Genomic DNA, 56721 nt, shown 5'->3' on the forward strand with positions numbered 1-56721 from the left:
GCTCGCCCACGTTCCAGGCGCTGACCACCAGCCGGCGCGAATCGGGGTTGCGCTTGATCTCGTCCACCAGCCACTGCATCTGGTCGATCTCGCGGCCGTCGGCAGTGGCCCAGCTGCGCCACTGCTTGCCGTAGACCGGGCCGAGGTCGCCGTTCTCGTCGGCCCACTCGTCCCAGATCCGCACCTGGTTGTCTTTCAGGTAGCCGATGTTGGTATCGCCCTTCAGGAACCACAGCAGCTCATGGATGATCGAGCGCAGGTGCAGCTTCTTGGTGGTGACCAGCGGGAAGCCGTCGGCCAGGTTGAAGCGCATCTGCCAGCCGAACACGCTGCGGGTGCCGGTGCCGGTACGGTCGCTCTTCTCGGCTCCGTGTTCGAGCACATGCGACAGCAGGTCCAGGTAGGGCTTCATGCCTTGCCCTCGGCGGCCACCGGCAACTGCGGCTGCAGCACCGGTGCACGACGGGACATCACCAGCAGCACCAGGCCGAAGGCGATCAGCGGCAGGCTGAGGATCTGGCCGCGGGTCAGCCAGTCGAAGGCCACGTAGACGCCATTGTCGGGCATGCGCACGAACTCGACGGCAAAGCGGAACAGGCCGTACATCAGCGCGAACAGGCCACCGACCAGATAGCGATGACGCGGCTTGGCCGACACCGTCCACAGCACCACGAACATCACCAGGCCTTCCAGGAACGCTTCATACAGCTGCGAGGGATGGCGGGCGAACTGGTTCAGCGCGCCCGTGGCGAACTGCGCCTGCAGCGTCGCGTGGTCGAGCTGGTTCAGCGGCGCCGGCAGACCGGACGGGAACACCACGCCCCAGGTACCGTCGGTGTACTTGCCCCACAGCTCGGCACCGATGAAGTTGCCGATTCGGCCGAAACCCAGGCCCAGCGGCACCAATGGCGCCATGAAATCCATGGTGTCGAAGAAATGCAGCTTGTGCTTGCGCGACCACCACCAGCAGGCGGCGATCACGCCCAGCAGGCCACCGTGGAAGCTCATGCCGCCGTCCCACACCTTGAACAGCAGCAGCGGGTTGTGCAGGAAATCGCCCAGCGCGTAGAACAGCATGTAGCCGATGCGCCCGCCCAGCACCACGCCGAGCATGGCGTAGAACAGCAGGTCGGAGAAGCCGTTGGCATCGACGCCCGGCAGGCGCCCGTCGGCGATGCGCCTGCGGCCCAGCAGCCAGGCCGCAGTGAAGCCGAGCAGGTACATGATGCCGTACCAATGCACCTTGATCGGCCCCAGCGAGAGGGCGATGGGGTCGATGTCGTGGAAATAGATCATGGAAGGTGCCTTGCGGTTGAACGCCTATTCTCGGGCCAGTGCCGCCCCGGCTCAACCAAGGAGCTGGGGCGTGTTGGGCAGGCCGTCATCGTCTGACCGCATCGAGGCCGGAAAGTGCCCCTCCACCAGGGTCGAGACCTCTTCGATGGCGCCGCGCAGTGCCTCGACCGGGTTCGCACCGCGCAGCCCCTCGCGCAGGTGGGTGCAGACCCGCTGCCACTGCGCCGGGCTGACCCGGCCACGCAGGCCACGGTCGGCAACGATCTCGATGGCGTGGTCGGCCAGCAGCAGATAGATCAGTACGCCGTTGTTATGGGTGGTATCCCAGGTGCGCAGGCGGGCGAAGGCATGCTCGGCGGCCTGGCGCGGGGTGACCTTGTGCCACAGCGCAGCCAGCGGCAGGTCAGCCTCGACCGCGAACATCACCTGGCCGCCATGGCGCTGCTCACCGGTGGCGATCGCCTCGGTGATCGCCTGCAGCGTGGCCGGCGGGAACGCGCGCCGTACCGACGGCGAAAACACATGCCGACATAGACGTTGGATCATCACCAGCCCCCCGAAGCGCCACCGCCACCGGAACGGCCACCGCCGCCGCCCCAGCCGCCACCACCGCCGAAGCCACCACCGCCGCCAAAGCCGCCTCCCCCGCCCCAGCTGCCGCCGCCCCAGCCACCACCGCCGGCAAAGCGGCCCGGATGACCGGAGAGCATCGCCACGATCAGGCCCACGATGCCGGCCAGGCCACTGGCCAGCAGTGTTGAGGTGAACAGGAACGCCGCCAGCGCGGCACCGGCGCCGCCAAGCAGGCCACGCAGCGGCCGCGGCACGCGCGAGAACACGCCGCGCAGGATGCTGCCGGCGAACACACCGATGAACAACGCCAGGAACCAGCTGTCACCGCCACCACCAGGCTCCCGCCCGCGGTGGCCGCTGACCGGTGCCGGCAGCGTTTCGCCGTCGATCAGCTTGACCAGCACCGCCGTGGCATCGGTGATGCCGCCGGCGTAGTCGCCGCTGCGGAAACGCGGGACCAGGTATTCCTGGATGACCCGGTTGGCGATGGCATCGGGGATGGCGCCTTCAAGACCGTAGCCCGGTTCAATGCGCACGCGCCGGTCGTCCTTGGCCACCACCAGCAGCACGCCGTCATCCACGCCCTTGCGGCCGATCTGCCATTGGTCGAAGACCCGCGTGGTGTACGGCGCGATGTCCTCCGGCTGGGTTGTGGGCACCACCAGCACCTGCAGCTGGCTGCCCTTGCGCTGCTGCAGCTCGACGGCCTGCTGCACCAGCGCCTGCTTCTGCGTGGCATCCAGCGTGCCGGTGGTATCGACCACCGGCGAATCCAGCGCAGGAATCGGCGCCAACTGCTGCGCGTGCGACGCCAGCGGCAGCCACAGCAGCAGGGCCAGCAGCGCAGTGGCCAGGCGCATGGATCAGTGGCCCGGCTGCGGTGCCGGCTGCTGCGGCGGCGCGTTGCCGAAATCGACCGCCGGCGCGTTGGAGATCTGCGCTTCGTTGTCGACGGTGAAGTTCGGCTTGGTCTTGTAGCCGAAGAGCTTGGCGGTGATCACCTGCGGGAACGAGCGGATGAAGGTGTTGTAGTCCTGCACCTGCTGGATGTAGCGGCCGCGGGCGACGGTGACGCGGTTCTCGGTGCCTTCCAGCTGGGCCTGCAGGTCGCGGAAGTTCTGGTCGGACTTCAGCTGCGGATAGTTCTCGCTGACCACCAGCAGCCGCGACAGCGCACTGCCCAGTTCGCCCTGGGCCTGCTGGAACTGCTTGAGCGAGGCTTCGTCATCGGCGTTGACGTTGATCTGGCCAACCCGCGAACGGGCGTTGGTCACTTCGGTCAGCACGCGCTCTTCCTGGCTGGCGAAGCCCTTCACGGTCTGCACCAGATTGGGCACCAGGTCGGCGCGGCGCTTGTACTGGTTGATGACCTCCGACCAGCTGGCCTTGACCGCTTCATCCTTCTGCTGGATGGCGTTGTAGCCACAGCCTGACAGCAGGGAGGCCAGCAGCATCAGGGGCAGGACACGGGTGAACAGGCGCATGGCGGAGGTTCCGGGTGGGCTTGGCGCCGAGCATGCCATGGCCGGTGTTAATGAGCGTGTGGAAAGTGTCGGCCATCGGGCGCTGCCCCCTCCGTGGTGTGGTCCAACCAGCCAGCCTGGGCGGCCGGGAGGGTGGGTTGGCTGGGGGCCGCCGTGAATACGTCAGCCCATTCTTCAGGCATTCGTGTCGACCAAGGTCGACACCTACCAGAGCGGGACGACGTTCTGACAGACCGCGGGAAACTGTCGAAGGCGGGGTGGGTCAGTTTGCGGGGGCGTGAGCGCCATGGATGGCGCGACCGAGCCTACACGGACGTACTTGCGGCGTCCCCCGCAAACTGACCCGCCCCGCCATCCCACGGAATGCCCGCTGTTGCTGTTGCAGTGGCCTCTGCGGGTGCAGGGCTGCAAGCCCTGCCGGAACCCCTCCCCTCTCAGCAGGCTTCAGCCACCGGCGCACGGGCACGCCCCAGCCATGCCAGCAGCAGGCCCGACGCCGCCAGCAGGCCACCGGCCACCGGAATCGCGGCGTAGCCCAGGCCCGAACTGATCACCGCCCCGCCCAGCGCTGCACCCACCGCATTGCCCAGGTTGAATGCACCCACATTGATCGACGACGCCAGGCCCGGCGCCTCGCTGGCCACCTGCATCACCCGGATCTGCAGCGGCGGCACCAGGGCGAAGGTCGCCGCGCCGAACAGCAGTACACCGAGCGCCGCGGTGGCATGGCTCATGAAGGCCAGCGGCAGCACGAACATCAGCACCGCCAGGACAGCCAGCAGGATGCGGGTGGCGCCATCCAGCGACCAGTCGGCCATACGCCCACCGATGCCGTTGCCGAGGGTGAAGCCGATGCCGATCAGCGCCAGCGACATCGCGATGAAGGCGTTGGAGGCACCGGTCAGTTCAGTCAGCACCGGTGCGACGTAGGTATAGAGGGTGAACATCGCGCCGGCACCGAGCACCGTGGTAGCCATCGCCAGCAGCACCTGCGGTTGCAGGATCGCCTTCAGTTCGCGGCGCACGTCCGGGCGCGGCCCCGGCGCGGACGCCGGCAGCGCGAAGCCCAGCGCGGTGATCGCGATCAGGCCCAGCACCGCGGTACCGGCGAAAGAGAGGCGCCAACCCAGCTGCTGGCCCACCCAGGTCGCCAGCGGCACGCCGCCGATGTTGGCGATGGTCAGGCCCATGAACATGGTGGCCACGGCAGCAGCCTGCTTTTCCTTCGGCACCAGGCTGGCGGCGACCACGGCACCGATGCCGAAGAAGGCGCCGTGGTTGAGGCTGGTGACCAGCCGCGACAGCAGCAGCAGCCCGTAGTTGGGTGCCAGCGCGGACAACAGATTGCCGACCACGAAGATCGACATCAGCAGCATCAGCGCGGTGCGCTTGCCGAAACGGCCCATCAGCAGGGTCATCACCGGCGCACCCAGCATCACGCCCACGGCATAGGCGGTGATCAGCATGCCGGCGGTGGGGATGCCAACCCCCACGCCGTCGGCGATGACCGGCAGCAGGCCCATCGGGGCAAATTCGGTGGTTCCGATGGCGAAAGCGCCGACGGCAAGCGCCAGCAAGGCGGCTCTGGAATTCATGGGGGTTTCCTGGGGGCGGGAATCGGGAGTGCGTAGCCTGCGCGCTTTGCGGTGGCGGATTAAGCCTCGCCCCGGGAAAACACTGTTGACCCTGATTCACAAGTAAAGGCCGGAACGCCGCTGCAGGTGCAAAAGCCGCACTGCCGTTGCCGGACCGGGCCGAGGCCCGGCTGACCGGCAGGAAACCGCCGGGCATGAGCTCGGCTCTACAAGGCCCTCAAGGCCGACGCCTGCTCCACAACACAGAACCCCCGGCATGCCGGGGGTTCTGGGTGACGCGCTTGCCTGTGATCGGCTTACCAGTTGCCGGCGCCCGGCACGTTGTGATCGCGGGCGCGGCGGCGCATCAGCAGGTTCAGCCACTCCACCAGCACCGAGAAGCCCATTGCGGCGTAGATGTAGGGCTTGGGCACGTGCACGTCCAGGCCGTCCAGGATCAGCACCGCACCAATCATCAGGATGAAGGCCAGGGCCAGCATCTTCACGGTCGGGTTGGCATCGATGAAGCGGCCCAGCGGGTTGGCGGCCAGCAGCATCACCAGCACCGACAGCAGGATGGCGGCAACCATCACCGGGATGTGGTCGGCGATGCCGACGGCAGTGATCACCGAGTCCAGCGAGAACACGATGTCGATCACCGCGATCTGGGCGATCACGTAGCCGAACACGGCCGAAGCCTTGGTGGTGCTGGGGTCTTCGTCCTCGCCACCGCTGATCAGTTCCTTGATCTCCATGCAGCCCTTGATGATCAGGAACAGGCCACCGACGATCAGCACCAGGTCGCGGATGGAAATGCCCATGCCGGCCACGGTGAACAGGTTGGCCGCCATGTGCGCCAGGTAGGCCAGCGACACCAGCAGGCCGATGCGGGTGATGCAGGCCACCGCGATGCCGAGCTTGCGTGCGAACGGGCGACGCTCTTCCGGCAGCTTGCTGACCGCGATGGAAATGAATACCAGGTTGTCGATGCCGAGCACGATTTCCAGCGCGCTGAGCGTGAACAGGGTCACCCAGGCATTGGGGTCGGCGAGGAACTCAAAGGACATGGAAACTCTTCAAGGCAGTGGGGGAATGGGGTATCAGCCGTAGCTGCCGGCCAGCGCGTGCGGAACAACGACCAGCGCCCAGCACAGCAGCACGTTCATCATCAGCACGAACACCGCCGCCGAGCCCATGTCCTTGGCGCGGCCGGCCAGCTCATGGATCTCGCTGCCGTAGCGTTCGATCACCGCTTCAATAGCGGAGTTGGCCAGCTCCATCGCCAGCACCAGCAGCATCGAGCCGATCAGCAGCGCGCGTTCGACCGGGGTCTGGCCCAGCCAGATCGCGACCGGCGTCAGCATCACCAGCAGGTATACCTCCAGCCGGAACGAGGACTCGTGCAGCCAGGCAGCGCGCAGGCCCTGCCAGGACCAGCGGGCGGCCTGGAAGATGCGGCGCGGGCCGCGGGGCATGTGTCCGAACTGATCAGCCACAGGTGGAACATCCAGCAACAGGGGCGCGGCGCAGCGACCGCTCAGACGCACGGCAGGGAATCATGGGTGCACAGGAATAGGCAGATGGCCGCCATTTTGCCACAAGGCCGCCAACCGCACCCCGCGCCGGCCCGCTGAACGGCCTGCCAGGGGCAAGCACCGGGCCGGGCCGTGCTCCTATGATGGATGCCCCCTTGCCTGCTGGAGCGCCTGATGTCCCGTCGCCGTAACTGCCTGCTGATGCTGGGCCTGCTGACTGCCGCACCGCTTGCCCAGGCCCTGGGCCCGGCCAAGCCGCCGCAGGTGCCCGGACAGGTTTCCAACGTGGCCTGGGCCGGCGACATGGCCCGCTTCGCCAGCGCCGACCAGTCCAACCCGCCGCCGCGCGGTGGCATCGAGTTCATCGGCAGTTCCTCGATCCGCATGTGGGAGAGCCTGGCGGCGGACTTCCCCGGCCAGCCGGTCTTCAACCGCGGCTTCGGTGGTTCGGAAGTGCGCGACAGCACCTGGTATGCCGACCGCATCGTGGTGCCCTATGCGCCGTGCAAGGTGTTCTTCTACGCCGGTGACAACGACCTCAACAGCGGTCGCAGCGCCGTGCAGGTGCGCGATGATGTGGTCGCCTTCGTGCAGCGCGTGCACCGCGACCTGCCGAAGACCAGGGTGGAGTACCTGTCGATCAAGCCGAGCCCGTCGCGCGCGCACCTGCTGCCGGCGATCAACGAAGCCAATACGCTGATCAAGGCCGCGCTGGCCAAGCTGCCCAACACCGGCTTCACCGACGTCCACACGCCGATGCTCGGCGCCGATGGCCAGCCGGACGCGACGCTGTTCCGCGAGGACATGCTGCACATGACCCCGGCCGGCTACGCGATCTGGACCAGGGCGCTGGCACCGAAGGTCAACTGCAACTGAGGAAGGCGTGCGCCGACCAAGGTCGGCATCTACCCCGATAGTGCACGTGTTCCGGTAGTTGCCAACCTTGGTTGGCATGGGGCATCGGCGTGCATCGCGCACGCGCTCCGGTAGTTGCCAACCTTGGTTGGCACGGGGCACCGGCGTGAATCCTGTTGAAAGCGCCGACCAAGGTCGGCATCTACCGGGCAGCAGGTGCCGCGTCAGCGGAAGATCACTGTGGCTTCGGTCCCCTGCCCCGGCTCGCTGGCCAGGCTGACCTTCCAGCCGAAACGGTCGCACAGCCGGCGCACGATCGACAGGCCCAGCCCGGTGCCCTGCGGGCGACTCGGCTCGGCGCGGTAGAACGGTTCAAACGCGCGCGACAGCGCCTCGGCGGACATGCCGATGCCGGTATCGCGCACCACCACCCGGTCATCGAGCACCTGCACGTCGATACGCCCTTCGTCGGTGTAACTGCAGGCGTTGCGCACCAGGTTGCTGACCACCACCTGCAGCACCCGCGGCGGTGCGTGCAGCTGCACCGGGCCTTCGCTGTGCAGATGCACCGATACCGGCCGGTTGCCCAGCAGCTCGTTGGCATTGTCCACCTCGTAGCGGACGATGTCGTTGACGTCGAACAGCTCGATCTGCGGTTCGACGTCGGCCTCGCGGGCCAGGATCAGGAACGCATCGATCACCGCTTCCATGTCACGGCCGGCACGCTGGATGCGCTGCAGGCTGCGGCGCAGGCGTGGTTGCAGGGTTTCATCGCCCAGGGCCATGTCACTGGCCACGCGGATGACGGTCAACGGCGTGCGCAGCTCATGGCTGGCATCACGGGTGAAGTTGCGCTCGCGGGCCACGTGCGCGCTGACCCGGTTGGCCAGCGAATGCAGTGCGGCCGCCAGCTGCCGGGTCTCGCCCTGCATGTCCGCCGGCAGCTTGTTCGGCTCCAGATCGGCGGCCTCGGGATGGCCCGGGTCCCAGCGCGAGACGCGCCGCGCCAGCCAGTTCACCGGCGACACCAGGCGCTTGGAGGCACGGTAGGTGACCCAACTGGCGCCATACACCGCCAGCAGGGTCAGCAGCACCGGCACGATGCCGAACCAGAACGCCAGCATCTCCGCGCGCGAACGCAGGAACACCAGGTACAGGCGACCGGCGGGGCGCACATCGACCAGCACCAGCTGGTCGTCCTTGGGCAGCTCGTGGAAGCCGGGCTCCAGGGTGCGCAGGTTGGCAGGCAATGACAGTGCCGACTGCCCATTTTCCAGCAGGTAGCCGCGGATGTTCTGGGTGTTGGGGGGGGGCTGCACCGGCGACGCCTCGTGCAGTGTCCAGTAGTACGCCGCTTCCTCGCGCAGGGCCGCGCCGACCAGGCTGTGCTTGATCACCAGCGAGACCAGCCAGGCACCGAGCAGGATGCCCAGGCTGGCCAGAACTGCCTGCAGGATGAAGGCGATACGGATCTTGCGCGGCAGGCCGTGCGGCATTGCGGGGTCCCGGTCAGAGCGCTGCGATTATAGGCAGCGCACTGCGCCGTAGTCGTGCACGGGCGATGACCGGCGGCAACGCCGGCCGGTCATCCCCTGCCCTGTGCATGGCGGTTGCCCGGCCGCGCCTGCAGCTGCACCGGCACGGGCCCCGATCAGGCCATCGGCTGGGCGATATCGGCAATGCGGTAGCCGGCGCTCTGCACGGTGTGCAGCAGCGGACGGTCGAACGGCTTGTCGATGATCTTGCGCAGGTTGTACAGATGACTGCGCAGGGTGTCCGAATCCGGCAGGCCGTTGCCCCAGATCTCGCGTTCGATCTCCTGGCGGGTGACCACGCGCGGCGATTCGCGCATCAGGATGGTCAGCAGGCGCAGGCCGATCGGCGACAGCTGCAGCTCGGTGCCGGCACGGGTGGCACGCATGCTGACCGGATCGAGCACCAGGTCGGCGACCTTCAGCACTTCCGAACCGACCTGGCGGCGTTCGCGACGGATCAGCGCGCGCAGGCGGGCTTCCAGCTCCTGGATCGCGAACGGCTTGGTCAGGTAGTCATCGGCACCGAAACCCAGGCCGGTGAGCTTGTCGTCCAGGGTGTCGCGTGCCGTGAGCATCAGCACCGGTGTGGACTTGCGCGCATCGTTGCGCAGGCGACGGCATACTTCGATGCCATCCAGGCGCGGCAACATGAGGTCGAGCACCACGACGTCATAGCTGTTCTCCGCCGCGAGGCGGTAGCCATCCAGGCCGTCCTGTGCATAGTCGACTTCGAAGCCGCGACCTTCCAGGTACTCCCCGATCATCTCGGAGATATTGCGGTTGTCTTCGACCACCAGCACCAAGCCGGAAGTCTCCTTCGTCTGACGCATGTGATTCCCTCTAACTTCAGCTTTGTGAAACATGCCGGATCGACGGTGGACGTGATGTGAAGTTCCGTCAAGAGGAAATCAAAACCGTTCAGAGCAGCGGCCTGAGCAGTGGCCAGACGTTGTCCAGCACCTTCGGCTGCGCCTGCGCCGTGGGGTGCAGGCCATCGGCCTGCATCATGCCCGGCTGCAGGGCCACGCCTTCCAGCAGGAACGGCAGCAGCGGCACTTTGTACTGCGTGGCCAATGCCTTGTAGGCCGCTGCCAGGCGCTGGCGGTAGGCCGGTCCGTAGTTGGGCGGAACGTCGATGCCCAGCAGCAGCACCTTGGCACCGGCCTTCTGGCTGGCCTGCACCATTTTTTCCAGATTGCCCTGCACCTGCGCCGGGGTCAGCCCGCGCAGCGCATCGTTGCCGCCCAGCGCGATCACCACCACGGTCGGCTTCTCCCGCGCCAGCAGGCCCGGCAGGCGGGTCAGTGCGCCAGCGGTGGTTTCCCCGCTCATGCTGGCGTTGACGATGCGCGCCGGGGTTTTCGACTGCTGGCTGACCCGCTGCTGCAGCAGGCTGACCCAGCCGGCGTCGGCAGGGATATTGTGGGCAGCACTGAGGCTGTCGCCGAGTACCAGCACGGTGCCGGCCGGACCTTTGGCACAGGCCAGCCCGGGCAGCAGCACCAACCCCAGCAGCAGCACCATCATCGCGCCGGCTCGCCGGCTCCATCCCTTCTTGCGCATTGGAGTCTCCTCATCGACAGCCTGTCCCCCCGCAGCGCGTCCGTTGCCATCGCCGTCGACCAGGTCGGCAAGTCCGTGCAGGGCCCGGAGGGTGAAGTCCACATACTGGACAACATCACCCTGACCGTCCATGAAGGCACCAGCGTGGCCATCGTCGGCGCCTCCGGTTCCGGCAAGACCACCCTGCTCGGCCTGCTGGCCGGGCTGGACCTGCCCAGCCGCGGCCGCATCGAACTGGCCGGCCAGGATCTGGGCCGCCTGGACGAAGAAGCACGGGCCCAGCTGCGCGCGCGTGAGGTCGGCTTCGTGTTCCAGAGCTTCCACCTGCTGCCGGCGCTGACCGCTGCGGAAAATGTCGCGCTGCCGCTGGAACTGGCCGGACGCGAGGACCGCGCACGCGTCGATGAGGTGCTGGAACAGGTCGGCCTCGCTCATCGGGCCCGCCACTACCCGCGCCAGCTGTCCGGCGGCGAGCAGCAGCGCGTGGCGCTGGCACGTGCCTTCGTCACCCGCCCGCGCATCCTGTTCGCCGACGAGCCGACCGGCTCGCTGGACCATGCCACCGGCCAGCACATCAGCGACCTGCTGTTTGAACTCAATGCCGGCAGCGGCACCACCCTGGTGCTGGTCACCCACGACCTGCGGCTGGCCCAGCGCTGCCAGTACATCCACCGCATCGACAACGGTCGCCTGCTGCCGGTCGAGCATGGGGCACAGGCATGAACCTGCTGCGGCACGCGTGGCGCGCGCTGCGCCGCGAAGCGCTGGCCGGCGACCTGCTGACCGTGTTCGCTGCGCTGGTGCTGGGCGTGGCGGTGATGACCGCGGTGGGCACGCTGGTGAACCGGGTCAACCTGGCGTTGACCGGCAGCGCGGCGGAAATGCTCGGTGGCGACCTCGGCATCGCCGGGCGCGATGACCCGCCGCAGGCGTTCGCCGACGAGGCACGCCGGCGTGGACTGGCATACACCCGTATCGCCAGCTTCGGCAGCGTGCTGTTCAACGGCGATGCCAGCCAGATGGCCAGCATCAAGGCCGTGCAGGCGGGCTATCCGCTGCGCGGCGCGCTGCGGGTACGGGCCACGCCCGGCGGTGCGTTCATCACCGATGCCGGCATGCCTCCCCAGGGCCAGGCCTATGCCGACCCGCGCCTGCTGCAGGGGCTGGGGCTGAAGGCCGGCGACGACCTCGAATTCGGCGCCGGCACGCTGCGCATCGCCGGCATCATCGAGTCCGAGCCGGACGCCGGTGGCGACCTGCTAACGCTCTCCCCCACCCTGCTGGTCAACCGCGCCGACGTGGAAGGCACGGGACTGCTCGGCCCCGGCAGCCGCATCAACTACCGGCTGATGTTCGCTGGAGCGGCAGACCAGATCGCCACGCTTCGGCAATGGCTGCTGCCACAGGTGAAAGGCCTGCGCCTGCTGAGCGTGGACGATACCCAGCGCGGCGTGCGCCAGGCGTTCGACCTGGCCGGGCGCTTCCTCGGCCTGAGCGCGCTGCTGGCGGTGCTGCTGGCCGGTGTGGCCACGGCGCTGGCGGCCAACCGCTTCGCGCTGCGCCGCATCGACCAGGTGGCGATCCTGCGCTGCCTTGGCGCGCGCCAGCGCGACATCCTGCTTGGCCTGGCGCTGCAGCTGCTGATGCTGGCGGTGCCGGCCTGTGCGCTCGGCATCGGCCTGGGCATGGCCGCGCAGGAAGGCCTGGTGCAGGTACTGGGCAGCCTGGTACCGCAGCGCCTGCCGCTGCCGGAAGCGATGCCGGCGCTGACCGGCGCCGGCATCGGCCTGTTGCTGCTGTTCGGCTTCGGCCTGCCGCCACTGCTGCGCCTGCGCGGGGTACCGCCGATGCGGGTGCTCAACCGCTCCTTCGCCGCCCTGCCGCCGGCTTCACTGCTGGCCTATGTGGCGGCGTTGGCGGCCAGTCTGCTGCTGGCGGTACAGGTCACCGGCGACCTGAAGCTGGCGCTGTGGGTGCTGGGCGGCCTGGCCGCGCTGGCGGTGGCGGCCGGCGTGGTCGGCTACGTGCTGCTGCAGCTGCTGCGCGGCCTGCAGCACCGCCTGCACGGCCACTGGCGGCTGGGCCTGGCTGCGCTGACCCGGCGCCGGCTGCTGGCGGTGATGCAGCTTGTCGGGCTGTCGCTGTCGCTGTGCGCGCTGTTACTGCTGGCGGTGACCGGACCCGGCCTGCTGCAGCAGTGGCGCGAACGGTTGCCCGCGGACACGCCCAATTACTTCCTGATCAACATCCAGCCCGAACAGCGCGACAGCGTGCTGGCCGCGCTGCGCGGATTGGGTGCCGACGACGCCAGCATCGAACCGATGGCCACCGGCCGCCTGATCGCGATCAACGGCAAGCCGCCGCTGCGCGTGGACAGGACGGATGAGCAGGATGGCCAGCAGGCGCAGGGCCAACGCGAAGACGACGACGAGAACCGGCCGTTGAACTTCAGCTGGCGCAGCAGCTTCCCTCCGGCCAATACGCTGATCGAGGGCACGTTCTGGAAGGCGGACAGCACCGCAGCGGAAGCGTCGATCGAAACCGGCTGGGCCAGGCGCTACGGTGTGCATCCTGGCGACCACATCACGATTGCAGTGGGCGAGCAGGAACGCGCGTTCACCGTGACCAGTGTGCGCAAGGCCGACTGGAACACCTTCCGGCCGAACTTCTTCGTGCTGCTGAACCCGAATGCGGTGGGTGACACCCCGCACAACCTGCTGTCGGCGTTCCATCTGCCGGCCGGCAAGGCGGCCGGCCTGGGCGAGCTGGTCCGCGCGCAGCCGAACCTGTCGCTGCTGGACGTGGACGCGGTGATCTCGCAGGTGCGCGATGTGATGGAACGGGTGGCACAGGCGGTACAGCTGGTGATGGTGTTCAGCCTGCTGGCCGGCGTGCTGGTGCTGCTGGCCGCGCTGCAGGCCACCGCCGGCGAGCGCCGCTACGACAGCGCGGTGCTGCGCACGCTGGGCGCGACCCGGCGCCAGCTGCGCGGCGCGGTGCTGGTCGAGTTCGGTGCGCTGGGTGCGCTGGCCGCGCTGCTGGCGGTGGGCGCAGCCGCTGCCATCGGCGTAGCGGTCTCGCAGAAGGTGTTCGAGCTGCCGTTGCTGCCGCCGTGGCCGGGCCTGCTGATCGGCGGCGTGGTCGGCATCGGCTTGAGCCTGCTGGCCGGTTGGTGGGGCACGCGGCGCATCCTGCACACGCCGCCGGCCCTGGCGTTGCGCGAGGCCTGACACCGTTGTGAAATCGCGGGGCGGGCGCGGTTGTATGCTGCGCGCCCCATTCCCACGAGATCGCCCGGATGCCCGGCATGTCGTTCACTGCCTACCTGTACCCGGTGTTGCTGCTGCTTGGCAGCAACATCTTCATGACCTTCGCCTGGTACGGGCACCTGAAGTACAAGAGCGCGCCGTTGATGACGGTGATCCTGGTCAGCTGGGGCATCGCGTTCTTCGAATACTGCCTGCAGGTGCCGGGCAACCGGCTGGGCAGCGCGGTGTACTCGGCGCCGCAGCTGAAGGGCATGCAGGAAGTGATCACGCTGCTGGTATTCGCGGTGTTTTCCGCGTTCTACCTGGGCCAGCCGCTGAAGTGGAACCACTATGCCGCGTTCGGGCTGATCGTCGCAGCGGCGTTCCTGATGTTCAAGGAATAGGAATGAAGCGCGGCTTCTGCCTGCGCGTCCTTCTGGTCGGCGTGCCGCTGCTGGCGGCGATGCTGCCCGCATCTGCGCGCACTGCGCGTGGCCATGTCCCGGACCCGGTACAGGCCTTCGTGCTGGAAACCGTGCTGGGGGATGAGGTGCGCGCCTTCCACGATGGCCGCCAGACCTACCTGGTTCCGGCAGGCGTGGCGCGCACGCGCAGCGATGCCGAGGTCCTGGCCGACCTGCGTGCGGAGTTCGACCGGTTCTACCAGGGCCAACCAAGGCCGAGAAAGGAAGTGGCGCACATGGCGATCCTCGTCGCACAGACCACGCTGCTGCTGCCCGACCGGGAAGCGTGCAGCACGGATCGCGCGCGCTGCAGCGAAGCCATCATGGGCGTACGCACGCGCGATGACGAGGCAAGCCTGCAGGCTACCCTGCGTGCTTTCCAGGACGCGGGGCTGGACCTGACCCCCCTGGGTGGGCCGGCGTCCTGAGTGCAGCGCGGCCACGCATGGCGCGTGCGATCAACACCGAGAGCGTGCCGGGCAAGCCCGGCACCTGCCAGGACCGCGGCGCCGATCAACCCTCCTTCGGCGCCTTTTCCACGTACTTGGCGAACACTTCGTCGATCTGCTTGTCCTTCACCTTCTTGCCGGACTGGATCTCTTCGGCCTGGGTGAACAGCGGAATGATCATCGCCATGCCGTCGAGCTTGGTCTTCAGGTGCACGCCCGGGGCCTGGCCGAGGAAGCCGTCCCAGCGCTGGCGCACCTTGGCCCAGTAACCCGCGGTGGCCTTCCAGTAGTCGCGGGCCGGGGTGAAGTCGATCTCGGTGGTTTTCACGTAGTCGTTGAAACCGAACTCGCGGGCGATCTCCACCTGGCTGCCGTCGGCGTTGCGCTGCACCTTGGTGTTGAACTGCTCGTGGGTCCAGCCATTGGGCGTGAGGGTGTGGCGGTTGACCACTGCCAGCGCGTTGTAGTCGCTGCGCTTGGTGTACTCACGGCGCGGCAGCGGACGCCAGCTGATGTCGCTGGTCCAGGTCGGCACGTTGTTGGTGTAGGTCCAGGTGCCGGTGCCGCAGTAGCGCGGTGCGTCGCTCACTTCATACACGCACTGGGTCCAGGCACCCTGGTTGGTGGCTGCGGCAATCGTGCGCACCTGCCAGGTCTGGTCGGCACTGAACTCGAAGCGGTTCGGTGCTTCATAGACCCAGTCCTGGCGCCAGTGCTTGGTGACATGACCGCTCTTCTCGTCCAGCAGCAGGTGCTGCAGCACGATACGCTTCGGGGTGTCCTCGACCACGATGACCACTTCGTTGCCGCCGCTGCGCATCGCCGGCGCGCGCTCGTAGCCGGGCTTCAGCAGCACGGTCTCATCGAAGGCGAAGTCCACCGTGTACTCGCCCTGCATGGCCAGGATGCTGGCGTGGTCGCGGGCGATGTCGGAGGGCTGCGCGCTGGCTGCGCCACTGATGGCAAGCAGCAGCATCACGCTGGCTGTCGGGTACTTCATCGGGTCTTCCTTCGGGGTTGCAGGTTCAAGGAGAGGCCATCCGTGGCCGGCAGGCGATCCATCAGGATCGGGTCACAGGCGCACCAACGGCAGGTCGCTGGGCGCACGCGGCGCAGGACGTCGGGCGGCGTCGGCGCAGCAGCAATCGTCGATCGCCAGCTCGCCTTCGGCACCTTCCAGCCGCGCGATGCGACGCGCGGTGGCCGCACCCAGCGAGGACAGCGTGGACAGGCTGGCGGCCAGGGTGCGGCCTTCATCGGCCGCGTGCAGGCGCAGCGCGCACAGGCGCCAGCGGTCACCACCAAGGTGCCCGGCCAGGCGCCGCCACAGGCGTTCGCCGACACTGCCGTCGCTGTCATGCTCCGGGCCCGGCGGCAACGTGGCGACCAGGCGGTCCCAGGCCAGGAAATCGCTGTCCGGCAGCAGGTACAGGCGCCACACGCAGCGGCCGCGGGCATCAAGGAAACACAGGCTTTCGCGCACGCCCTCGCTGTCCACGCCCTGGCAGGCATGCACGCGGACCGCCTGGCGCCAGCCACCGAGCTCGTTTCCGTCGGCGCGGTACAGGCACAACACGGTGCCGAGCGTGGCCAGCTGTGCCGGCGTCGGCCAGGCCGCGCGGCCCTGCGCGGCGATGGCGTCATTCCTGCGTGCGGACAAGGCTCGACTCATGAGGTCACCAGGAAACGGCGAGGCTGGCGGAAAGGGTGCGGCCCGGGCTGGTGTAGCGATCCAGCACGCGGCTGGTCGGCGACAGCGTCGAACCCACGTTGGACCAATCGATGTAGCGCTTGTCGCCCAGGTTGAACACGCCGACGTTGAAGGTCGCGCCCGGGGCGAAGTTCCAGTGCGCCATCAGGTCGGCCACGCCGTAGCCCGCCGGGCGGTACACGGTGGCCGCGGCGACGCGGTCCTTGCGCTTGACGAAGGTGCCGGCCAGTTCGACGCCCCAGGTATCGGTGTCGTACATCAGGCCGACGGTGCCACGCAGCGGGTCGACCGAATCCAGCGGCGTATCCTCGGTCTTGTTGTCGCCGCGCGACCAGGCCACCGAACTGCGCAGTGCCCAGCCCTGCAGCGCCGGGCTGATCTGGCCGAAGTCGACGCCGGCCTTCAGCTCGGCACCGTAGATGCGTGCATCGGCGATGTTGCGCGACTGGAACACCATCAGGCCCTGAGCGTTGGTACCAACCAGCGACTGCGACTCGATGAAGTCCTTGTACTCGTTGTAGTAGCCGCTGACGCTGACGTAGGCCGCCGGCGACAGGAAGCGCAGGCCCAGCTCCATGCCGTCACTGGTCTCCGGCTTCAGGTCCGGATTGGGAATGGCGGTGTAACCGAAGGCGAAGTTGGTGAAGCCCAGGTTGACGTCGTTGTACGGCGGCGAGCGGAAGCCATGCGAATAGCCGGCGAACAGCGACCATTCGTCGGTGAAGCGATAGACCATGCCGAGCTTGGGCGAGACGCTGGTCTTGGTCAGCTTGGACACCGCAACGCCTGGGTTGTCTTCAGCGAAGATGCTGTCCACCTCCGGCTTCAGTTCGTAGCGATCCACGCGCACGCCCGGCACCAGCGACAGCTTGCCGTTGGCCATGCGCATTTCATCCTGTGCGTACAGGCCCAGCTCGGTGGTCTTGCTGATCGGGAAATCGCGTACCGGGAAGGCGTCGGGCAGGATGGTGGTGCTGGTCTGGCCATTGGCCAGCAACTGGTAGCCGTCGCGCTTCTGGCGGATTTCGGTGTGCGCGCCCTCGAAGCCGTAGGTCAGCGCGTGTTCCACGCTGCCGGTGCTGAACGCCTTGTTGAACTGTGCCTGCAGGCCGTACACGCGCTGGTCGAAATTGAACTCGCGGTGGCGGCGGCTGCGGTTGGCACGGTCCTCATCGGTGATCTGGGTGGTTTCGCTGTGCTGGGTGTACAGCTGCCAATGCAGGCTGTCGGCGAAGCCCTTGTCCAGCGCATCCATTTCATGGGCGAACGACACGCGGGTGCGGTTCTGCGTATCGCGTGCCTTCATGCCGGTGGTGGTGGTGTGGTCGATCGAGGACAGCACGTTGGTATCGGTGTTGTCTTCGTTGCCTTCCACGGTCAGGCGGAAGCGTTGATCCTCGCTCGGTGCATAGACCAGCTTGGCCAGGCCACTGCGACCATCGCGGTCCTGCGGGTTGGGCGCGGTGCGGGTGTTGTCGAGGCTGCGCACATCGCCCTTGTTGCCGGTTTCCTGGCCCTGGCGATGGTTGATGTTGACCATGCCGCTCCAGTGTTCGCCGCCGAACGCGCTGGTCACGCCGCCGAGCAGGCCTTTCCACTCACCGTCGTAGCCGAACTTCAGGCCGACGTAGCTGTCCTTGCCATCCTTCAGGTAATCGGCCGGATCCTTGGTGACGAAGGCGACCACACCACCGAGCGCGTCGGAACCGTACAGCGAGCTGGCCGGGCCGCGCACGATCTCCACGCGCTTGAGCGTATCCAGATCGGTGAAATTGCGGTTGGCGTTGGAGAACGAGCCGATGTTGAAGCTGGTCGGCATGGCGATGCCATCGGTCTGCACCCGCACGCGGTTGCCGTCCAGGCCACGGATGCGGATGCTGCCAAGGCCGAAGCGCGCAGCGCTGCGGCTGACCGACAGGCCCGGCTCATAGCGCAGCAGATCCTTGATGTCCTGCACCAGGTGCCGGTCCATCTGCTCGCGGTCGATGACGTCGACGGTGGCCGCCACATCGCTCACCGCCCGTTCGGTGCGGGTTGCGGTGACCTGCACGCGGTCGAATTCGCGCGCATCGGGCGCGGCGGTGGCCGCGGCGGCAGCATGGGCGGACAGCGGCAGGGCCATCCAGACGGCAAGGCAAAGGGCGGTAGGGCGGGTCATCGGGTTCGTTCGGTCAGGCAGGGGAACCCCCGGTTACCGGCACACCCGGAAGATGCACGCGGTAGACCGAGGGGGAGAGAGCGGGAGCGGACGGGTCGCCCACCCTGTCGGCGTTGCCGGCAGGAGGGAGGGGGGCGGGCGACCAGGCCGCGATTACTTGGTCAGGATCAGCTTGTCGTTGCTGGTGTGCCGCAGGCGATAGAAGCGGTCGCCGTGCTGGATCAGGATTTCACGACGGCCCTTGAGCAGGGCTTCGCTGTCGATGACCTCTTCCGGCGGAACGACACGGACCGGACGATCGCGGAGGGTCAGCGTTTCGGGGCGCAGCAGTACAGGTTGAGCATTCATGAGCATCTGGACTCGTGCGAGGGACGAGTTAAATGATAATGATTCTCAGTTGACAATCAACAACCATTCTCAATTTCATTGATGAGATTAATGATCGAATTTGAGAATTCGATAGCTACCATCAATCAGAAGGGGTGCCGCGCTCTTGTAGAGTCGAGCCATGCTCGACTGCGCTTCTACGTCTGGCGTCGAGCAGGGCTCGACTCTACACAGGGCTGTCGTCAGGCAAAGACGGCTTCGACCTGGGCCCAGCCGGCCGCGTCGACCTGCTCCAGCACGTCCAGTGCCTGCAGGTTCTGCAGCAGCTGGCTGACCCGGCTGGCGCCGAGGATCACGCTGGAGACGTTCGGGTTGCGCAGGCACCAGGCGATGGCCAGCGTGGCCGGGGCATGCCCCAGCGCGCGCGCCACCTCGCTGAAACGCCGCACCTGGGTCAGGCGGGCCTCGGTGTCGTCCCCCAGCACCAGCGCCTGCAGCCATTCCATGCCCTCGCGGCCCAGTCGCGCATCGGCCGGAATGCCCTGGTCGTACTTGCCGCTGAGCAGGCCCGAGGCCAGCGGCGAGAAGATGGTGGTGCCCAGGCCGGCACCGGCATACAACGGTGCGTACTCGACCTCGACACGCTCGCGGTGCAGCAGGTTGTACTGCGGCTGCTCCATCGACGGGCCCTGCAGGTTGCGCGCTTCAGCGATGTCCAGCGCCTGCTGGATCTGCAGCGCCGACCACTCCGAGGTACCCCAGTAGAGGATCTTGCCCTGCCGCACCAGGGTGTCCATGGCATGCACGGTCTCGGCGATCGGCGCGTCCGGATCCGGGCGGTGGCAGTAATAAAGGTCCAGGTAGTCCACCCGCAGGCGCTTGAGCGCAGCATGGCAGGCGTCGGTCACATGCTTGCGCGACAGCCCGCGCTGGGTCGGCCGCGGGTCCTTGGCGCTGCCGAAGAACACCTTGCTGGACACGCAGATGCCATCGCGCGGCAGGCGCAGGTCGGCGATCACATCGCCCATCACCTGTTCGGCGCGGCCATTGGCATAGCCCTCGGCGTTGTCGAAGAAGTTGACGCCGTGGTCCCAGGCGGCAGCCACCAGATTGCGGGCCTCGTCGCGCGGGATCTGGTCACCGAAGGTCACCCAGGCGCCGAAGGACAGGGCGGAAATCGGCAGGCCGGTGGAGCCCAGGCGACGGTATTGCATGCGAATCTCCTGCTGCGGGCCCGCATCCGGGCCGGGATCGAGCCCCATTCTACCTGCCGCCGCCGGCCGCAAGCCCTTGCCGTTGCTGGCCTGATCGGTACAGATGGGTGCGCGCACGCTGCTTTTTCTTGCCCCGGCCCCTGCCCTGCACTAGGCTTCCCGTTTTTCGCGACGCCCCAGGGGAGTCACTCACATGGTCGAAGGTTTGGGCAGGATCGGCTTCGGCCTGTTCGGGTTGGCGGTGCTGATCGGCATCACCTGGTTGTTTTCCAACAATAAGCGTGCGGTTGACTGGAAGCTGGTTGCCACCGGTATCACCCTGCAGATCGCGTTCGCGGCGCTGGTGATCCTGGTGCCGGGCGGCCGCGACGTGTTCGATGCGCTGGGCAAGGGCTTCGTCAAGGTCCTCAGCTTCGTCAACGAGGGTTCGGGCTTCATCTTCGGCTCGTTGATGGACACCAAGAACTACGGTTTCATCTTCGCCTTCCAGGTGCTGCCGACCATCATCTTCTTCTCGGCGCTGATGGGCGTGATGTACCACCTCAACGTCATGCAGGCGATCGTGCGCGTGATGGCGTTGGCGATCACCAAGGTGATGCGCGTGTCCGGTGCGGAAACCACCAGCGTCTGCGCCAGCGTCTTCATCGGCCAGACCGAGGCGCCGCTGACCGTGCGCCCGTACATCGCCAAGATGACCCAGTCCGAGCTGCTGACCATGATGATCGGCGGCATGGCGCACATCGCCGGTGGCGTGCTGGCCGCCTATGTCGGCATGCTCGGCGGTGGCGACCCGGCGCAGCAGGCCTTCTACGCCAAGCATCTGCTGGCGGCGAGCATCATGGCCGCACCGGCCACCCTGGTCGTGGCCAAGCTGCTGATTCCGGAAACCGGCACCCCGCTGACCCGCGGCACGGTGAAGATGGAAGTCGAAAAGACCTCCAGCAACATCATCGACGCGGCCGCCGCCGGTGCCGGCGACGGCCTGAAGCTGGCGCTGAACATCGGCGCGATGCTGCTGGCCTTCATCGCCCTGATCGCGCTGCTGAACGCCCCGCTGACCTGGATCGGCGATGTGACCGGCCTGGCCGCTGCCATCGGCAAGCCGACCAACCTGTCGACCATCTTCGGTTACGTGCTGGCCCCGATCGCCTGGGTGATCGGCACCCCGTGGGCCGATGCCACCACCGTCGGCTCGCTGATCGGCCAGAAGGTCGTGATCAACGAGTTCGTGGCCTACACCGAGCTGTCGCAGATCGTGAACGGCCAGGTGGCGGGCGTGAGCCTGTCCGAAGAAGGTCGCCTGATCGCCACCTACGCGCTGTGCGGCTTTGCCAACTTCAGCTCGATCGCGATCCAGATCGGCGGTATCGGCGGCCTGGCTCCGGAACGTCGCCACGATCTGGCCAAGTTCGGCCTGCGCGCGGTGTTGGGCGGTACCATTGCCACCTTCATGACGGCGACCATCGCCGGCGTGCTGACGCACTTCAGTTGAACCCTTGGTTGAGAAAAGATTCCCTATGAGCAGCAGTGTCGTTGTCGTCGGTTCCTTCAATGTCGATCACGTGTGGCGGTGCGAGTCGCTGCCGGCACCGGGTGCGACCATTGCCGGCCGCTACAGCACCGGCCCGGGTGGCAAGGGCTTCAACCAGGCCGTGGCGGCCTGCCGCGCCGGTGCCGACACCCACTTCGTGTGCGCGTTGGGCGATGACGCCGGTGGCGCCACCGCACGCGAGCTGGCTGCACAGGATGGCTTCGGGCTGATCGCCGAAGCCAGCACCGAGCCGACCGGCACCGCGGGCATCTATGTGGACGCCCGCGGCCGCAACACCATCGTGATCGGCCCGGGCGCCAATGCCGCGCTGAGCACCGATTTCCTGCAGCAGCAGCAGGCCCTGCTGACCAGCGCCAAGGTGGTGCTGGTGCAGCTGGAATCGCCGGTGCAGACCATCGAAGCGGCGCTGGCAACGGCCCGCGAAGCCGGTGTCACCACCGTGCTCAACACCGCACCGGCCGACGCGCCCTCGACCATCGGCCTGCTCAAGCTGGCCGATGTGATCACCCCGAACGAGACCGAGTTCGCCGCCCTGCTCGGCCGTCATGTCGGTGAGCGCGTGGATGCCAACGATGTCGCCGCACTGGATGGCGCCAGCCTGCACGCGCTGTGCCGCAAGCTGGTCGGCAACGGCACCGTGGTGGTGACCCTCGGTTCGGTGGGCGTGTTCGTCTCGCACGCCGACGAGAACCTGCGCGGCGACACCCAGCCGTACTACCGTGTGGGTGCCGAACAGGTGCAGGCCATCGACACCACCGGTGCCGGTGACGCCTTCAACGGTGCGCTGGCCGCGTCGCTGGCGCAGGTGGCCGATGCCCCGTTCGCCCGCCATGTGCGCTTCGCCAACCAGTTCGCCGGTCGTTCGACCGAGAAGGAAGGCGCCGCGGCGGCGATGCCGCGCTTCACCCCGGCCGACGCGGAAGCCAGGTAGTTCCACGCCATGCGTGGATGAACAAGCCCGGGTGTGCAGACACCCGGGCTTTTTTGTTGCCCCTCATCGCGGCGCGGCGTGGCCGGCAGCTGATCCGCCGCCAGCCCCCGCGACCGCCTGTCGCATTGCCCACACCCTGCCCCCTCGCCCACCATCCGCGCAGCTTCCTTGCACGGGCAGGACATGGACGGATTCCCCTGGTTGCTGGTCGCGGCTGCCGGCAGTGCCCTTTCGGCCCTGTTGCATATCGGCTGCATCGCCTTCGGCGCCCCCTGGTACAGGTACTTCGGTGCTGGCCAGCGCATGGTGCGGCTGGCGCAGGCGGGGCACTGGTGGCCACCGCTGCTGACCGCCGGCATCACCGCCGTGCTGGTGGCCTGGACGCTGTATGCACTGGCCGCCGCGGGCTGGCATCCGCTGCTGCCAGCCAGCCGCCTGGTACTGCCCGCCATCGCCACGTTGCTGCTGCTGCGCGCCGCGATGGGCTTCGGCCTGGCGCTGTTCCGCCCCGGCTACAACGGCACATGCTTCTGGGTGGCCAGTTCGCTGGCCTGCCTGGGCCTGGGGCTGGCCTTCGCGCTGGGTACCCACCAGGCCTGGCAGAGCCTGGGCTAGCCGCCCACCATCGCCCGCCCCTGGGGGCGGTGGAAGCAACCGTCAAGCATCTGCTGATGCCGGTACGGCATGAGGTCGGTGCCGATCGGCCTGAACCGGACCGCGCCCGGCACGGCCTTGGCGCCGCCCGCGCCCTACAATGGGCGCATGCAGATCGGCCCGTACACCATTGCCCCCAACGTCGTGCTGGCGCCCATGGCCGGCGTCACCGACAAGCCCTTCCGCCTGCTGTGCAAACGGCTGGGTGCGGGGCTGGCCGCCTCCGAAATGACCATCAGCGACCCGCGCTTCTGGAACACGCGCAAGTCGATCCATCGCATGGACCATGACGGCGAACCGGCCCCCATCAGCGTGCAGATCGCCGGCACCGAGCCGCAGCAGCTGGCCGAGGCCGCGCGCTACAACGTCGACCATGGCGCCCAGATCATCGACATCAACATGGGCTGCCCGGCCAAGAAGGTGTGCAACGCCTGGGCCGGTTCGGCACTGATGCGCGACGAGCAGCTGGTGGCGCGCATCCTCGAAGCCGTGGTCAACGCGGTGGACGTGCCGGTCACGCTGAAGATCCGCACCGGTTGGGACTGCGACCACCGCAATGGCCCGGTGATCGCACGCATCGCCGAAGACAGCGGTATCGCCGCACTGGCCGTGCACGGCCGTACCCGCGACCAGCACTACACCGGCCAGGCCGAGTACGCCACGATCGGCGAGATCAAGGCCGCGCTGCGCATTCCGGTGATCGCCAACGGCGATATCGACTCGCCACGGAAGGCCGCCTACGTTCTGCAGGAAACCGGCGTGGACGCGGTGATGATCGGGCGCTCCGCGCAGGGCCGGCCGTGGATCTTCCGTGAGGTGGCGCACTACCTGGCCACCGGCGAGGAACTTCCACCGCCTTCGCTGGCGGAAGTGCGCGACATCCTGCTCGGCCACCTGCATGCGCTGCATGCGTTCTACGGCGAGCCGCAGGGCGTGCGCATCGCGCGCAAGCACCTGGGCTGGTATGCCAAGGACCGGCCGGAGAATGCCGCCTTCCGCGCGGTGGTCAACCGCGCCGAGGACCCGCAGAGCCAGATTGCCTTGACCACCGAATACTTCGACCGCCTGATCGCCGGCGAACCGGCGCTGCCTTCCGCCGCTTGATCGCCCTCAAGCTCGACGCCACAAGAGTCCACCATGACGCCGCCGATCTCTTCTCCGACCTATCTGCACGGTTTTTCCGGCACCGAGCAGCAGCGCCTGATGACCCAGGCCCGGCTGCTGGAATCGAGCATCTTCGGCCAGATCGACTACAGCGGCGCGCGGCGCCTGCTGGAAGTCGGCAGCGGCGTGGGCGCACAGACCGAGATCCTGCTGCGTCGCTTCCCCGAGCTGCATGTGACCGGCGTGGACCTGAGCGAAACGCAGCTGGCCACCGCACGCGAGAACCTGGCGCGTACGCCGTGGTGCAGCGACCGCTACACCCTGCAGCAGGCCGACGCGGGTGAGCTGCCATTCGAGGCGCGCAGTTTCGATGCGGCGTTCCTGTGCTGGGTGCTGGAACACGTCCCCTCCCCTGCCCGTGTACTGAGCGAAGTACGCCGCGTGCTGGCACCGGGTTCGCCGGTCTACATCACCGAAGTGATGAATGCCTCGTTCCTGCTCGACCCGTATTCGCCGCACATCTGGCGCTACTGGATGGCCTTCAACGACTTCCAGTACGACCACGGGGGTGACCCGTTCGTCGGCGCCAAGCTGGGCAACCTGCTGCTGGCCGGTGGCTTCCGCGACGTGCATACCGAGATCAAGACCATCCACCTGGACAACCGCGAACCGGCGCGTCGCAAGACGATGATCGCGTTCTGGGAGCAGCTGCTGCTGTCGGCGGCCGACCAGCTGCTGCAGGCGGGCTCGGTGGACGAGGAAACCGTGGAAGGCATGCGCCGCGAATTCCGCCTGGTGCAGAACGACCCGAACGCGGTGTTCTTCTATTCGTTCGTGCAGGGCCGCGCCACGGTGTATTGAGGCGACGCGGCGCGTCCCCTCCTGCCCGCGCCATCCACGCATGGCGCGGATCCACGGATCAATGCACGGCGGTGTGGTCGGCCGTACCTGGCGCCGCTGCCGGTTCCTGCCAGATCCGCTGCCACATCGCGGCCAGCCGGCGACCGGCGTCGGCGCGCGCGGCGGGACTGCTGTAATCCACCCGCACCTGCTCGGGAACGATCGCCCGCCACTGCCCGTCGGCCTGCTCGGCGACGACGAAGTTGAAGGTGTAGTCGGGTTCCAGCCCCATGCGCAGGTCGCTCAGCACCAGCCGGCCATCCACGACCTGCGTACGCATGAAGCCACGGTTGAACCACTGCAGCTGCTGCACCGCCGGGATGGCCCCCGCTTCGCGCAATGCCTGCACGTTGGACGCATGGCCTTCGAACCGCATCGGCCCATGGTCGGCCACCAGCGAGCGGTCACCCATCACATAGCCGCTGGGCGTCATCGCCACCACGCGCCACAGCAGGGTGTTGAACGGCATCGGTACCGAGAAGCGGGGGGCATCGCCCAGGCCCATCGCAGCCAGGCTCTGCTGCGCGGCACGGTCGACCTGCGCCTTGGCGATCAGGCCCCAGCCCAGGTAGCCACTGCTGAGCAGCAGGGCCATGCCCAGCACCTTGCCCGCCCATGGCCGGGCGCGGCCGAACCAGGCCAGCACGCAGCCCAGCAGCAGCCACACCGTATAGCCCGGGTCGATGATGAACACGCTGGAGCCCATGGTCGGATGCGGGCGCAGCGGCCACCACAGCTGGGTGCCATACACGGTGAACGCATCCAGCACCGGATGGGTGAGCAGCGCCAGCTGGATCGCCCAGAACCAGCGCACCGGTAACTGTGCGACCCGACCGTTGCCGAAACGCTTGAACAGCCACCAGATCAGCGCCGCCACCCAGGGCAGCACCAGCAGCGAGTGGCTGAAGCTGCGGTGCTCGATCATGTTCGCCACCGGATCGGCGGCGGTGAAGCCGAGCCACAGGGCATCGAGATCCGGCAGGGTACCAAGCGCGGCACCGGCCAGCAGGGCCGCGCGGCGATGGCCGGGCGGAGCGATGGCAGCAGCGACGGCGCCGCCGAGCACGATCTGGGTCAGGGAATCCATGGGCCGATGCTAGCGGCTTGCGCGCGGTGTATGTAGAGCCGGGCCGCTCGCGCCCTTGCAGGGTCGAGCCATGCTCGACTGTTCTTCGGTCAGATCCGTCGTATACGACAGTCGAGCATGGCTCGACTCTACAGACGCGGGCTATGCCGCTTGCGACAAGCGCGCGCCCGGCAGTTCCACCAGGGTCTGGCCGTTGTGGTCGAGCAGGCGCAGCGCGCCATCATGGTCTTCGGCCAGTGCGGTCAGGCTCTCCACCCAGTCGCCGTCGTTGGCGTAGACCAGGCCATCGCGTTCGACCAGCGCCGCGCGGTGGATGTGGCCGCAGACGATGCCGTCCAGGCCGCGCCGGCGCACGTCGTCCAGCCCGGCCTGCACGAAGCGCTCGATGTAGCGTTCGGCGGCGCCGCTGCGCTTCTTCAGGAACTCCGACAGCGACCAGTAGCGCATGCCCAGCCGGCGCCGCACGGCATTCAAGGCCTGGTTGCCGGTGAGGATGCGGTAGTACAGCCAGTCGCCGAATTTCTCCTGCAGGCCGCCGAAATGGGTCACGCCGTCGTACTCGTCGCCGTGTGCGACCAGCAGCCGGCGGCCATTGGCGGTCACGTGGATGGCACGGCGGCGCACCTGCATGGCCGGCAGCATCACCCCGCACACGTGGCGCAGCGATGCATCGTGGTTGCCGGGGATGTAGATGATCTCGGTCCCTGCACGACGCAGCGCGTGCAGGGCCTGGATGACTTCACTGTGCGACTGCCGCCAGTTGGCGCGGCGATGCGCCATCCACCACAGGTCGATGATGTCGCCCACCAGGTACAGCCGTTCGCAGCGCAGCTGCGAGAGGAACCGCGCCAGCTCGGTGGCATGGCAATGACGTGAGCCCAGGTGCACGTCGGAGACGAACACTGCGCGCCGGTGCGGCGACAGGTTCGCCAGCGTGCTCATGCCGGCGTCCCCGCGTCGCGCAGATAGCGTTTGCGCTTGTTCGGCCGGATCGCGCACAGGTCCACTTCGATCAGGCCGTCGATCGAATCACTGAAGTCCGGGTCGACGCCGAAAGCGAGGAAACGTGCGCCGCCGGGTTCGCACAGATCGGTGTACTGGCGGTACAGCGTCGGCACCCCGGTGCCGAGTGCGGCCAGGTTGGCCTTGAGCACATCGAAGGCTGCGCCTGCATCCAGCTCGCCGAAACTCGGCGGCGCAGCGAAGTACTGGAAGGGGCGGTTCGATTCGGCCAGGCCGGCGGTACCACTGTAGTAGCGCTGGTAGTACGCCACCAGCTGCTCGCGTGCGTCACGCGGCAGCGCCGCGCTGATCGACACGGCGCCGAACAGGTAGCGGATGCCCGGCCGGCACTGCAGGTAGGCACCAATGCCCTGCCACAGGTAGTCCAGGCTGCGGCTGCCCCAGTAGTCGGGCACCACGAAGCTGCGGCCCAGTTCCAGGCCCTCGGCGATGTGGGTGATCGCATCGTCGGAATAGCGGAACAGCGACGCGCTGTAGAGCCCGGACAGGCCGTGCCGGGCCAGTGCCTGGGCACCGCGCATGATGCGGTAGGCACCGGCGATGCGCTGCGCGGCCGCGTCCCAGATCACGATGTGCTCGTACCGCGGGTCGTAGTCGTCCAGGTCGCGGCTGCGACCGGTGCCCTCGCCCACCTGGCGGAAGGTCAGCTCGCGCAGGCGGCCCAGTTCCAGCAGCAGCGGTGAATCGGCCGTACAGGTCGCCAGCAGGATCTGCTTGCCATCGGCGGTCTGGCCCAGCTGGGTCGCCGCAGCAATGCCGGCGGCGACCTGCGAAGGTGGCACGGGGGCCGCCAGCGGCTCGGGGCCTGCGAAGGCAGCGCCGCTGCCGCCCGCGCCATTGCGGCCCAGCGCGTACAGCGCGCGGCGCACGGCCAGCAGCTGTGCGCCCGGGTCGCCGCCCTTGCCCAGCTGCATCGGCTCACCGATGCTCAGCCGCAGCGGGCGGCCACGACGGGTGAACATCTCGCGCGCCAGCAGTGCGGTACCGGCCGGCTTGAACAGGGTCGAGGCACCATAGAACAGCGCCGAGTTGCGTGCTTCCACCCGCACCGGCAGCACCGGCGCGCCGGCAGCACGGGCAAAGCGGACGAATCCGCGCTGCCAGCGGCCATCGCGGATGCCCCGCAGCGACAGCCGCGAGACCTCGCCGGCCGGGAACACGATCACGCACTGCTCGGCGGCCAACGCCTCCTCCACCGCGTGCAGGCTGCCGCGCTGCGCCTTGCCGCCCAGGATGCGTACCGGCAACAGCAGGTCCTGCAGTGGCGCGATCGCCCCCAGCAGGTCGTTGGCCACGATCCGCACATCGCGGCGGATACGGCCAACCGCGTCCAGCAGGGCCAGGGCGTCCAGTGCCCCGGACGGATGGTTGGCAACGATCAGCAGGCGGCCGGTGGCTGGGATCTTCGCCAGCGCAGCGGCGTCCACCTGGTACTGGCCGTCGATGAATTCCAGGCCGGCGGCGACGAAGCCGAAGCCACGCAGGCCTGCGCTGCGCTGCAGGAAGGCCTCGATCTGGTCCAGCCGCGACCAGCGGCCGACACTGCGCAGCAACGGCCGCGCCAGCTGGCCGCGACGGCCATGGAACCAATCGGGGAAACGTTGCTGGAGACGCTGTTCGAGTTCCTGCATGGCGGATCCACTGATGCCCGGCGGCCGGTTTGGCCGACAGCCTGCGCCCGGCAGGCGGCAGCCAGATGGCGGTTTCGGGGCAGAACGATGACGACGGGGCGGCCTGGCGGGCGGCGTCGCTGCCTGCGCGGTCGGGGCCGGCAGGCGCCGTCCGTTGTCACGCTGGTGGAACACTGGGCCTCGAGGCTGGGCCCCAATCCTGCAGGGACGGCCCCTCCAGGCCTACACGGGCTTAACCACCGGCAACCGGTGCAGGTTCACAATGCACAGGCGGCGCACCCCGTGTATCATTCGCGCCCATCTTTCCATCCGAATCAAGGGATATTACGCCTGATGTCCAGCTATCTCTTCACCTCCGAGTCGGTCTCCGAAGGCCATCCGGACAAGGTTGCCGACCAGATCTCCGATGCGGTGCTGGACGCGATCCTGACCCAGGACCAGCGCGCACGCGTTGCCTGCGAGACCATGGTCAAGACCGGTGTTGCCATCGTGGCCGGTGAAATCACCACCAGCGCCTGGATCGACCTGGAAGCACTGACCCGCAAGGTCATCACGGACATCGGCTACGACAGCTCCGACGTCGGCTTCGACGGCGCCACCTGCGGCGTGCTGAACCTGATCGGCAAGCAGTCGCCGCACATCGCCCAGGGCGTGGATCGCAAGAAGCCGGAAGAAATGGGCGCTGGCGACCAGGGCCTGATGTTCGGCTATGCCACCAACGAGACCGACAGCTACATGCCGGCCGCGATCCACCTGTCGCACCGCCTGGTCGAGCAGCAGGCCAAGATCCGCAAGAAGAAGAACTCGCCGCTGTCGTGGCTGCGCCCGGACGCCAAGAGCCAGGTCACCCTGCGCTATGAAAATGGCGTGGTCTCGGCCATCGACGCCGTGGTCCTGTCGACCCAGCACGCCCCGGGCATCAAGCAGAAGGACCTCATCGAGGCCGTCCGCGAAGAGATCATCAAGCCGGTGCTGCCGGCCAAGTGGCTGCACAAGGGCACCAAGTTCCACATCAACCCGACCGGCAAGTTCGAGATCGGCGGCCCGGTGGGCGATTGCGGCCTGACCGGCCGCAAGATCATCGTCGACACCTACGGCGGCTGGGCCCGTCACGGTGGTGGCGCCTTCTCCGGCAAGGACCCGTCCAAGGTCGACCGTTCGGCAGCCTACGCGGCCCGCTACGTCGCCAAGAACGTGGTTGCCGCTGGCCTGGCCGACCGTTGCGAAGTGCAGGTCTCCTACGCCATCGGCGTGGCCGAGCCGACCTCGATCTCGGTCACCACCTTCGGCACCGGCAAGATCAGCGACGACAAGATCGAGAAGCTGATCCGCAAGCACTTCGACCTGCGCCCGTACGGCATCATCAAGATGCTGGACCTGGTGCACCCGATGTACCAGCAGACTGCGGCCTATGGCCACTTCGGCCGCAAGCCGAAGGAGTTCAGCTACCTCAACGGCGAAGGCGAGACCGTCAACGCCACGGCCTTCTCCTGGGAGAAGACCGATCGCGCCGCCGCCCTGCGCGCCGATGCGAAGCTGAAGTAAGAAACACGAAGGGCCGCTCACGCGGCCCTTCTGCTTTCGGTAGAGCCGAGCCCATGCTCGGCTTTCTTTTGCCTGCGCCAAGAGCAGCCGAGCATGGGCTCGGCTCTACAAGAGCTACGCCACGCCGATACAATCGCCCCATGTCGACCGAACTGAAAACCCACCAGCTGTCCATGACCGTGCTGATGTCGCCGGAGATGGCCAATTTCTCCGGCAAGGTCCACGGCGGCGCGGTCCTGCGACTGCTCGACCAGGTGGCCTACGCCTGCGCCAGCCGTTACGCCGGCAGCTATGTGGTCACCCTTTCAGTGGACCAGGTGATGTTCCGCCAGCCCATCGCCGTGGGCGAGCTGGTCACCTTCCTGGCCTCGGTGAACTACACCGGTACCTCGTCGATGGAGATCGGCATCAAGGTGGTGGCCGAGGACATCCTCAAACGCAGCGTGCGCCACGCCAACAGCTGCTTCTTCACGATGGTGGCAGTGGATGAGGAAGGCCGTCCGACGCCGGTCCCGCCATTGCAGCCGGCTACGTCGGACGAGAAGCGCCGCCAGGCTGCGGCGCAGATCCGCCGCCAGCTGCGCCAGGAAATGGAACAGCGCCATCTGGAACTGCTGGCGTCGAACCCGCCGTCGCCGGAAGAGTGAGGTTGCCGGCCAGCGGCCGGCACTACCATTTCGAATTCGCCGGGCCATGCCCGGCGGATGCATTTCACCCGGTGTTCTGCACGCCCTGCGAAACACCGTTCACGCACGCCACCAACGCCCGCAGCAGGTCCTCATCCTCGCGCCCGCTGGCCCGCCAGCGCTGCAGCAGGTCCACCTGCAGCACGCTGATCGGATCGACGTAGGGATTGCGCAGGCGGATCGACAGCGCCAGCCGCGCATCGTGGTCCAACAGCGTCTGCTGGTCCATCAACGCCAGCAGCCAGTGCCGGGTGAGTTCCAGTTCGCGCTGCACCTGCGGGAAGAAGCGCCCGTGCAGTTCGCCGGACAACAGCGAGAACTGCTCGGCGATGGTGATGTCACCCTTGGACAGCACCATCGCGATGTCGTCCAGGAATGTGCGGAAAAACGGCCAGTCCCGCGCCATATCACGCAGGGTCTGCTCATGGCCGGCATCCACCGCCGCCTGCAGGCCACTGCCCACGCCGTACCAGCCGGGAATGACCGCACGCGCCTGGCTCCAGGCGAACACCCAGGGAATCGCACGCAGGTTGCCCAGCGCGGCGTCCTGGCCGAGCCGGCGCGACGGCCGCGAGCCCAACGTCATCCGTTCGATCACGTCGATCGGCGTGGCGGTGCGGAAATAGTCCATGAAACCGGCCTGGCCAACGAAGGCGCGATACACCTCGCTGCTGGCAGATGCGACCGCGTCCATCACCGGCCGCCAGTCATCCTCGCGGGGCTCGGCGGCGCGCGGGCGCAGGCTGGCGCGCAGCACCGCACCGGTGGCCTGCTCCAGCGAACGCAGGGCCAGCGCGCGGATCCCGTACTTGCGGTGGATCACTTCGCCCTGCTCGGTCACCCGCAGGCGGCCATCAATGCTGCCGCGCGGCGATGCGTCGACCGCATGCGTGGTCTTGCCACCGCCACGGCTGATCGAGCCACCACGTCCATGGAAGAAGGTCAGCCGGATGCCTGCCTCGGCTGCTACCTCCAGCAGTTCCACCTGCGCTCGTTGCAGGCCCCAGCGCGAGGCGGCGATGCCACCGTCCTTGCTGCTGTCCGAATAGCCCAGCATCACCATCTGCACATCGGCACGCGCCTGCAGATGGGTGCGGTATACCGGGTCGGCCAGCAGGTCACGCAGGGTCGCGGTACCGCGCCTGAGGTCATCCACGGTTTCAAACAGTGGTGCGATGTCCAACGGTACCGACCCGCTCGCTTCGACCAGGCCGCCACGGCGCGCCAGCGCCAGCACTGCCAGCACGTCGCTGCGGTCGTGTGCCATCGAGATGATGTAGCTGCCCAGTGCATCACCGCCGTGGCGCGCACGGGCATCGGCCAGTGCAGCGAACACCGCGTCCAGCCGCCGGTTGCCTTCGTCATCGCCCTTCGGCAACGACGCTTCACCGCTGGCATGCGGTGCCAGCAGGCGCGCGCGACCCAATGCATCCAGACCGTCCCACACCGCGTCGCCGCCCAGCACGGCGGCCAGCGCGCGCGCATGCACGCTTGATTCCTGCCGCACGTCCAACCGCGCCAGGTGGAAGCCGAACGTCTTCACCCGCCACAGCAGGCGCTGCACGGCGAAGCCACCGGCATGTTCGCCGCGGTTCGCGCGCAGGCTGTCGAGGATCAGCTGCAGGTCGTCGATCAGTTCATCGGGGCCGGCATAGGCACCCTCGCCGTCTTCCAGCGTCGCCTGCAGGCGTGCGCGCATGCGGTCGTTGAGCAGGCGATAGGGCATGTCGGCATGGCGCGGGCGCGACTGCACCTGCGGCAGCAGCTGCTGGTAGTGCGCCACGCGCGCCTGCAACACATCGCTCACGCCCACCCGCTCGGTGGACTGGCTGAGCAGGCTGGCCAGCTGCAGCAACTCCTTCTGGTAGCGCGCGAGTACCGCCTGCCGCTGCGCATCCAGCGTATTGCGGATGGTATGGGCATCCACGTTCGGGTTGCCGTCCATGTCCCCGCCCACCCACGTACCAAAGCGCAGCAGGCGCGGCAGTGGCAGCTCTTCGCCGTAGGTATCGCGCAGCGCCTGCTGCAGCGATTCATACAGCACCGGTATCACCCGGTACAGCACCTGCACCAGATAGAAGCCGACGTGCTCGCGCTCGTCATCGACGGTGGGCCGCACCGGCGAGGAATCGGTGGTCTGCCACGAGGCGGTCAGCGCCATGCGGAAACGTGCGGCATCGGCGGCAGCTTCCCCCGGCGTGCGCTGCCCGTCGAGGTTGTCGACCAGGCTGGCCACCATCAGCTGCTCTTTTTCCAGCAGCGCGCGGCGCACGGCTTCGGTCGGGTGCGCGGTGAACACCGGTTCGATGTCGATGCGGGGCAGCCATTGCGCCAGCTCGTCCAGGCCCACGCCCTGCGCCTTCAGGTGCTGCAGCGCATCCTGCAGGCCGTCGGGCTGCGCCCCTGCGGTACCGGCGCGCTGGTAGTCGCGGCGGCGGCGAATGCGATGCACGCGCTCGGCGATGTTGACCACCTGGAAGTAGGTGCTGAAGGCCCGCACCATGGTCTCGGCCTGCTGGGGCGTGCGCCCGGCCAGCCCTCCAGCCAGCTCCGACAGCGGCGCCTGGTTCTCGCGGCGGGCGATGGCGCGGGTGCGCACATCCTCGACATCATCGAGGAAAGCGGCCGAGACCTGCTCGACCAGCAGGTCGCCGACCAGTGCGCCGAGCCGGCGCACGTCATCGCGAAGCGGAAGATCGGGAGAAGCGAACTCGATGCTGCTGCGGTACTCGTTCATCGGCGACGCACAGGCCTCGGTCAACGGATCCAGACCCCAAGCCTAAACCAGATTACGCACGATGCTGCGATGCGGAAATGGTTTCATCTGCACGTATCCGCAGCAGAAGCAGCCGAGCGTGGGCTCGGCTCTACAGCCGTCATTGCGCGTGACACCGTGTAGCGCCCGAGCCCATGCTCGGGCGGCGGCGCAGCCGCGCAGGCGGCCCCCGTTGCAGGGGCCGCCCTTGTGTGCGCGTCAGCGCTTCTTCTTCGCCTTGCCCTGATCAGCCGGGCCGATGGTCTGCTCCAGCCAGCGCTCGCTTTCGGCCAACATGGTCATGATCGATTCGCGTGCGCGGTAGGCGTGCGATTCGTTCGGCAGCATCACCAGCCGCGCGGTACCCCCCAGGCCCTTCACCGCGGCGAACATGCGCTCGCTCTGGATCGGGAAGGTACCGGAGTTGTTGTCGTCCACGCCGTGGATGAACAGGATCGGATCCTTGATCTTGTCGGCGTAGTTGAACGGCGCCATCTTCTGGTAGACGTCCTGTGCCTGCCAGTAGTTGCGCTCTTCGGCCTGGAAGCCGAACGGAGTGAGCGTGCGGTTGTAGGCACCGCTGCGCGCGATGCCGGCCTTGAACAGGCGGGTGTGTGCCAGCAGGTTGGCCGTCATGAACGCACCATAGGAGTGGCCACCGATGGCGATGTGATCGCGATCGGTCACGCCACGGCGCACCACTTCATCCACGGCCGCCTGCGCGTTGGCCACCAGCTGTTCGATATAGGTGTCGTTCGGCTCCTTGTCGCCCTCGCCGATGATCGGCATCGACGGGCTGGCCAGCACCACGTAGCCCTTGGCCAGGAACGCCTGCGGGCCCCAGTAGCTGACCGCATTGAAGCGGTAAGGCGAATCGGTCACCTGGCTGGCCGCAGCCGCGCTCTTGAACTCGCCCGGGTAGGCCCACATCAGCAGCGGGCGCGGGCCATCGCGCTTGGGGTCGTAGCCCGGCGGCAGCAGCAGGGTCGCGGTCAGGTCGACGCCGTCCTTGCGCTTGTAGCGGATCTGCTCCTTCTGCACGCCCTTCAGCTGCGGCAGCGGATGGGCGAAGTGGGTCAATGCGCGCGGCGCGGTGGTCGCATCAGCCAGCGACTGCACGTAGAAGTTGGCCGGCTCGTCCGGACTCTCGCGACTCAGCAGCAACGAACTGCCCTGGTTGTCCAGCAATGCCACCGGCAGCGAATAGCTCGGTGCCTGCGAGTGGAACAGGCGCGTCGCCTTGCCCGTGGCGATGTCGAAGCGGTCCACGAACGGACGGTCGCCTTCCGGCGAAGCGCCGGCGCCAGCCAGGTACAGGCTGCTGCCATCGGGGCTGGTCTGCAGCAGCGCACGGCCCCGCTCGTCACTGGCCAGCATCGGCCGGCCCGGATCGGCGTAGCGGTCCTGCGCATCGCGATCCCACAGCAGGCGCGGTTCGGCGCTGGCGTTGTCCGGGGCGATCAGCCAGGTCCTGGTCTTGCGGGTCTTCCACCACGATTCAGTCAGCAGGGCCAGGTCACCACGGCCCCAGCTGATGCCGGCCAGCCGGCTGCCAAGCTGGGCCAGCGTCACCGGCGGCCTGTCGAACGGCGCGGCCTGCATCAGCACCGCGTCGCGCACCTTGGCATCCTTGTTCGGGTCGCCACCATCCTGCGCTTCGGCCCAGACCAGGGTCGCTTCGGCATCACCACGCCAGCCGATATCGCGCACGCCGGTCACTTCGGCGTCGTTGCCGGTCGGCAGGCCTTCCACCAGCGGTCGCACCGCCACGGTGTGCACCAGCTTGCCGCTGGCACGGTCGATCACTTCGATGCGGCGCGGGAAGCTGCTCACCGGCACCACGTAGGAATACGGACGCTGCACCGGTTGGCGCAGCACGAAGCGGCCGTCGGGCGACACCGAGAAGCCCATGAAGATGCCGGCCGCGCCGATCGCGCGGGTGCTGCCGTCCAGGCTGACTTCCACCGGCTGGGTGGTGGCGTAGTAGTCGAACTGGCGTGCGTCGGCTTCGTTCTTCAGCAGGTCCTGGTAGGTACGGATCGACACGACGCCGCCGCCCTGGCTGGTCTGCTGCACGGCAGGGCCGGTCGGGATGCCGTCGGCGGCCGGGGCGGCGCCGAGGTTGGCCGGGCGCGTGAACACCACCAGCCCGCGGCTGTCCGGCAGCCACTGGTAGCCACTGCCGATCACCGTGTTCAGACCGGCGACCAGGCGGCGGGCGCTGCCGCCGACCACGTCCACCAGCCACAGCTCATTGGCGCCACTGGCGGCGTCGACCTGGTTGAAGGCGAGCCACTTCTGGTCCGGCGACCACATCAGGCTGGCGATCGACAGCGTGCCCGGCAGGCCGCTGATCTGCCGCTCCTTGCCGTCGGCAACGTTCATCAGCCACAGCTTCTCGCCGAAGCTGAAGCGGCTGTCGGAGAACGTGCGCGGGTTGATGCGCAGGCCGGCCAGCTTCAGTTCCGGCTGCGCCACCACCTGGATCGACGGCAGCGACGGCATCTGCATCAACGCGGCCACATCGCGGCGTGGCGACAGGTACAACGCCGGCGCGCGCGGCGCATCGACCACCGCCTGCAGGGCCGCCGAGGGCAGTTCGTAGCCGTTGACGCCCTGGGCCTGCGCGGCCGCAGGCTGCGCGGCCACCGCCCAGGCCAGCGGGGCCACCGCCAGCAGCCCCATCGACAGGACCAGGCCGGTCCAGCGCCGCGTACGGCGCGCGTGCATGCTCATCGTTCCACCTGTGTGATGCGTGAAAACACCGACCTTAACAGGCCGTGCACGCCCGCCCACCTGCCGATGGTTGGGTCATCCGGATGTCATGCCGGGGCCGCGATATAATGGGGGTCTCCCCTGCCGAGGGGCGCTGCGACCGGATCCCAAGAGGCCCGGCCAGGCTCGGTGAGGTGGCTTTGTAACAACGGCGCCCGGCTAGATGCGAGCACCCGCTCGCCCACAACCGGAGCACACGAATGAACGCTGTTGCCAAGACCTTCTCCACCGAAGGTGATTACAAGATCCGCGATATCACGCTGGCCGACTGGGGCCGCAAGGAACTGGACATCGCCGAGCACGAAATGCCGGGCCTGATGTCGATCCGCCGCAAGTACCAGGCCGAGCTGCCGCTGAAGGGCGTGCGCGTGACCGGCTCGCTGCACATGACCATCCAGACCGCCGTGCTGATCGAGACCCTGAAGGACATCGGCGCCGACGTGCGCTGGGCCTCGTGCAACATCTTCTCGACCCAGGACCACGCTGCGGCCGCCATCGCCGCCACCGGCACTCCGGTGTTCGCATGGAAGGGCGAGACCCTGGAAGAGTACTGGGACTGCACCCTGGACGCGCTGACCTTCACCCTGGCCGACGGCACCCTGACCGGCCCGGAACTGGTGGTCGACGACGGTGGTGACGTGACCCTGCTGATCCACAAGGGCTACGAGCTGGAAAACGGCAGCGACTGGGTCAACACCGCCTCCTCTTCGCACGAGGAACAGGTCATCAAGAACCTGCTCAAGCGCGTCGCCAAGGAACGCCCGGGTTACTGGGGCCGCGTGGTCAAGGACTGGAAGGGCGTCTCCGAAGAGACCACCACCGGTGTGCACCGCCTGTACCAGCTGGCCCAGGCCGGCACCCTGCTGATCCCGGCGATCAACGTCAACGACTCGGTCACCAAGAGCAAGTTCGACAACCTGTACGGCTGCCGCGAGTCGCTGGCCGACGGCCTGAAGCGCGCGATGGACGTGATGCTGGCCGGCAAGGTGGCCGTGGTCTGCGGCTACGGCGACGTCGGCAAGGGCTGCGCCGCTTCGCTGCGTGCCTACGGCGCGCGCGTGATCGTCACCGAGATCGACCCGATCTGCGCCCTGCAGGCGGCGATGGAAGGCTATGAAGTCAACACCATCGAATCGACGCTGGGCCGTGCCGACCTGTACGTCACCACCACCGGCAACAAGGACATCATCCGCATCGAGCACCTGAGCGCGATGAAGGACCAGGCCATCGTCTGCAACATCGGCCACTTCGACAACGAGATCCAGGTCGACGCACTGGTGTCCTTCGCCGGCATCAAGCACGTCAACATCAAGCCGCAGGTGGACAAGTACATCTTCCCGAACGGGAATGCGATCTTCCTGCTGGCCGAAGGCCGCCTGGTCAACCTGGGCTGCGCCACCGGCCACCCGAGCTTCGTGATGTCCAACAGCTTCGCCAACCAGACCCTGGCACAGATCGATCTGTGGGCGAACAAGGACAGCTACGAGAAGAAGGTCTACCTGCTGCCGAAGAAGCTGGACGAAGAAGTGGCACGCCTGCACCTGGAGAAGATCGGCGTGAAGCTGACCACCCTGAGCCAGGAACAGGCCGACTACATCGGCGTGCCGGTGGAAGGCCCGTTCAAGCCGGACCACTACCGCTACTGATGCCGTGCACGGGGTCGGATCCCTTTCCAGAGGAAAGGGCTCTGCCCCCAGCAACGGATGCAGACAGAACGTGCACGGGGTCGGATCCCTTTCCGCAGGGAAGGGCTCTGACCCCAGCCACGGATGCACATGGACGGGCACCTTCGGGTGCCCGTTCTGCGTTTGCGCACGGCCGAACATCACGCATCCACGCATGGCGTGGATCTACTGATCGTCCGTCCCCCAGTAGATCCACGCCATGCGTGGATATCCCCCACCAGAGCGGGGGCCAATAGTCTCGGTCAAGGCAACGCCTCCACCCCGCGCTACGATGCGTCCATGACCCCGGCCATCAACCTGCTCAAGCGCGAGAAGATCGCCCACACCGTGCGCAGCTATGTGCACGACACCCACGCCGAATCGTATGGCGGCGAAGCGGTCGACAAGCTCGGCCTCGACCCGGCCCAGGTGTTCAAGACCCTGCTGGCCAGCACCGAAACGCACGAGCTGCTGGTGGCGATCGTACCGGTGGCTGGCCAGCTGGACCTGAAGGCCCTGGCCGACGCGGCCGGCTGCAAGAAATGCGAAATGGCGGCCGCCGATGCGGCACAGCGCGCGACCGGCTACCTGGTCGGTGGCATCAGTCCGCTGGGGCAGAAGAAGCGCCTGCGCACGTTCCTGGATGCCAGCGCGCAGGCATTGCCCACGCTGCATGTCAGCGCCGGACGACGCGGGCTGGAAGTGGAACTGGCACCGGCCGATCTGCTGCGCCTCACCACCGGCCACTTCGCTGCCATCGGCAAGGCACGCTGATGCGTTGGCCATGGTCTGCAGCGCCATCGCCACGACTCGAGGATGCGCAGGCCGATGTCCTGCTGCAGGACCTGCTGTCGCGCGACGCGAAGCGCATTACTGATGCCGCACGCATGGTTGCCCGCCTGTTCACTCCCGCGTCGCTGGATGCATTGGCTGCACAGGTGGACCTGGTCGAACGCAGCTGCCAGCGCATCGCGCTGGGCGGCATGCTGATCAGCAACCAGGCGCACCTCAAGGCGGCCCTGCAGCGGCTGCGCTACTGGCGCGCGCGGGAGGGTTGCCTGTGCGCACTCTACGCATCCTATGTGTTCTTCAACCCCGCACCGCTGCTGGAACAGGGCCATGTGCAGCTGCTCGGACGAGGCGAGGCCGAGGATGGCTGGGGCGAGTGTTACCGGGTGACGTGCACGTCGTGCACGCAGCCCTGGAGCGCCACCGAGCGCGAATACCACTACCCGTGGTGGGAGTGGAAGGCCGGTTGATCGATGCCGCCACGCAGGGCGTGGCGCCACTGCCGTGCTGCGCCGGTCCAGCTCCTGCGTGTCGGCCTGCGCACGCGGGTCAGCGCCCCGCGATGCGGGGATCCGACCCGGGCCGGCTACGGCCGCCAGTTGGCGTTGTTCTCCCAGAACTCGACCGAACGCCGGTAGGCCTCGCGGTCCAGCGGCACGCCCGAGCCACCCTCCTCCACGCCCAGCGCATTGCGCATCATGGTGATCGGCGCCATCGGCACTTCCTCCGGCTCGGCGGTATAGATGCAACCCACGATGCCCCAGTCGGCCTCGATCGGCGAGCCTTCCTTCGCCAACTGCCCGGCGCTGTACAGGATCACTACCAGGTAGTTCGCGCGCGGCGACTCCACACCCTCGAACCAGCGCACCAGCACCGGCAGTTCCTCGCGGTTGCGTGCTTCGTAGCCGCTGCGCAGCAGATGGCGGTTGGCCTCGGTGACCGGCACCGTCAGGCAACGCGTGCTGGTCCAGTTCTCATAGACGAACAACTTGCAGAACGGGGCGTAGCCGTCGAGTACCTTAAGCGGTGCGTGCGCGTTGAGGTGCGCCTCGAACTGTTCGGCAGTGCAGTCCTGGATGGTGTTGCCGCGCGGCACGCGCGGGAACAGGCGAGGACGGGCGAAATCGGTGAGGACAATGGACATGGCGTGGCGTGATCAGGAGTTCTACCGCACAGGGTAACCGTTGGCAGCGCCTACAACGCCATCCGCTCACGCAGCTCCCGCGCCTGCCGCCGCGACACTTCCACCTCGCTGCCATCATCCAGCGTCAGGTCGTAGCCGTCGCCGATGCTGGGCGATACCCCACGGATACGGCGCAGGTTGACCAGCGTGTTGCGGTTGGCGCGGAAGAAAAGATCCTGCGGCAGGCGGGCTTCCAGCGCGCTCAGGCTACGGGTCAACAGGGCGTTCTGGTCGCGGAACCACAGCCGCGTGTAGTTGCCATCCACCACCAGCCGGCGGATCTCGGAAACCGCCACGAACCAGCAGCGTTCACCCTCGCGCACGAACACCTGGTCCTGCGCGCCCAGCGTGTTTCGCAGTTCAGGCGCCCCGCTCGCCCCCCCTTCGCGCTCGCGTGCCCGCTCCAATGCTTCCAGCAGGCGCGGTGCCTCCACCGGCTTCACCAGATAGTCCAGCGCATTGGCCTGGAACGCGCGCACCGCGTAGGTGTCGTAGGCGGTAACGAACACCACCGCCGGCACCGTCTCCAGGCCGTCCAGCACATCAAAGCCACTGCCGGAAGGCATCTGCACATCCAGCAGCACCAGGTCCGGCGCCAGCGCAGCGATCGCCTCGCGCGCGGCGGGCACATCGTCTGCCTCGCCCACGCACTGCACCCAGGGCAGCGCCGACAGCAGCGTACGCAGCTCCTGCCGCGCCAGCCGCGCATCATCGACGATCAACACGCGCAGCACGCCATTCATTGCGGAATCTCCAGCAGGGCCTGCATGCGGTCACCGGCCGGTTGCAGCACGAACCGGCCACGCGTGCCCAGCTGCGCGCGCAGGTAGGCCAGGCCGACGCCATGGCCGTGGGTGGGTTCGCTGCCGGCCGCAAGTGGATTGTCCACCTGCAACCGCAGCACATCATTGGTCAGCGTGGCATGGATCCGCACCTCGCCACCGCCCGGGCGACTGGCGATGCCATGCCTGATCGCATTCTCGACCAGCAGCTGCAGCGCCATCGCCGGCAGCTGCGCCTGCGAGGCCCCGTCATCGATGTGCCACCGCACCTGCAGGCGCTGTTCGAAGTGGATCGCCTCGATGGCCAGGTAGTCATCCACCATCGCCAGTTCCTCGGCCAACGTAACCCGTTCGCTGCGATTGTGCGCCAGCGCCTGGCGCAGGGTGCGCGACAGCCGCGTGACCATGTCACGCGCACGTTCGGGATCCTCCAGGATCAGCGCGCGCAGATTGTTCAGCGCATTGAACATGAAATGCGGGTTGAGCCGCGCACGCAGTGCATCACGTTCCAGCGCATTGCGTTCGGCTTCGGCACGCAGGCGGGCCAGTTCGGCCTGGCGCGCACTGCGCATGCCGTGCAGGCCGGCCCACATCGCGGTCCATAGCCCCAGCATCAGCACGGTGTTGAGCCAGTAGAGCAGGCGTGCGACCGGGCGGAAATCACCCGATCGGCCACCAAAATCCACCCATCCCAGCGCCAGCGCCGGCTGCAGCACCGCCGTCAGCAGCAGTTGCGCCAGTGCTGCGCCCAGCAGCACCGCCAGCGCCAGCCGCAGCACCAGCGCGCCCAGGTCCAGCCGCCACCAGTGGCGCCGCAAGGCCAGCGCGCGCACGCTGCCGCTGATGCCATACAGCAGCACGCCGAGGCCGACGCTGATGAGCGCGCTTCCACTGCTGCTGCCACCACCGAACGCGCCGGTCATGGCCAGGCTGATCACGCAGAACAGCGCCCAGCCGAGGGTGTTGATCAACCAGAAGCGCAGCGTGGAGGTCGATTCGGGCATGGCAATGGCCGGCGGGAACGGAAGGATCAGCGGTGGCTGTCGAGGAACGCCTGCACCTGCCCACGCAGCCATTGCGGATCATCCCACATCAGGAAGTGGTGGCCGGTCGCGCTCAGTTCGATGCGCACACCAGGCAGCGCAGCGTACTGCGCCTGGAAGATCGAACGGGCAGAGTCCTCGGTCGCGCCGAAGGCCTGATAGGACGCCCAGGCGCCCAGGACCAGCGTAGGCGAGTGGATGCCGGCCACCTCGCTGCGCAGGTCGGTCACCAGCAGCGAGTACATCGCATCGGCGGTGGTGGCACGATCGCTGTCGTGGCCCCAGCGCTTGAGTTCGGGCAGGCGCGCGGTGCTGTTGGTCAGCGGGGCCAGCGCCGCTTCGGCCTGCGCCTGGTAGCTCGCCGGGTCTGCAGCCAGCATCGCAGTGCGCATCTGTTCAGCCATCGGCTGCACGCTCTGTGCGGTGGCCTGCGGGTTCTGCATGCCGGCATAGAACGGCAACGAATCGACGATCACCAGCGGTCCCAGCGCCTGCGGTTCCTTCACCGCCATCTGCAGCGCCAGCACGCCCCCCAGGCTGTGGCCGATCACCGCCACTGGGCCCAGATGCTGGTCATGCACGTATGCCAGCAGCTGGTCGCGCATCGCCGACAGGAAATCCGCCGGGCGCGGATCGGCGGGCGCAGCACCGGCAAACCCCGGCAACTGCACCAGGTGGCACTGCACATCCTTCAGCGCCAGGCAGGTGGCGCGCCAGACCTCGGCGCTGCTGTTGAGGCCGGGGATCATCAGCAGCGGTCGACCCTTGCCGACCACCTCGACCTGCACCTTGCCGGCGGCCGTGTCAGTGGCGGCATGCGCGGAACCGGAGCCCAGCACGGCCATCGCCATGCCGATCATCGCCAGCCGGGCCAGGGCCTTCATCGCGTACCAGAGTGCCAGGAAGATCTTCATCGTCTGCTCCTTCATCGGGTGGGTGGTGCCGGGATGGGAACAGCGTGCTGCCGGTGCAGCGCCCCCGGTTGAGATTCCGGAGCAACGGCCGGTCAGCAGGGCGAACGGTCGCGCACCACGGATGACCTGCCCTCACGCCGCAATCGCACATCCATCTTGATGAAGCGATATACTGATCCGCACCCGCCGCCACCGCCCGTGCCATGACTGCCATCAGCTTCGAGTTCTATCCGCCCAAGACCGACGAACAGCGCAGCCAGCTGGACCGCGCCGCGGCCAGGCTGAAGGACTACGGCCCCGAGTACGTGTCCTGTACCTTCGGCGCCGGTGGCTCGACACTGAGCTATACCTCCGAGACCGTGCGCCACCTCAACCAGCACCATGGCTTCGAGGCTGCACCGCATCTGTCCTGTGTCGGCGGCACCCGGCAGGAAATCCGCGAACTGCTCAAGCTGTACCGCGCCATCGGCTGCCATCGCCTGGTGGCGCTGCGCGGCGACCTGCCCTCCGGCATGGGGTTTCCCGGCGACATGCGTTACGCCGCCGAGCTGATCGACTTCATCCGTGCCGAACATGGCGACGCCTTCCGCATCGAAGTGGGTGCCTACCCGGAGACCCATCCACAGGCCTCCGATGCACTGGCCGACCTCAGGCACTTCAAGGCCAAGATCGATGCCGGCGCCGACGCGGCGATCACCCAGTACTTCTACAACCCGGATGCGTACTTCCACTTCGTCGATGCCGTGCACCGGCTCGGCGTGCAGGTACCGATCACGCCCGGCATCATGCCGATCGCCAACTTCAGCCAGCTGCGCCGCTTCTCCGAGCAGTGCGGTGCGGAAATCCCGCGCTGGATCAGCCGCAAGATGCAGGCCTACGGCGATGACGCCGAATCGGTGCGGGCGTTCGGCACCGAAGTGGTGGCCAAGCTGTGCCAGCGCCTGGTCGAGGGTGGCGCGCCGGGCCTGCACTTCTACACCTTGAACCTGGCCAAGCCGACCACGTCGGTATTGAAACTGCTGCACGGCTGAAAGCACGCCATGCCAGCGCGATCGGCGCTACCCTGCGTCGATGAACCGGCTTTCCTTCCTGCTGTTGCTGCTGTCGTTGTACCCGGCATCGAGCGTTGTCCATGCGCAGTCCCCACGCTTGAACCGCTGCACCGATGCGCAGGGACAGAGCGTGTACACCGACCGTCCCTGCGACAGCGTCGGCGCCCGATCGCGATTGCCGCCACCCGCACCCACCGGCAGCACCGTGCCGCGCGACACCCTGGGGGCGCGCTGCCCACGACGCCTGAGCGAGCTGGTGGACGCATTGCGCACCGGCATCCTCAGCAACGATGTGAACCGGCTGTCCTCGCTGTACCTGTGGGGCGCGGTCTCCGATGCCGGCGCGCAGCGCATCCTCGGCCAGTTGGAATCGCTGGCGCGACGGCCACTGGTGGACGTGGTACCGGTGTATCCGTCACAGGGGCTCGCGTCCTCGCAGGAGGAGGGTCAGAGCCCTGCGGCGCAGGGGTCCGACCCTGAGCCGCCGGCTGTGCGTCATCCGGTCGGCCTGCGCCTGGAGCAGACCTTGCCCGGCAGCGTGTCGCGCGCTTCGACAGTGCTGGGGTTGCGGCGGCAATACGGGTGTTTCTGGATCACGCTGTGATCGGGAGGGGTCGGATCCCTTTCCAGCGGAAAGGGCCCCGACCCCGGATTGCCGCGATGGGGTCAGAGCCCTGCTGCGCAGGGATCTGACCGCGCATGCCGGCTCACGCCGGCCACAGCCCACGGATCGCAGCGACACCCTGCCCGCCATGGCGGCGGGCTTCGGCGATATGGCCAGCGGCCATCCCGCCCAGCGCGTAGATCGGCAGCGATACCTGCGCGCGCAGTGCGGCGAAGGCCTCCCAGCCCAGCGGCGGCGCCTCGGGATGGCTGGCCGTGGCGTGCACCGGGCCGAGCACCGCAAAGTCGCAGCCCAGCCGCTGCGCCGCCTGCAGCTGCTCCAGATCGTGGCAGGACGCGGCGACCAGCTGTCCTTCCGGCAAGGGCCGCTCCTGCAGGGCCAGCAGCTGCTCGCCGCCCAGGTGCACGCCCACGCCCAGTGAGCGTGCCAACGCGATATCGCGGTTCAGCAGCCACTGCACGCCACGACGATGCGCACGCACGGCCTGTTCGATCATGGCCTGCCGCTGCGGATGCTCCGGCGGCAGGCGCAGCTGGATGCGCTGCTGCCCCGCCGCCACCGCCTGCTGCAGCTGCTCATGCCACCGCTGCACGCCACCGGCATTGTCGGCCGGTGCCGGCGTGATCAGGTAGCGGTCCGGTTGGCGCAGTGCGGCCACCACCGGCAGGTCGGCCGGCGGCATCGAATAGCGGCCCAGCTTGTCCTGCGCCACCCAGGTGATCGCCTGGCCTTCGCGCCCGCGCGGTGTGCCCTTCCAGCTGCGCACATGGCGCACTTCCAGGGTCAGGTGCTTGTCCGGATAGCGCTGCGGCACATCCATCAGCCAGGGCCCGACATCGGCCTCGATGCCCAGCTCTTCGCGCAGTTCACGCACCAGCGCCTGCTCGGAGGTCTCGCCGGATTCACGCTTGCCGCCGGGGAATTCCCACAGGCCGGCCATGTCGCGGTTCTCGGTACGGCGGTTGAGCAGCACGCGGCCACGGGCGTCGGTGATGACGGCGGCCACGACGTGGATCGATCGGGTGGGGGAAACCATGGGGGCAGCATGCCCAGAACAGGGCAACCAGCGCAATGACGAATCCGGGCCGGATCGCCTGCTGCAAAGCAGAAGGCCCCGCTTGCGCGGGGCCTTCCGGGGTCAGCTCAGCTGGCCGTGGCAGTGCTTGTACTTCTTGCCACTGCCGCACGGGCACGGATCATTGCGGCCGATCTTCGGCTCGTCGCGCTGCAGCGTGGCCACACCCTGGCGGGCGGCCTCAACCTGCGCGGCTTCCTCGTCGGCGCTGTAGCCGCCGGCATCCTGGTGCTGGAACTGCGACTGGCTCAGGCGGGCCTGCACCTGCTGGCGCTCGGCGGCTTCCAGGGCCTGCACTTCCTCGTCGCTGCGGATACGCACGCGGGCCAGCAGGGTCACCACTTCGCGCTTGACGTTCTCCAGCATGTCCGAGAACAGCTCGAAGGCTTCCTTCTTGTATTCCTGCTTCGGCTGCTTCTGCGCGTAACCACGCAGGTAGATGCCCTGGCGCAGGTAATCCATGCGCGCCAGGTGCTCCTTCCAGCTCTGGTCCAGCACGGTCAGCATCACGTGCTTCTCCAGCGCGCGCATGGTCTCTTCGCCCAGGCCGGCTTCCTTCTCGGCGAAGTGCTGGTTGACGCGCTCCTGGACCTTGGCGGCGATGGCTTCGGCGTCCAGTTCCTCGTGCTCCTTGACCAGATCGGTCAGCGACATCTGCAGGCCGAAGTCCGACTCCAGGGTCGCTTCCAGGCCACGCAGGTCCCACTGCTCGTCGATCGAGTTCGGCGGCACGAAGCGCGCAACGATGTCGAAGATCACGTCGTCGCGGATGCCGTCGACGTTGCCCTTCACCGACTCGGCGTCCAGCAGCTCGTCGCGCTGGGCGTAGATCACCTTGCGCTGATCGTTGTTGACGTCGTCGAAGTCCAGCAGGTTCTTGCGGATGTCGAAGTTGTGGGCCTCGACCTTGCGCTGCGCCTTTTCGATCTGGCGGCTGACCAGGCGGTCCTCGATGACGTCGTCTTCCTTCATGCCCATCATGCGCATGGCCTTCTGCACCCAGTCGGAGGCGAAGATGCGCATCAGGTTGTCTTCCAGCGACAGGTAGAAGCGGGACGAACCCGGATCACCCTGGCGGCCCGAACGGCCACGCAGCTGGTTGTCGATACGACGCGATTCGTGGCGCTCGGTGCCGACGATGTGCAGGCCGCCCGCGGCCTTCACTGCATCGTGGCGCTTCTGCCATTCGGCCTTGACCGCTGCCTTCTGCTCGTCGGTCGCGTCCTCGCCCAGGGCGTGGATCTCCGCTTCCAGCGAGCCGCCCAGCACGATGTCGGTACCACGGCCGGCCATGTTGGTGGCGATGGTCACCGCCGCCGGGCGGCCAGCGTTGGCGACGATGGTCGCTTCGCGGTCATGCTGCTTGGCGTTGAGCACTTCGTGCTTCACGCCGGCCTTGCTCAGGTGCTCGGACAGCATTTCCGAGGTTTCGATCGAGGTGGTACCCACCAGCACCGGCTGGCCGCGCTTGGCGCACTCCTCGATGTCGGCCAGCACCGCATTGAACTTGCCCTTGCGGTTGAGGAACACCTGGTCCGGGCTGTCCTTGCGGATGGTCGGGCGGTTGGTCGGGATCACCACCACTTCCAGGCCATAGATGCTCTGGAATTCGAACGCCTCGGTATCGGCCGTACCGGTCATGCCGGACAGCTTCTTGTACATGCGGAACAGGTTCTGGAAGGTGATGCTCGCCAGCGTCTGGTTCTCGCGCTGCACCGGCACGCCTTCCTTCGCTTCCACCGCCTGGTGCAGGCCGTCGGACCAGCGGCGGCCGGCCAGGGTGCGGCCGGTGAATTCATCGACGATGACCACTTCGCCGTCGCGCACGATGTAGTCCACGTCACGCTGGTAGATCGCGTGCGCGCGCAGTGCGGCGTTGAGGTGGTGGACCACGGTCAGGTTCTGCGCCGCGTACAGGCCTTCGGTCTCGCCATCGAGGATGCCGGCGTCGACCAGCAGCTGCTCGGCGTGCTCCATGCCTGCCTCGGACAGGTGCACCTGCTTGCCCTTCTCGTCGACCCAGAAATCGCCCTCGCCGTCTTCCACTTCCTGCTTGACCAGGTGCGGCACGACACGGTTGACGCGGATGTACAGCTCCGGGGAATCATCGGCCGGGCCGGAGATGATCAGCGGGGTACGCGCTTCGTCGATCAGGATGGAGTCGACTTCGTCGACGATGGCGTAGTGCAGGCCGCGCTGGTAGCGGTCGGCCTTGGACAGCGCCATGTTGTCGCGCAGGTAGTCGAAACCGAATTCGTTGTTGGTGCCGTAGGTGATATCGGCAGCGTAGGCTTCGCGCTTGTCGCTGTGCGGCATGCCCGGGTACACCACGCCCACGCTCAGGCCCAGCCAGTTGTACAGCTTGCCCATCTGCGCGGCGTCGCGGCGCGCCAGGTAGTCGTTCACGGTGACCACGTGCACGCCCTTGCCTTCCAGCGCGTTGAGGTACACCGGCAGGGTCGCCACCAGGGTCTTGCCTTCACCGGTGCGCATTTCTGCGATCTTGCCCAGGTGAAGCACCATGCCGCCGATCAGCTGCACGTCGTAGTGGCGCATGCCCAGCACGCGGCGACCGGCTTCGCGGCAGACCGCGAACGCTTCCGGCAGCACCTTGTCCAGGGCTTCGCCGCCAGCGATGCGCTGCTTGAACTCCGGCGTCTTGGCCTGAAGCTGCTCGTCGGAAAGCTTCTCGATCTCCGGCTCCAGCGCATTGATCTTGGCGACGATGCGGTTGAGCTGGCGCAGCTGTCGTTCGTTACGACTGCCAAATACGCGGGTAAGCAGGCTGTTGATCATTGAAGGAACCGGGTTGGATGGACACGACGCCCGGCCTCCCCCTTGGGATCCGTCCGTCGCAAACGAAACAGGGCGCCTGGCGCCCTGTCGATGGCAACACCCATTGTAGCTTGGGACGGCCGGCTGAGGTTTCAACCCTTGGGCGATGGGGTCAGAGCCCTTCCGCGCTGCGGAAGGGATCCGACCCCGTGCGGGATCGGGGTCGGATCCCTTTCGCCACAGCGAAAGGGCTCTGACCCCGGACCGGGGTTCAGCCGCGGCTGACCCGGCCGACCGGCGTGTTGCCGCCGTCGCCGAGGAACTTGCGCGGGTTGACCACGTTGCCGTTCTCCCACACCTCGAAGTGCACGTGGGCACCGGTCGAACGACCGGTGGAACCGGCCTTGGCCACTTCCTGGCCAGCACGGACCAGGTCACCGACCTTCACCACCAGGCGCGAATTGTGCGCGTAGCGGGTGACATAGCCATTGCCGTGGTCGACGTCGACCACGTTGCCGTAGCCGCCCTTCACGCCGGAGAAGCTGACCACGCCTTCGGCCACGGCCATCACCGGGTCGCCAACCTTGGCGTGGAAGTCCATGCCCTTGTGGGTGGCGGCGCCGCGGCCGAACGGGTCGGCACGGGTACCGAAACCGGAGGTCACGTAGCTGTTGCGGATCGGCATGCGCGAGGGCACGGCGTTCTGCTGCAGCTGGTGGTCGAACATCAGCGATTCCATCACCGACAGCTGGCGGCCTGAAGCAGCAAAGCGCTGCTCCAGCACCTGTAAGTCGGCGTTGACGTCCTTGACCGGGATGTCGCTGGTCGGGCCACCTGCGTCGCCGTCACCGAGGCCGGGGGTCTCGTTGAAGTCGAACTCGCCGTCTTCCAGCTTGCCCATCTGGGTCAGCCGTTCGCCGAGGGCGTTGAGGCGGGTGGCCTGTGCCTGCAGCTCGCCGAGGCGGGCCGCCAGCGCGTTGACCTGGGTCTGCGCATCGCGCTTGACCTTGGCCAGCTCCGCATCCTGGCGGTCGACCTTGGCCTGCAGGCGCGAATCATTCAGCGCACTGGCGCCAATGCCGCCGGCAAGGCCGATAATGCAGCCTACCCCGAGCACGCTGCCCAGCAGGGCACGGGGGCGGTCCTCGAAATAGAACCGCAAACGCGCGATCGGCGACGCCTTGGCCTGTCCTTCACGCGTTTTGATTACGATCTTTTTGAATGCCATCAGTGAGTTTTCATGTCTGAGCCGAAATCCAGCGTTCGCCCCGCGTCAGTGCCGAAACCGGCCCTGGATGCGGTGATGGCGGACAAAAGCGGGAACCCGCTGCGGCGTGCCTTGTGGCTCGACGCGCTGGACCGTCAGTTGCGCCCCCAGTTGCCGCCACCTCTGCGCAGCCGTTGCCGGCTGGCCAATGTGGACGGGGAACACCTCGTTTTTCTCGTCGAGTCCCCGGTCTGGCATGCCAAATTGCGGCTTGCCGAAGCCCAGTTGCTCGACGCGGCCCGTTCCATCGGGCTGAAGGCCACCAGGGTGACCATCAAGACTGCGTCCACCACTCCCTCACGCTCCCCAGCGATCGACAACCGGAATGGCCCCCACGCAGTTTCAGCCGCCACGCACAAAGGGCTACGCGACGCCTTGGCTTGCCTGCAGGACATTCCCTCGAAGCCGAAGAAACGGTCCTGATGGCAACGGAGCATCCGGCTCCGCTCCCCGTCGCACGTGTCACCACGGCGTGAAACATTTCGGGGGCCGGGTCGCATCCTAGCTGCCATCCGGGGGCCTGTCGTTAGATTGAAGTTAAAACTTCGTTAAATTCAGGCTTCCGATCCAACAGGTTCACAAAACCGTGACCTGGAACCGGCCTTGACCTGCTTCAAGCGCGCTGAATGCGTCGCCGGCGCCGAAAACAACAACGCCGCCCTTGCAGGCGGCGCTTTTATCTTGAAATTCAACAACCTACGAAATCAGGCGTAGGCCGGGGTGGCGTACTCCACCGGGTCCGGGGTGGCCGGTGAGTCGAAGCTGACCCATTCCCAGGCGCTGGCGTCGGCCATCAGGGCCCGCACCAGCTTGTTGTTGAGCGCGTGGCCGGACTTGAAGCCTTCATAGGCGCCCAGCACCTGGCCACCGGCCAGGTAGAGGTCGCCAATGGCGTCAAGGATCTTGTGGCGCACGAATTCGTCGGCGTAACGCAAGCCGTCTTCATTGAGCACGCGGAACTCGTCCAGCACGATGGCGTTGTCCATCGAGCCGCCCAGGCCCAGGTTGCGCTCACGCATGTATTCCAGGTCGCGCATGAAGCCGAAGGTGCGCGCGCGGGAGATTTCCTTGGTGTAGGCCAGCGTCGAGAACTCGATTTCCTGGCGCGACTGCTTGGCCGGGATCATCGGGTGGTCGAACTGGATGGTGAAGCCCAGCTTGTAACCCTCGTACGGGGTGAAGCGGGCCACCTTGTCGCCCTCGGTCACTTCCACGGTCTTCAGCACGCGGATGAAGCGCTTGGGCGCATCCTGTTCCACGATGCCTGCCGACTGCAGCAGGAACACGAACGGGCCAGCCGAACCGTCCATGATCGGCAGCTCGGCCGAGGACAGTTCGACGATGATGTTGTCCACACCCAGGCCGGCCAGTGCCGACATCAGGTGTTCGACGGTCTGGATCTTGGCGTCGTTGCAGGTCAGGCCGGTGCACAGGGTCACCTCGGTGACCAGTTCGGCCTTGGCCGGCACTTCCACGACCGGGTCCAGGTCCACGCGGCGGAACACGATGCCATGGTTGACCGGTGCCGGGCGCAGGGTCATGTAGACCTTGTCACCGCTGTGCAGGCCAACGCCGGTGGCGCGGATCGTGTTCTTGAGGGTGCGTTGCTGGATCATGGGGGATGGACCGGAAGTGACATATTAGATTAACACGCGCACTCCCCTACCCTGGCTGAAACGCCAGTCACAGCCACCGGCAGGACGCACCGGCACGCCGCTGGGAAGCGCGTGAAGCAGGGCGGCCGGGCCCATCCTGGCCCGGCGCCCGCATTTTCAGGACATGGTGGCACAACCCGGGGAGGACAACCCCGGGCCGCCCCGCTTAGTCCGCCTGGCGGCGCAGGAAGGCCGGGATGTCCAGGTAATCGTTCGGCAGTTCGGCGGCTGCCGGGGCCGAAGCCGCCGGGGCCGACGGTGCGGAGGCCGCCGCGGTATCGCTGCTGGCGCGACGCAGGCCCAGGCCCATGCCACCCACCGCCTTGGACACGGCATCGCCACCGTTGTCGAACTCGCCAAACTCCGGCTGGCCGGTGGTGGCATTGCGGACCAGCTTGATCGGCGCACGCTCGCCCGGACGCTGGGTCTTGCTGGCCGAGACGCGGTTCAGGCCCGTGGCCACCACGGTCACGCGCACTTCGTCCTGCATGTCCGGATCCAGCACGGTGCCGACCACCACGGTGGCGTCTTCGGAAGCGAAGCCATCGATGGTGCGGCCGATCTCGTCGAACTCGGCCATGGTGAAGTCGGCGCCGGCGGTGATGTTGACCAGGATGCCGTTGGCACCGGCCAGGTTCACATCGTCCAGCAGCGGGTTCTGGATCGCCGATTCGGCAGCGGCCTGGGCGCGGTCATCGCCACGGGCGGTACCGGTGCCCATCATTGCCAGGCCCATTTCGGACATGACGGTGCGCACGTCGGCGAAGTCGACGTTGATCAGGCCCGGACGCACGATCAGGTCGGCGATGCCCTGCACGGCGCCCTGCAGCACGTCGTTGGCAGCGCGGAAGGCCTGGATCATGGTCGCGTTGCGACCCAGCACGGTGATCAGCTTCTCGTTCGGGATGGTGATCAGCGAGTCGCAGTGCTGGCTCAGTTCCTCGATGCCCTTCAGCGCCACCTGCATGCGGCGACGGCCTTCGAACGGGAACGGCTTGGTGACCACGGCCACGGTCAGGATCCCCATTTCCTTGGCCAGCTGTGCCACCACCGGCGCAGCGCCGGTGCCGGTGCCGCCGCCCATACCGGCGGTGATGAACACCATGTCCGCGCCCTGCAGCGCGTCCATGATGCGCTCACGGTCTTCCAGTGCGGCCTGGCGGCCGACTTCCGGGTTCGCGCCTGCGCCCAGGCCCTTGGTCACGTTGGTACCCAGCTGCAGCTGCAGCTTGGCACCACAATTCTTGATGGCCTGCGAGTCGGTGTTGGCGGTGATGAATTCCACGCCGTCCACCGCCGAGTTGACCATGTGCGCCACGGCATTGCCGCCGCCGCCGCCCACGCCAACCACCTTGATCACCGCATTGGGTGCCATCTTTTCGATCAGTTCAAAATGCGCCATGTCCGTGTCCTCGTTGTATCCGCTTTGGCTGGCATGGGCATTCGGGCGTCCTGCCGTCCTGCTGCATGCCGACGTTGCGGCTGTGTGGGTTGTGTGTTGCCGGTGTTGCGTTGTGATGCGGGTACTGCGGGTGTTGCGCCCGGGCCAGGCCCGGCATTGCGGGATCCGCGTCAGAACTCGCCGCGGAACCAGGTCTTGAGCTTCTTGAACATGCTTCCAGCGCGCCCGGTCGGCAGCGACGGCCGCCGCGGGTGCTCGATCTGGCTGCCCATCAGCAGCAGGCCCACGCCAGTGGCGTGCACCGGGTTGCCGACCACTTCGCCCAGGCCGGTGACGTGCTGCGGGATGCCCACGCGCACCGGCATCTGCAGCATTTCCTCGGCCAGTTCGACCACGCCTTCCATCTTCGAAGCGCCACCGGTCAGCACCATGCCGGCGCGCACCAGTTCCTCGAAGCCGGAGCGGCGCAGTTCGGCCTGCACCATCTCGAAGATTTCCTCGTAACGGCCCTGCACGGCCTGCGCCAGCGAGTGGCGTGGCATGCGCCGCGGCGGGCGGTCGCCCACCGATGGCACCTGGATGCTTTCCTCGGCCGTGGCCAGCTGGGCCAGGGCGCAGGCATAGCGCACCTTGATCTGCTCGGCTTCCGGGGTCGGCGTGCGCAGCATGTGCGCGATGTCGTTGGTCACGTGGTCGCCGGCGATCGGCAGCGAGGCGGTGTGGCAGATCGCGCCCTGCACGAACACGGCGATGTCGGTGGTACCGGCACCCATGTCGACCAGCACCACACCCAGCTCGCGCTCATCGGCGGTCAGCACCGCCACGCTGGAGGCCAGCGAGGACAGCACCAGATCGTCCACCTGCAGGCCGCAGCGCTGCACGCACTTGCTGATGTTGGCCGCCGCCGACTGCGCGCATACCACCAGGTGTGCATGCACTTCCAGGCGCACGCCGGTCATGCCGACCGGGTTGCGGATGCCTTCCTGCGAATCGTCCAGCACGTACTCGCGCGGGATCGCGTGCAGGATCTTCTGGTCGGCCGGGATCGCCACCGCCTTGGCCGCGTCGAGCACGCGATCCAGGTCACCCCAGGTCACTTCACCGTCGCGGATCGGCACGATGCCCGGCGAGTTCTTGCACTGCACGTGGTTGCCGGATATCGAGGCGTACACCGAGCGGATCTCGCAGCCGGCCATCAGCTCGGCTTCTTCCACCGCGCGCTGGATCGACTGCACGGTCGATTCGATATCCACCACCACGCCACGCTTCAGCCCACGCGATTCGTGCGAGCCGATGCCGATCACTTCGATCGGGTTGCCCGGCGAATACTCGCCCACCAGCGCCACCACCTTGGAGGTGCCGATGTCCAGGCCAACGATCAGCGATTTGTCACCCTTGCGATTCATGTCCTTTCCTGCGTCCTTCTGGCCGGGGTCGCCGGCGTTTTCGCCGGCGTGGCCGGGGTACCCCAGCTCAGCGTGAAACCATTGGTGTAACGGAGGTCGGCGCGCTCGATCGGCGCGGCCTGGCTGCTCAGCTGCGGCAGCACCTGCACGAAACGCTGCATGCGCGAGCGCGCGTCATCGCGGCCGACCACCACTTCGGTGCCGTTGCTCAGCACCAGCGACCAGCTGCCGCGTGCATCCATCGTCACCCGGCGCACATCGACGCCGGCCGGTGCGAACAATGCACGCGAGTCGCTGTACAGCTTCATCACTTCTTCGGTCTGGCTGTCCGGGCCATCCAGTTCGGGCAATGCCAGGTCGGACAGCTTCTTCGGCGTGGGGAACAGCTTGCCCTGCTCGGAGACCAGGCGGTCGCTGCCCCAGCGTGCGAATGGTTTGTGCTCGACCAGGGTCACTTCCAGCACATCCGGCCACTGCTTGCGTACCTGTGCGCTCTCCACCCACGGCAGCTTTTCCAGTGCGTCCTGCGCATCCTGCAGCTTGACCGCGAAGAAGCCGGCGCGCGCGTACGGCAGCAGCACCTGCTGCAGCTGTTCGGCCGGCACACGCTTGAACTCACCATGCACGCGCAGCTTCGCCAGCGGCCAGCGCTCGGCGCCGACCCAGCCATTGACCACGGCCACCACCGGCAGTGCAACCACCGACAGCGCCAACAGCCAGACGAAGATGCGCAGCACCGCGTTCATGCGTGCGGGGCCTCCAGGGTCTGTTCCAGCACACGCCACACCAGTTCCTCGAAACCGATGCCGGCCTGGCGGGCAGCCTTGGGCACCAGCGAATGGCTGGTCATGCCCGGCGCGGTGTTCACTTCCAGCAGGAAGAAACGGCCGCTGGCACGATCACGCATCACGTCCACGCGGCCCCAGCCACGGCAGCCGGCGGCGCGGAACGCGGCCAGCGCGATGCGCCGGATCTCTTCTTCGTCGCCGCCGTCCAGGCCCGGGCACAGGTACTGGGTATCCTCGGCGATGTACTTGGCGTTGTAGTCGTACCACTGGCCCTTGGGCACGATGCGGATCGAGGGCAGTGCAACATCGCCGAGGATGGCCACGGTCAGCTCATCGCCCACCACCATCTGTTCCATCAGCAGCTGACCGTCGTAGCGCGCGGCCAGGGCCACGGCATCGTCCAGGCCCGCCTCGTCGGTGACCCGGCTGATACCCACGCTGGAGCCTTCGTTGGCCGGCTTCACCACCACCGGCAGGCCCAGCTCGGCGGCCAGCGCATGCACCGTGGCGGCGTCGACCTTCCTGTACTGCGGGGTCGGCAGGCCCAGCGACAGCCACACCTGCTTGGTGCGGATCTTGTCCATGCTCAGCGCGGAACCCAGTACGTCCGAGCCGGTGTACGGCACGCCGAAGGCATCCATCAGGCCCTGCACGATGCCATCCTCACCGCCACCGTTGTGGCCGTGCAGGATGTTGAACACGCGGTCGATGCCACCGGCGGCGAGCGCGCTGGCCAGCGCCGGAATGCCATCGACAGCGAACGCATCGATGCCACGCGACTGCAGGGCTTCGAGCACGTTGCGGCCCGAATCCAGCGACACCTCGCGTTCGCTGGAACTGCCGCCGAGCAGCACCGCGACACGGCCGAACACGGCCGGGTCGGTCACGCGCAGCGGCGGGAAGGTCAGCGCGCTCACGCCTGGTCCTCCGCCTTGAAGCCTTCCACCGCGATATGGGTAGCGACGGCGCCGATGTCACCGGCGCCCATCATCAGCAGCAGGTCACCGTCCTGGAGCACATCCGGCAGCACGCTGGCCAGCTCGGCGGCCTTGCCCACCACCACCGGCTCGCTGCGGCCGCGCGCGCGGATGGCACGGGCCAGCGCATGCGAATCGGCACCGGCAATCGGCTCCTCGCCGGCCGGATAGACCTCGCTCAGCACCAGCGCATCGACACTGGACAGCACCGCGGCAAACTTGTCGAACTGGTCACGGGTACGGCTGTAGCGATGCGGCTGGAAGGCCACCACCAGGCGCTTGTCGGCCCAGCCACCGCGGGCGGCGGCGAACACCGCTTCCAGCTCGCTCGGGTGATGGCCGTAGTCGTCGATGATGCGGACCTTGGCACCACTGGCGGTGGTCACTTCGCCCAGATCATTGAAGCGGCGGCCGACACCGGCGAATCCTTCCAGCGCGCGTGCGATCGCATCCGGTGCCACGCCCAGCTGCCAGCCCACCGCAGCGGCGGCCAGCGCGTTGAGCACGTTGTGCCTGCCCGGCAGCGCCAGTACCACTTCCTGGCTGGTGCCCTGCGGCAGGCGCAGGGTGAAGCGCATGCGCGAACCTTCCTGCACCACGTTCTCGGCGCGCACGTCGGCCTGCGGGCTCAGGCCGTAGCTCATCACGTGGCGCGGGGTCTTGGCGGCCAGCGCGGCCACTTCCGGATCATCGAT

51 protein-coding genes, 1 pseudogene and 1 riboswitch (2 of these 53 cut by a window edge) are annotated in these 56721 nt (G+C 67.4%); of the genes and pseudogenes, 18 read left to right on the plus strand and 34 right to left on the minus strand.

Annotated elements, in window-relative coordinates:
* From B9Y64_RS04250 to B9Y64_RS04285, 8 genes are all read right to left on the minus strand, one after another.
* On the minus strand, window positions 1–412 hold the 5' portion of the coding sequence (locus B9Y64_RS04250) for a thymidylate synthase (protein ID WP_100439600.1). The gene continues 383 nt to the left of window position 1, outside the view; only the first 412 of its 795 coding nucleotides appear in the window; its start codon is at window positions 410–412; its stop codon lies off the left edge, out of view.
* Window positions 409–1296 (minus strand): prolipoprotein diacylglyceryl transferase, encoded by an 888-nt coding sequence (gene lgt, locus B9Y64_RS04255; RefSeq protein WP_100439601.1) that lies wholly within the window; start codon window positions 1294–1296, stop codon window positions 409–411. The genes B9Y64_RS04250 and lgt overlap by 4 nt, the downstream gene beginning before the upstream one ends.
* Before the next feature lie 51 nt (window positions 1297–1347).
* Complete coding sequence (locus B9Y64_RS04260; RefSeq protein ID WP_100439602.1) at window positions 1348–1842, minus strand: TPM domain-containing protein; 495 nt, start codon at window positions 1840–1842, stop codon at window positions 1348–1350.
* Window positions 1842–2729 (minus strand): TPM domain-containing protein, encoded by an 888-nt coding sequence (locus tag B9Y64_RS04265; protein WP_100439603.1) that lies wholly within the window; start codon window positions 2727–2729, stop codon window positions 1842–1844. The genes B9Y64_RS04260 and B9Y64_RS04265 overlap by 1 nt, the downstream gene beginning before the upstream one ends.
* A 3-nt stretch (window positions 2730–2732) precedes the next feature.
* Window positions 2733–3353, minus strand: coding sequence for a LemA family protein (locus tag B9Y64_RS04270; protein ID WP_100439604.1), 621 nt, complete (start codon window positions 3351–3353; stop codon window positions 2733–2735).
* A gap of 434 nt (window positions 3354–3787) precedes the next feature.
* The gene (locus B9Y64_RS04275) at window positions 3788–4948 is read right to left on the minus strand and encodes an MFS transporter (protein WP_100439605.1); all 1161 of its coding nucleotides are present in this window, start codon (window positions 4946–4948) and stop codon (window positions 3788–3790) included.
* Between the two features lie 296 nt (window positions 4949–5244).
* Window positions 5245–5994 (minus strand): TerC family protein, encoded by a 750-nt coding sequence (locus B9Y64_RS04280; RefSeq protein ID WP_100439606.1) that lies wholly within the window; start codon window positions 5992–5994, stop codon window positions 5245–5247.
* Between the two features lie 33 nt (window positions 5995–6027).
* Entirely contained in the window at window positions 6028–6423 is a 396-nt protein-coding gene (locus B9Y64_RS04285; RefSeq protein WP_014036025.1) for a diacylglycerol kinase, read from the minus strand.
* Between the two features lie 213 nt (window positions 6424–6636).
* Between B9Y64_RS04285 and B9Y64_RS04290 the strand changes: the two genes are divergently transcribed.
* Window positions 6637–7338: an SGNH/GDSL hydrolase family protein gene (locus B9Y64_RS04290; RefSeq protein WP_100439607.1), complete on the plus strand. Its 702-nt coding sequence runs from the start codon at window positions 6637–6639 to the stop codon at window positions 7336–7338.
* A gap of 203 nt (window positions 7339–7541) precedes the next feature.
* On the opposite strand, the gene B9Y64_RS04295 is transcribed toward B9Y64_RS04290, so the two are convergent.
* The 3 genes from B9Y64_RS04295 to B9Y64_RS04305 all read right to left on the minus strand — a co-directional run bounded on the left by B9Y64_RS04295 (window position 7542) and on the right by B9Y64_RS04305 (window position 10415).
* The gene (locus B9Y64_RS04295) at window positions 7542–8813 is read right to left on the minus strand and encodes a sensor histidine kinase (protein WP_100439608.1); all 1272 of its coding nucleotides are present in this window, start codon (window positions 8811–8813) and stop codon (window positions 7542–7544) included.
* A 155-nt stretch (window positions 8814–8968) separates the two neighbouring features.
* Complete coding sequence (locus B9Y64_RS04300; RefSeq protein WP_002811889.1) at window positions 8969–9682, minus strand: response regulator transcription factor; 714 nt, start codon at window positions 9680–9682, stop codon at window positions 8969–8971.
* Window positions 9683–9770: 88 nt separating this feature from the next.
* Window positions 9771–10415 carry an arylesterase gene (locus B9Y64_RS04305; protein WP_100439609.1) on the minus strand — a complete coding sequence of 215 codons (645 nt, stop codon included), beginning with the start codon at window positions 10413–10415 and terminating at the stop codon, window positions 9771–9773.
* Between the two features lie 75 nt (window positions 10416–10490).
* On the opposite strand from B9Y64_RS04305, the gene B9Y64_RS04310 reads away from it, so the two are divergent.
* The 4 genes from B9Y64_RS04310 (at window position 10491) to B9Y64_RS04325 (ending at window position 14555) form a co-directional block, all read left to right on the plus strand.
* A complete protein-coding gene (locus B9Y64_RS04310; protein WP_100439610.1) occupies window positions 10491–11138 on the plus strand; it encodes an ABC transporter ATP-binding protein in 648 nt (215 codons plus the stop codon).
* The gene (locus tag B9Y64_RS04315) at window positions 11135–13645 is read left to right on the plus strand and encodes an ABC transporter permease (protein WP_100439611.1); all 2511 of its coding nucleotides are present in this window, start codon (window positions 11135–11137) and stop codon (window positions 13643–13645) included. Before B9Y64_RS04310 ends, B9Y64_RS04315 begins: the two co-directional genes overlap by 4 nt.
* 68 nt (window positions 13646–13713) lie before the next feature.
* Complete coding sequence (locus B9Y64_RS04320) at window positions 13714–14067, plus strand: DMT family protein (RefSeq protein ID WP_100439612.1); 354 nt, start codon at window positions 13714–13716, stop codon at window positions 14065–14067.
* Window positions 14068–14069: 2 nt separating this feature from the next.
* Window positions 14070–14555 (plus strand): hypothetical protein, encoded by a 486-nt coding sequence (locus tag B9Y64_RS04325; RefSeq protein WP_100439613.1) that lies wholly within the window; start codon window positions 14070–14072, stop codon window positions 14553–14555.
* Window positions 14556–14640: 85 nt separating this feature from the next.
* Here B9Y64_RS04325 and B9Y64_RS04330 read toward each other — a convergent pair whose 3' ends face one another.
* The 5 genes from B9Y64_RS04330 to B9Y64_RS04350 all read right to left on the minus strand — a co-directional run bounded on the left by B9Y64_RS04330 (window position 14641) and on the right by B9Y64_RS04350 (window position 19986).
* Window positions 14641–15576 (minus strand): DUF6607 family protein, encoded by a 936-nt coding sequence (locus B9Y64_RS04330; RefSeq protein ID WP_100439614.1) that lies wholly within the window; start codon window positions 15574–15576, stop codon window positions 14641–14643.
* 72 nt (window positions 15577–15648) lie between these two features.
* Window positions 15649–16248 carry a Hemin transport protein gene (locus tag B9Y64_RS04335; protein WP_100439615.1) on the minus strand — a complete coding sequence of 200 codons (600 nt, stop codon included), beginning with the start codon at window positions 16246–16248 and terminating at the stop codon, window positions 15649–15651.
* 4 nt (window positions 16249–16252) lie between these two features.
* A complete protein-coding gene (locus B9Y64_RS04340) occupies window positions 16253–18445 on the minus strand; it encodes a TonB-dependent hemoglobin/transferrin/lactoferrin family receptor (protein WP_413482025.1) in 2193 nt (730 codons plus the stop codon).
* Between the two features lie 153 nt (window positions 18446–18598).
* Window positions 18599–18793: a hemin uptake protein HemP gene (gene hemP / locus B9Y64_RS04345; RefSeq protein WP_005412278.1), complete on the minus strand. Its 195-nt coding sequence runs from the start codon at window positions 18791–18793 to the stop codon at window positions 18599–18601.
* Between the two features lie 221 nt (window positions 18794–19014).
* On the minus strand, window positions 19015–19986 hold the full coding sequence (locus B9Y64_RS04350) for an aldo/keto reductase (RefSeq protein WP_100439897.1): 972 nt from the start codon (window positions 19984–19986) through the stop codon (window positions 19015–19017).
* Window positions 19987–20179: 193 nt separating this feature from the next.
* Here B9Y64_RS04350 and B9Y64_RS04355 point away from each other — a divergent pair, with 193 nt between their 5' ends.
* The 5 genes from B9Y64_RS04355 (at window position 20180) to B9Y64_RS04375 (ending at window position 25088) form a co-directional block, all read left to right on the plus strand.
* On the plus strand, window positions 20180–21478 hold the full coding sequence (locus B9Y64_RS04355; protein WP_100439617.1) for a NupC/NupG family nucleoside CNT transporter: 1299 nt from the start codon (window positions 20180–20182) through the stop codon (window positions 21476–21478).
* Between the two features lie 25 nt (window positions 21479–21503).
* Window positions 21504–22469 (plus strand): ribokinase, encoded by a 966-nt coding sequence (locus B9Y64_RS04360; protein WP_100439618.1) that lies wholly within the window; start codon window positions 21504–21506, stop codon window positions 22467–22469.
* 183 nt (window positions 22470–22652) lie between these two features.
* Window positions 22653–23084, plus strand: a complete 432-nt coding sequence (locus B9Y64_RS04365) for a hypothetical protein (protein WP_100439619.1) — start codon at window positions 22653–22655, stop codon at window positions 23082–23084.
* 147 nt (window positions 23085–23231) lie between these two features.
* Entirely contained in the window at window positions 23232–24227 is a 996-nt protein-coding gene (gene dusB / locus B9Y64_RS04370) for a tRNA dihydrouridine synthase DusB (RefSeq protein ID WP_100439898.1), read from the plus strand.
* Between the two features lie 33 nt (window positions 24228–24260).
* A complete protein-coding gene (locus B9Y64_RS04375) occupies window positions 24261–25088 on the plus strand; it encodes a class I SAM-dependent methyltransferase (RefSeq protein ID WP_005408109.1) in 828 nt (275 codons plus the stop codon).
* 58 nt (window positions 25089–25146) lie between these two features.
* Here the strand turns inward: B9Y64_RS04375 and B9Y64_RS04380 are convergent, their stop codons facing one another.
* The 3 genes from B9Y64_RS04380 to B9Y64_RS04390 form a co-directional block, all read right to left on the minus strand.
* Window positions 25147–26214 (minus strand): metal-dependent hydrolase, encoded by a 1068-nt coding sequence (locus tag B9Y64_RS04380; protein WP_100439620.1) that lies wholly within the window; start codon window positions 26212–26214, stop codon window positions 25147–25149.
* Between the two features lie 141 nt (window positions 26215–26355).
* Entirely contained in the window at window positions 26356–27156 is an 801-nt protein-coding gene (locus B9Y64_RS04385; RefSeq protein ID WP_100439621.1) for a UDP-2,3-diacylglucosamine diphosphatase, read from the minus strand.
* On the minus strand, window positions 27153–28868 hold the full coding sequence (locus B9Y64_RS04390) for a lysophospholipid acyltransferase family protein (RefSeq protein ID WP_100439622.1): 1716 nt from the start codon (window positions 28866–28868) through the stop codon (window positions 27153–27155). Before B9Y64_RS04390 ends, B9Y64_RS04385 begins: the two co-directional genes overlap by 4 nt.
* Window positions 28869–29201: 333 nt before the next feature.
* Between B9Y64_RS04390 and metK the strand changes: the two genes are divergently transcribed.
* Window positions 29202–30413: a methionine adenosyltransferase gene (metK, locus tag B9Y64_RS04395; RefSeq protein WP_010481882.1), complete on the plus strand. Its 1212-nt coding sequence runs from the start codon at window positions 29202–29204 to the stop codon at window positions 30411–30413.
* 140 nt (window positions 30414–30553) lie between these two features.
* Window positions 30554–31060 (plus strand): acyl-CoA thioesterase, encoded by a 507-nt coding sequence (locus B9Y64_RS04400; protein ID WP_099553699.1) that lies wholly within the window; start codon window positions 30554–30556, stop codon window positions 31058–31060.
* A gap of 64 nt (window positions 31061–31124) precedes the next feature.
* On the opposite strand, the gene ppc is transcribed toward B9Y64_RS04400, so the two are convergent.
* Both ppc and B9Y64_RS04410 read right to left on the minus strand, forming a co-directional pair.
* Window positions 31125–33836 (minus strand): phosphoenolpyruvate carboxylase, encoded by a 2712-nt coding sequence (gene ppc, locus B9Y64_RS04405; protein ID WP_100439623.1) that lies wholly within the window; start codon window positions 33834–33836, stop codon window positions 31125–31127.
* Window positions 33837–34073: 237 nt separating this feature from the next.
* Window positions 34074–36590 (minus strand): S9 family peptidase, encoded by a 2517-nt coding sequence (locus tag B9Y64_RS04410; RefSeq protein WP_100439624.1) that lies wholly within the window; start codon window positions 36588–36590, stop codon window positions 34074–34076.
* 119 nt (window positions 36591–36709) lie between these two features.
* Window positions 36710–36793: riboswitch (S-adenosyl-L-homocysteine riboswitch) on the plus strand.
* Window positions 36794–36829: 36 nt separating this feature from the next.
* Here B9Y64_RS04410 and ahcY point away from each other — a divergent pair.
* From ahcY to B9Y64_RS04425, 3 genes are all read left to right on the plus strand, one after another.
* A complete protein-coding gene (ahcY, locus tag B9Y64_RS04415; protein ID WP_004154241.1) occupies window positions 36830–38275 on the plus strand; it encodes an adenosylhomocysteinase in 1446 nt (481 codons plus the stop codon).
* 318 nt (window positions 38276–38593) lie between these two features.
* Window positions 38594–39067: a Cys-tRNA(Pro) deacylase gene (ybaK, locus tag B9Y64_RS04420; RefSeq protein ID WP_100439625.1), complete on the plus strand. Its 474-nt coding sequence runs from the start codon at window positions 38594–38596 to the stop codon at window positions 39065–39067.
* Window positions 39067–39552, plus strand: a complete 486-nt coding sequence (locus B9Y64_RS04425; RefSeq protein WP_100439626.1) for a hypothetical protein — start codon at window positions 39067–39069, stop codon at window positions 39550–39552. Before ybaK ends, B9Y64_RS04425 begins: the two co-directional genes overlap by 1 nt.
* A 116-nt stretch (window positions 39553–39668) precedes the next feature.
* Here the strand turns inward: B9Y64_RS04425 and B9Y64_RS04430 are convergent, their stop codons facing one another.
* The 4 genes from B9Y64_RS04430 to B9Y64_RS04445 are packed head-to-tail and all read right to left on the minus strand — an operon-like array spanning window position 39669 to window position 43004.
* Complete coding sequence (locus B9Y64_RS04430; RefSeq protein ID WP_054171043.1) at window positions 39669–40226, minus strand: DUF3228 family protein; 558 nt, start codon at window positions 40224–40226, stop codon at window positions 39669–39671.
* A 50-nt stretch (window positions 40227–40276) separates the two neighbouring features.
* A complete protein-coding gene (locus tag B9Y64_RS04435) occupies window positions 40277–41008 on the minus strand; it encodes a LytR/AlgR family response regulator transcription factor (protein WP_100439627.1) in 732 nt (243 codons plus the stop codon).
* Window positions 41005–42051 carry a sensor histidine kinase gene (locus B9Y64_RS04440; RefSeq protein WP_100439899.1) on the minus strand — a complete coding sequence of 349 codons (1047 nt, stop codon included), beginning with the start codon at window positions 42049–42051 and terminating at the stop codon, window positions 41005–41007. The genes B9Y64_RS04435 and B9Y64_RS04440 overlap by 4 nt, the downstream gene beginning before the upstream one ends.
* Window positions 42052–42077: 26 nt before the next feature.
* Entirely contained in the window at window positions 42078–43004 is a 927-nt protein-coding gene (locus B9Y64_RS04445) for an alpha/beta fold hydrolase (RefSeq protein ID WP_100439628.1), read from the minus strand.
* 203 nt (window positions 43005–43207) lie between these two features.
* Here B9Y64_RS04445 and metF point away from each other — a divergent pair, with 203 nt between their 5' ends.
* Both metF and B9Y64_RS04455 read left to right on the plus strand, forming a co-directional pair.
* The gene (metF, locus tag B9Y64_RS04450) at window positions 43208–44035 is read left to right on the plus strand and encodes a methylenetetrahydrofolate reductase [NAD(P)H] (protein ID WP_100439629.1); all 828 of its coding nucleotides are present in this window, start codon (window positions 43208–43210) and stop codon (window positions 44033–44035) included.
* Between the two features lie 40 nt (window positions 44036–44075).
* Entirely contained in the window at window positions 44076–44660 is a 585-nt protein-coding gene (locus tag B9Y64_RS04455; RefSeq protein WP_100439630.1) for a DUF4124 domain-containing protein, read from the plus strand.
* 103 nt (window positions 44661–44763) lie between these two features.
* Here the strand turns inward: B9Y64_RS04455 and B9Y64_RS04460 are convergent, their stop codons facing one another.
* From B9Y64_RS04460 to B9Y64_RS04470, 3 genes are all read right to left on the minus strand, one after another.
* Complete coding sequence (locus tag B9Y64_RS04460) at window positions 44764–45717, minus strand: Nudix family hydrolase (RefSeq protein WP_100439631.1); 954 nt, start codon at window positions 45715–45717, stop codon at window positions 44764–44766.
* 102 nt (window positions 45718–45819) lie between these two features.
* Window positions 45820–48552 (minus strand): preprotein translocase subunit SecA, encoded by a 2733-nt coding sequence (secA, locus tag B9Y64_RS04465; protein WP_100439632.1) that lies wholly within the window; start codon window positions 48550–48552, stop codon window positions 45820–45822.
* 250 nt (window positions 48553–48802) lie between these two features.
* Window positions 48803–49759 carry a M23 family metallopeptidase gene (locus tag B9Y64_RS04470; protein ID WP_100439633.1) on the minus strand — a complete coding sequence of 319 codons (957 nt, stop codon included), beginning with the start codon at window positions 49757–49759 and terminating at the stop codon, window positions 48803–48805.
* A gap of 12 nt (window positions 49760–49771) precedes the next feature.
* Between B9Y64_RS04470 and B9Y64_RS04475 the strand changes: the two genes are divergently transcribed.
* Complete coding sequence (locus B9Y64_RS04475) at window positions 49772–50221, plus strand: DUF721 domain-containing protein (RefSeq protein ID WP_014035989.1); 450 nt, start codon at window positions 49772–49774, stop codon at window positions 50219–50221.
* Between the two features lie 281 nt (window positions 50222–50502).
* Here the strand turns inward: B9Y64_RS04475 and lpxC are convergent, their stop codons facing one another.
* The 6 genes and pseudogenes from lpxC to murC form a co-directional block, all read right to left on the minus strand.
* On the minus strand, window positions 50503–51414 hold the full coding sequence (lpxC, locus tag B9Y64_RS04480) for a UDP-3-O-acyl-N-acetylglucosamine deacetylase (protein WP_008267619.1): 912 nt from the start codon (window positions 51412–51414) through the stop codon (window positions 50503–50505).
* Between the two features lie 205 nt (window positions 51415–51619).
* Window positions 51620–52855, minus strand: coding sequence for a cell division protein FtsZ (gene ftsZ, locus B9Y64_RS04485; protein WP_005415297.1), 1236 nt, complete (start codon window positions 52853–52855; stop codon window positions 51620–51622).
* Window positions 52856–53025: 170 nt separating this feature from the next.
* Entirely contained in the window at window positions 53026–54261 is a 1236-nt protein-coding gene (gene ftsA, locus B9Y64_RS04490; protein WP_005408083.1) for a cell division protein FtsA, read from the minus strand.
* Between the two features lie 68 nt (window positions 54262–54329).
* A pseudogene (locus tag B9Y64_RS04495) lies at window positions 54330–55007 on the minus strand (cell division protein FtsQ/DivIB); the annotation flags it as partial.
* The gene (locus B9Y64_RS04500) at window positions 55004–55966 is read right to left on the minus strand and encodes a D-alanine--D-alanine ligase (RefSeq protein WP_100439635.1); all 963 of its coding nucleotides are present in this window, start codon (window positions 55964–55966) and stop codon (window positions 55004–55006) included. The gene B9Y64_RS04500 and the pseudogene B9Y64_RS04495, both read right to left, overlap by 4 nt.
* Window positions 55963–56721, minus strand: the 3' portion of a protein-coding gene (gene murC / locus B9Y64_RS04505; protein ID WP_100439636.1) for a UDP-N-acetylmuramate--L-alanine ligase. 678 nt of this gene lie beyond the right edge of the window; only the last 759 of its 1437 coding nucleotides appear in the window; its start codon lies off the right edge, out of view; the stop codon is at window positions 55963–55965. The genes B9Y64_RS04500 and murC overlap by 4 nt, the downstream gene beginning before the upstream one ends.

Origin of the sequence: Stenotrophomonas maltophilia, from assembly GCF_002799245.1 — a bacterium.
GTDB lineage: Bacteria > Pseudomonadota > Gammaproteobacteria > Xanthomonadales > Xanthomonadaceae > Stenotrophomonas > Stenotrophomonas maltophilia_S.

Coding starts and splice junctions, on each gene's coding strand:
- ftsZ (WP_005415297.1), bottom strand. CDS start 52,855: ATGGCGCATTTTGAACTGATCGAAAAGATGGCACCCAATGCGGTGATC.
- B9Y64_RS04320 (WP_100439612.1), top strand. CDS start 13,714: ATGCCCGGCATGTCGTTCACTGCCTACCTGTACCCGGTGTTGCTGCTG.
- B9Y64_RS04305 (WP_100439609.1), bottom strand. CDS start 10,415: ATGCGCAAGAAGGGATGGAGCCGGCGAGCCGGCGCGATGATGGTGCTG.
- B9Y64_RS04355 (WP_100439617.1), top strand. CDS start 20,180: ATGGTCGAAGGTTTGGGCAGGATCGGCTTCGGCCTGTTCGGGTTGGCG.
- B9Y64_RS04315 (WP_100439611.1), top strand. CDS start 11,135: ATGAACCTGCTGCGGCACGCGTGGCGCGCGCTGCGCCGCGAAGCGCTG.
- B9Y64_RS04330 (WP_100439614.1), bottom strand. CDS start 15,576: ATGAAGTACCCGACAGCCAGCGTGATGCTGCTGCTTGCCATCAGTGGC.
- ppc (WP_100439623.1), bottom strand. CDS start 33,836: ATGAACGAGTACCGCAGCAGCATCGAGTTCGCTTCTCCCGATCTTCCG.
- lgt (WP_100439601.1), bottom strand. CDS start 1,296: ATGATCTATTTCCACGACATCGACCCCATCGCCCTCTCGCTGGGGCCG.
- B9Y64_RS04435 (WP_100439627.1), bottom strand. CDS start 41,008: ATGAATGGCGTGCTGCGCGTGTTGATCGTCGATGATGCGCGGCTGGCG.
- B9Y64_RS04425 (WP_100439626.1), top strand. CDS start 39,067: ATGCGTTGGCCATGGTCTGCAGCGCCATCGCCACGACTCGAGGATGCG.
- B9Y64_RS04400 (WP_099553699.1), top strand. CDS start 30,554: ATGTCGACCGAACTGAAAACCCACCAGCTGTCCATGACCGTGCTGATG.
- secA (WP_100439632.1), bottom strand. CDS start 48,552: ATGATCAACAGCCTGCTTACCCGCGTATTTGGCAGTCGTAACGAACGA.
- B9Y64_RS04300 (WP_002811889.1), bottom strand. CDS start 9,682: ATGCGTCAGACGAAGGAGACTTCCGGCTTGGTGCTGGTGGTCGAAGAC.
- ybaK (WP_100439625.1), top strand. CDS start 38,594: ATGACCCCGGCCATCAACCTGCTCAAGCGCGAGAAGATCGCCCACACC.
- ftsA (WP_005408083.1), bottom strand. CDS start 54,261: ATGAATCGCAAGGGTGACAAATCGCTGATCGTTGGCCTGGACATCGGC.
- B9Y64_RS04335 (WP_100439615.1), bottom strand. CDS start 16,248: ATGAGTCGAGCCTTGTCCGCACGCAGGAATGACGCCATCGCCGCGCAG.
- B9Y64_RS04445 (WP_100439628.1), bottom strand. CDS start 43,004: ATGAAGATCTTCCTGGCACTCTGGTACGCGATGAAGGCCCTGGCCCGG.
- B9Y64_RS04265 (WP_100439603.1), bottom strand. CDS start 2,729: ATGCGCCTGGCCACTGCGCTGCTGGCCCTGCTGCTGTGGCTGCCGCTG.
- B9Y64_RS04260 (WP_100439602.1), bottom strand. CDS start 1,842: ATGATCCAACGTCTATGTCGGCATGTGTTTTCGCCGTCGGTACGGCGC.
- B9Y64_RS04325 (WP_100439613.1), top strand. CDS start 14,070: ATGAAGCGCGGCTTCTGCCTGCGCGTCCTTCTGGTCGGCGTGCCGCTG.
- B9Y64_RS04280 (WP_100439606.1), bottom strand. CDS start 5,994: ATGTCCTTTGAGTTCCTCGCCGACCCCAATGCCTGGGTGACCCTGTTC.
- dusB (WP_100439898.1), top strand. CDS start 23,232: ATGCAGATCGGCCCGTACACCATTGCCCCCAACGTCGTGCTGGCGCCC.
- metK (WP_010481882.1), top strand. CDS start 29,202: ATGTCCAGCTATCTCTTCACCTCCGAGTCGGTCTCCGAAGGCCATCCG.
- B9Y64_RS04380 (WP_100439620.1), bottom strand. CDS start 26,214: ATGGATTCCCTGACCCAGATCGTGCTCGGCGGCGCCGTCGCTGCTGCC.
- lpxC (WP_008267619.1), bottom strand. CDS start 51,414: ATGATCCAGCAACGCACCCTCAAGAACACGATCCGCGCCACCGGCGTT.
- B9Y64_RS04390 (WP_100439622.1), bottom strand. CDS start 28,868: ATGCAGGAACTCGAACAGCGTCTCCAGCAACGTTTCCCCGATTGGTTC.
- B9Y64_RS04290 (WP_100439607.1), top strand. CDS start 6,637: ATGTCCCGTCGCCGTAACTGCCTGCTGATGCTGGGCCTGCTGACTGCC.
- hemP (WP_005412278.1), bottom strand. CDS start 18,793: ATGAATGCTCAACCTGTACTGCTGCGCCCCGAAACGCTGACCCTCCGC.
- B9Y64_RS04440 (WP_100439899.1), bottom strand. CDS start 42,051: ATGCCCGAATCGACCTCCACGCTGCGCTTCTGGTTGATCAACACCCTC.
- B9Y64_RS04340 (WP_413482025.1), bottom strand. CDS start 18,445: ATGACCCGCCCTACCGCCCTTTGCCTTGCCGTCTGGATGGCCCTGCCG.
- ahcY (WP_004154241.1), top strand. CDS start 36,830: ATGAACGCTGTTGCCAAGACCTTCTCCACCGAAGGTGATTACAAGATC.
- B9Y64_RS04475 (WP_014035989.1), top strand. CDS start 49,772: ATGTCTGAGCCGAAATCCAGCGTTCGCCCCGCGTCAGTGCCGAAACCG.
- B9Y64_RS04385 (WP_100439621.1), bottom strand. CDS start 27,156: ATGAGCACGCTGGCGAACCTGTCGCCGCACCGGCGCGCAGTGTTCGTC.
- B9Y64_RS04410 (WP_100439624.1), bottom strand. CDS start 36,590: ATGAGCATGCACGCGCGCCGTACGCGGCGCTGGACCGGCCTGGTCCTG.
- B9Y64_RS04350 (WP_100439897.1), bottom strand. CDS start 19,986: ATGCAATACCGTCGCCTGGGCTCCACCGGCCTGCCGATTTCCGCCCTG.
- B9Y64_RS04375 (WP_005408109.1), top strand. CDS start 24,261: ATGACGCCGCCGATCTCTTCTCCGACCTATCTGCACGGTTTTTCCGGC.
- B9Y64_RS04365 (WP_100439619.1), top strand. CDS start 22,653: ATGGACGGATTCCCCTGGTTGCTGGTCGCGGCTGCCGGCAGTGCCCTT.
- B9Y64_RS04455 (WP_100439630.1), top strand. CDS start 44,076: ATGAACCGGCTTTCCTTCCTGCTGTTGCTGCTGTCGTTGTACCCGGCA.
- B9Y64_RS04460 (WP_100439631.1), bottom strand. CDS start 45,717: ATGGTTTCCCCCACCCGATCGATCCACGTCGTGGCCGCCGTCATCACC.
- metF (WP_100439629.1), top strand. CDS start 43,208: ATGACTGCCATCAGCTTCGAGTTCTATCCGCCCAAGACCGACGAACAG.
- B9Y64_RS04470 (WP_100439633.1), bottom strand. CDS start 49,759: ATGGCATTCAAAAAGATCGTAATCAAAACGCGTGAAGGACAGGCCAAG.
- B9Y64_RS04430 (WP_054171043.1), bottom strand. CDS start 40,226: ATGTCCATTGTCCTCACCGATTTCGCCCGTCCTCGCCTGTTCCCGCGC.
- B9Y64_RS04275 (WP_100439605.1), bottom strand. CDS start 4,948: ATGAATTCCAGAGCCGCCTTGCTGGCGCTTGCCGTCGGCGCTTTCGCC.
- B9Y64_RS04360 (WP_100439618.1), top strand. CDS start 21,504: ATGAGCAGCAGTGTCGTTGTCGTCGGTTCCTTCAATGTCGATCACGTG.
- B9Y64_RS04270 (WP_100439604.1), bottom strand. CDS start 3,353: ATGCGCCTGTTCACCCGTGTCCTGCCCCTGATGCTGCTGGCCTCCCTG.
- B9Y64_RS04295 (WP_100439608.1), bottom strand. CDS start 8,813: ATGCCGCACGGCCTGCCGCGCAAGATCCGTATCGCCTTCATCCTGCAG.